The organism is Gaetbulibacter sp. NE (assembly GCF_025548475.1).
Taxonomy (GTDB): domain Bacteria; phylum Bacteroidota; class Bacteroidia; order Flavobacteriales; family Flavobacteriaceae; genus Gaetbulibacter_B; species Gaetbulibacter_B jejuensis.
Genome location: NZ_JAOQHY010000017.1, coordinates 1 through 47,359, shown reverse-complemented (window position 1 = coordinate 47,359; position 47,359 = coordinate 1). Strand labels below are relative to the sequence as shown.

Here is a 47,359-nt window from a genome sequence, read left to right as displayed (position 1 = left end):
TAAAATCTGAATTTACTTGGAGTAATGACAATTGGATTGAAAAAGCATCGAAAGAATATATTAAGAAAAAAAACTAAAGCCAACAACGGCTATAATCCATTGCTTATGAGAGCCTACTTACGAAAATCCTCGAGGATTTTCTATTCGGTTTTTATTTGCTAAATTACTAACTAAAACACGACACAAATCATACACAAAACGGCTTAGTACATTATGAAACAACTCATACTAATCATTTTAATACAATTCTCATTTATTTGCTTCGGTCAAGAATCAATTGAAAACAATGGTGAAATGTGTCGATTGTTGAATGAAATGATTAATAATGATCAATTATATAGAAGTGGAGAAATCTTAGGTGGTTCTTTTGGTACTGAAAATAATAGTTCAAAAAAAGAAATTGATTCGGTTTGGTCTCTACAAATTGAAATTGATAACAGAAACACAGAAAAACTAATTGAACTGACCAAAAAATACGGATGGATATCTGATGAACGAATTGACTGTCCAAAACTTAACATTTGGCTTATATTTAGACATTCTCAAAAAAAATATTTTCCAGAGATTTTGGAACTAATTACAAAGGAACATGAAGCTAAAAGACTGAATGATTTTCATTACAGACTTATAAAAAATCATTTGGAAGGAAGACCAAAAATGTAATTTGCTATTAATAAATGTGACAAAACAACGTGTATAGTTCATTGCATTTTTACAACACACAAACACTCAACTATGAAAAAAATACTACTACTAATTGCAACTGTTATATTATTTAACTGTACTAATGACGATTCTGACTCAATAGACACCAACAATAGTATTGAAATGGTTTCTGAATTTAACAAGTGGTATCATAGAGGCGAATATGAATATTTTAATGGTGCAACAGCAACAATTGAATCTACCAAAATATATTTAACCTATTTTTTTGATGGAGATACGCTTATTAACAACGTTGAGTACAAAAAGATGTATACAAATCAGTTAGATTCCATTTTTCATTTGCCTGCCTCTGCTAGTGCTTATCAATTTATATCTACAAGTACAAGTTTAAATTATAGATGCGCAATGCGTCAAGATGCAAGTATGGTGTACTTTGTTAATAAAAATCAAAATAACGAAGAGTTATATGCTGATTTCAATATAACCATTGGAGATGTTTTAAACTATAAATGGAGCTCAAATAATGAAGTGGTTACCGAAATTGATTCAATACCTATAGGAGATAGCTATTTAAAAAAATATAAACTAAGTAATAATCAATATTTTTATGAAGCTATAGGTGGATCATATGGGCTGTTTAAAGACTGGAGTATTGGTTTTGAAGGAGGGCATTATTTAAACTGTTTTAGGCATAGCAATGATAAAATAAGTATTGATGAGAGTTTAAGTCCTACAAACAACTACTGTCCTGAATATTAATTTTTTACTCATAAAAAGTTAAAAAAGCTGCTATATAATGATAAGGCATCGAAAAATAAGAGGTGGTAATCGCATTTTAAAGTCTATTGAAGAATGGAAAAACTACAATATAGAGTTAGACTTGGATTATCTTAAATCTAGTAAACGAAATTACTGTAAAATATGGGTAAGTCCTTTTACCAACATCTCTATTACAGGTTCCAATATACCTTCACCTAAACACAAACACAGACAAGAAATTATAAAAGGTTTATTGGATATTTATAACCATTGGGAACAGCAGCTAAACACATTAAACAAGCCTTACTATTTGGCAATTTGGTTGTTTGAACCTCGATTAAAAAAGTCTCAAGTTGTTTGTGCTATTGATGAAATGGTAAATTTTTATGACATCACATTTTATAAACCAAAAGACCAGCACAATTTTCCGTCTCAAAATTACGGTAAACTTCAAGAAGAATTAAACACTTTTAATTGGGCTTATGCGTTGGATGAAGATCATTTTTTTCAGTCTGATATCGATTTAGAAGAAGATAGTTATGCTAACAAGCAAGACTATATTGGCATGCAAAAATGGTATAATAGAAAACTAAAACAGGGTTTGCGAACCGACACTTCTTCAAAAGACACCTTTTATGCTATAAAAATGGGTACTACTTGGATTGGTACTAAAAATTAAATAATAGATCCTATAATGGTACAATAAAAAGTACCTTCTGAAAAGTATAATGCTAATACAAATCCCAAATTATCTAATTTATAATCTATCCCATTAAAAAGAGTAACCCAATAACAATCTAAATCTATCTTGAATAATTAGGAGCTTCTTTAGTAATAGTGACATCATGCGGATGACTTTCGTTGATTCCGCTAGCTGTGATTTTTACAAACTGTCCAGTTTCTTTAAGTGTTTCAATATCTTTGGCACCACAATAACCCATTCCAGCACGTAATCCGCCAATAAACTGATGGATACTTTCTACCAATTCGCCTTTGTATGGCACACGACCTACAATACCTTCAGGTACTAGCTTCTTGATGTCATCTTCTACATCTTGGAAATAACGGTCTTTGCTACCTTGTTTCATGGCTTCAACCGATCCCATTCCACGATACGATTTAAATTTTCTTCCTTCGTAAATAATGGTTTCACCCGGAGATTCTTTAGTTCCTGCTAAAAGCGATCCTAACATTACACTATCAGCTCCTGCTGCAATGGCTTTAGGGATATCGCCTGTGTAACGAATACCACCATCAGCAATTACTGGTACTCCACTACCCTTTATTGCTGCAGCAACTTCTAATACTGCTGAAAATTGAGGAAAACCTACACCTGCAACTACACGTGTTGTACATATTGACCCTGGACCAATACCTACTTTTACAGCATCAGCTCCTGCCTCTACTAAGTATTTTGCAGCTGCTGCAGTAGCTATATTACCTACTACTACATCCAATTCAGGGTATTTAGTTTTTACTTCTTTAAGCACTGAAACCACACCTTTGGTATGCCCATGAGCTGTATCAATAATAACAGCATCAACACCTGCACTTACTAGAGCAGATACTCTATCTAGAGCATCTCCTGTAACACCAACAGCAGCAGCAACACGTAATCTTCCGTATTTATCTTTATTTGCAATAGGTTTTTGGGTAAGTTTAGTAATATCTCTAAATGTTATTAACCCAATAAGTTTATAGTTATCGTCAACTACAGGTAATTTTTCAATTTTATTGTCTTGTAAAATAACTTCAGCATCCATTAAAGATGTGCCTTCACCAGCAGTTACTAAGTTTTCAGAAGTCATTACTTCAACAATGGCTCTGTCATTGTCTTTTTCAAATCTTAAATCACGATTGGTAACAATTCCTTTTAATGTTCCGTTTTCATCAACAATAGGAATTCCACCTATACTGTGCTCTGCCATATTTTGCTTAGCATCAATTACTTTGGCAGTAAGCGGTAAAGTTACAGGGTCTATAATCATACCACTTTCGGCACGTTTTACACGTCTTACCTTTATAGCCTGCTCCTCAATGGTCATGTTTTTATGCAATACACCAATACCTCCTTCTCTAGCAATGGCAATAGCCATTCTACTTTCGGTAACGGTATCCATAGCTGCAGAAACTATAGGAACGTTAAGTGTAATGTTGCGCGTGAATTTCGTTTGGATGTTAACCTCTCTTGGTAATACTTCGGAATAGGCTGGGACTAAAAGTACGTCGTCATAAGTTAATCCTTCTCCTAGTATCTTATTTTGATGTGCTGTCATGTTGCAATTAAAATTAATTGCGCGTAAAGGTACGATTTATATATGAAATTACACTTAAATTTTAATATTAAAAGTATTATTGCTGATATAATTTACGAGCTATTTCATAAGCTAACTCTAGAAGAGTATTCAATTGAAATTTATTTTTAATTATTCTAAATAAAATTTGATAAACTAAAAATGAGTAGTAATTTTGCAGGCTGAAAACCAAATTATACTTAATCAGTCTAAATAAATGAAAACTAAGTTATTATTACTTTTATTAATAGTTACAAGCAGTTTAACTGCACAAAATGCTATTGATAGTACAAAAATTAACCTAGATTCTATTCAAAGTCTAGAAGAAATTTTAATTAAAACTAATGTTATTTTTGGGAATAAATATTTAGCTAAAAACCGTACAGGTTCTGCTTATTATATTTCCCCATCTGAATTAAAAAAACTGGGTTATACAGATATTAACCGTGTTTTAAAAACCGTTCCTGGTGTTACTATTGTAGAAGAAGATGGTTTTGGACTACGTCCAAATATTAGTTTAAGAGGAACTTCTGCAGAACGCAGTGCAAAAATTAGTTTAATGGAAGACGGAGTACTAATAGCTCCTGCTCCTTACAGCGCATCAGCTGCTTATTACTTTCCTTCTGTAGGACGTATGGAAGCTGTTGAAATTTTAAAAGGTAGTAGTCAAGTACAATATGGTCCATTTACAACTGGTGGTGCTATAAACATGGTCTCTACACAAATACCTGATAGTTTTTCTGGGCGAATAAAAGCTTCTTATGGTAGTTTTAATAGTGGTCAAGTATATGCAACTGTAGGAGATAGCCATGAAAACTTTGGGTACAATATTGAGTATTTAAATTTTAATTCTGATGGTTTTAAAAACTTATTAAACGACCTTAACACAGGATTCGATAAAAACGATGTTGTTGCAAAATTCCGACTAAACACTGACAAAGAAGTAAAGATTCAACAAAGCTTTGAAACTAAATTTCAGTTTGCTGATGAAGTATCAAATGAAACCTATTTAGGGTTAACAGATGCTGATTTTAATAATAATCCTTTTGATAGATACGCAAGTTCACAAGAAGATAAAATGACTAATGAGCATATTCAATTGTTATTAACTCACAATATTGAATTTTCTAAAAAATTTGCTATAACCACCAATGGGTATTTTAATAGATTTGAAAGAAACTGGTATAAATTAAACGATATTACCGCTAATGGTGATAATGTAAGTATTGCTAACATTGTATCTAGCCCTGAATTATATCCTACACATTTTAATTATATGACAGGTTTAGAAAATGCACCAGAAGATGCATTAACAGTCAAAGCTAACAATCGTAAATATATTTCAAAAGGTGTACAAACTAAATTAGATTATCATTTTTATGGAGAAAACACTTTTCATGATATTGAGTTAGGATTAAGATACCACTACGATGAAGAAGATCGTTTTCAATGGAAAGACTACTATAACATTGTAGACAACACTATGCAATTAACTACTAAAGGTATACCAGGAACAGATGCAAACAGAATTAGTAGTGCTAAAGCTTTTGCCTCTTACGTTATGTATAAATTTAAGTATAAAAACTTAACATTAACACCTGGTTTGCGTTATGAAAACATTGTACTTAAGCGTGAAAACTATGGTACAAACGACGTAAACAGAACAGGAAGTGATTTATCGATAAGAGAAAATAAGGTAGATATTTTTATTCCTGGGATTGGTTTTAACTATAAATTCAACAATAACTATTCTATTTTTGGTGGTGTACATAAAGGGTTTTCACCTCCTGGAAATGAAGACGGACAAAAACCTGAAGAAAGTATCAACTATGAGTTAGGAACCAGATTTAACTATAATGGTATACAAGGAGAAGTTGTTGCGTTTTACAACGATTACAGTAACTTATTAGGAAGTGATCTTGCTGCAAGTGGTGGCACTGGAAGTTTAGATGTATTTAATGCTGGAGAAGTGGCTGTAAAAGGTATTGAAGTGCTGCTAAACTATGATGTTTTAAAAAGCAATACAGCCTTTGATTTACCAATTACTATAGGTTACACTTTTACAGATACTGAATTTTTAAATAGCTTTGGTAGTGATGATGGTATTTGGGGAACAGTTACTGAAGGCGACGAAATACCTTACATAGCAAAACACCAATTAAATACAAGTGTTGGTTTAGAACATAAGAAATACTCAATTAACTTAAACGGTAGATATAATGGAGAGTTTAGAACAGTTTCTGGTAGCGGATTTATACCTGAAAACCAAAAGGTTGACTCTGCTATTGTTTTAGATCTTGCTGGTCGCTATAATATTACTTCTAAGTTAAGTACAACATTAAACATTATTAACCTGTTAGATAACGAGTATGCAGTATCAAGAGTACCTGCAGGATTAAGACCTGGTCATCCTTTTGGAGTGTATGCTGGTTTAGAATTTCAGTTTTAATCTAGACAAAACAATAAATAAAGAAAAGAGTTTGTAAATAATACAAACTCTTTTTTATTAATGATAAAAATTAAAAATTTTGGTGGCTTCGTTATAAGCACTTTCAAAACTCATAGCGTTAAGGTCGCTACTTTTTTGAGATGTAAAGTAAGATAATAGCTTTTCAGTAGGCATATTACCCGTAAGTTCGTCTTTGGCCATAGGACAACCACCAAAGCCTTGTATAGCTCCATCAAAACGTCTGCAACCTGCTTTATATGCTGCATCTACTTTTTCGAACCAAGTAGTTGGTGTAGTATGTAAATGTGCCCCAAACTCTACATCAGGATATTTAGGAATAAGGTTGGAAAATAAATAATCAATACTTTCAGGATTAGAAGTCCCTACAGTATCACTTAACGAAAGAATCTTCACTCCCATTGCTGCAAGCTTTTCGGTCCATTCACCAACAATATCCACATTCCAAGGGTCTCCATAAGGGTTACCAAATCCCATAGAAATATAGACAACCACTTCTTTGTTTGACTTATCTGCTATTTCCAGTATTTCATTTAAGGTCACTACAGATTCTGCAATGGTTTTATGCGTGTTTCGCATTTGGAAGTTTTCAGAGATTGAAAACGGATAGCCTAAATAGTTAATTTCCTTGTGCTGAGAAGCATCATTTGCTCCTCTTGTATTTGCAATAATTGCTAATAACTTGCTAGTCGTTTTGCTTAAATCTAATTGCGAAAGGACTTCGGCAGTATCCACCATTTGCGGAATAGCTTTAGGTGACACAAAGCTTCCAAAATCAATAGTATCAAAGCCTACACGTAGTAAAGACTGAATGTACTGTACTTTCTTTTCGGTAGGAATAAATGCCTTAATACCTTGCATGGCATCTCTAGGGCATTCAATGATTTTTACTGGATTGCTCATTAGCTTCAAAGATAGAAAAGAATATTGTCATCGAAAACGATTTCATAAAAATCTATTTTCAACAAACAGCTAATACTTTGTAAGTTACTAACTTAAATTACTTAAGCTTTTTAAGTAGGGCTTTATTGATGTCTTTAATAAGTTTTGGTCCTTCATAAATAAACCCAGTATAAAGCTGAACTAAATCTGCTCCAGCCTCTAGTTTATCAAGCGCATCTTGAGCTGTATGAATGCCTCCTACTCCAATTATTGGAAATGCTTTTTGGCTTTTTTCTGATAAGAAACGAATCACATCAGTAGAACGTTGCGTTAATGGCTTACCACTTAATCCGCCAACTTCTGTTTTATTATCAGATTGTAAACCTTCTCTAGAAATGGTCGTGTTGGTAGCAATAACACCATCTATTTTAGTTACTTTAACAATATCAATGATATCTAATAATTGCTCATCGGTTAAATCTGGAGCAATTTTTAATAAAATAGGCTTAGGATTCGACTTTTTAGCATTTTGCAGTTTTAACTCTTGTAAAAGCTTAGTTAGAGGTTCTTTGTCTTGTAACGCTCTTAAATTAGGCGTGTTGGGAGAACTTACATTTACCACAAAATAATCGACATAATCATATAAGGCGTTAAAGCAGTATACGTAATCATCAGTTGCATTTTCGTTAGGTGTTACCTTATTTTTACCAATATTACCACCAATAAGCACACCTTTGTTTTTCTTTAATCGTTTTACAGCCTCTTCTACACCTCCATTATTAAACCCCATTCGGTTAATAATAGCGTTATCTTCTTTTAATCTGAATAATCGCTTTTTAGGGTTTCCTGGTTGCGGCTTAGGAGTTAGCGTTCCTATTTCAATAAACCCAAACCCTAAGTTACCCAGTTCGTTAAACAGTTTAGCATCCTTATCAAAACCAGCAGCAAGACCAACGGGATTTTTAAATGTTAATCCAAATAATTGTCGCTCTAGCGATTTGTCTTTCACCAAGTATAAACTTTTAAACAACGAAGGTACCAAAGGTATTTTGTTTAAAAATCGAATTAATGAAAACGTAAAGTGATGAATGCGTTCTGGGTCGAAACAGAATAGTAATGGACGAACAATGATTTTGTACATGAAATTATGTTTGCGCAAAAGTAATTTTAAATAAAAAAACCTACAATTCAAAAACCAAAAAAATTATAAATGTTATTTTTGAATAAAATAAAAAACATGATCGAAAAACAACATATTATTGACCGCTTTATAAGCTATGTAACCGTAGATACTGAGTCTGACCCAAACTCTGATACAACTCCAAGTACAGCTAAACAATGGGATTTAGCACATGCACTTGTAAAAGAACTTATAGCTATTGGACTTAAAGACGTTACCATAGACAATAACGCTTACATTATGGCAACCTTACCTAGCAATGTTGAGCACGATGTACCAACAATTGGGTTTATATCGCATTTTGATACTTCACCAGATTTTACAGGAGCCAATGTAAAACCTCGTATTATTGAAAACTACGATGGTAAGGACATTGCTTTAAATGCAGAAGAAAACATTATCCTATCTCCTAGTTATTTTGAAGACCTGTTGCTTTACAAAGGTCAAACCCTAATCACTACTGATGGTACTACGCTTTTAGGTGCTGATGATAAAGCAGGTATTACTGAAATTGTTTCGGCAATGGAATACCTTATTCAGCATCCTGAAATAAAACATGGCACGATTAAAATTGGGTTTACACCAGATGAAGAAATTGGTCGTGGTGCGCATAAGTTTGACGTTGAAAAATTTGGAGCAGATTGGGCTTACACTATGGATGGAAGTCAAATAGGTGAATTAGAATATGAAAACTTTAATGCTGCAGGAGCAACTGTAAAAGTAAAAGGTAAAATTGTACATCCTGGTTATGCCAAAGGAAAAATGGTAAACTCCATGTATATCGCTACCGAATTTATTAATGCCTTACCACGATTAGAAACACCAGAGCATACTGAAGGTTACCAAGGCTTTTTTCATTTACACTCTATACAAGGTGAAGTTGAAGATACTGTTTTAAAATACATTATTAGAGACCATGACAAAGCACACTTTGAAGCACGTAAAGAAGTGATGCAAAAACTTGCTTTTGATATCAATACCGAATATGGTAGAGAAGTTATTGACATTGACATTAAAGACCAATACTTCAACATGAAAGAAAAGGTTGAACCCGTAATGCATATTGTTGATATTGCCGAAGAAGCTATGAAACAACTTAACATTGAACCTTTGATAAAACCTATACGAGGTGGTACTGATGGATCGCAGCTGAGTTATATGGGATTACCTTGCCCAAACATTTTTGCTGGTGGACATAACTTTCATGGACGTTATGAGTATGTACCTGTTGAAAGCATGATAAAAGCAACCGAAGTAATTTGCAAGATTGCTGAATTGACTGCTGAAAAGTATAAAAAATAAACACTTTTTAATTTGTAAGATAGCTTAAGACGAATTCTTAAGCTATTTTTTTTAACGTATTTTATTCCTTGTTAAGTTACCCTACACTATGAAATTTAGTCGAATAATAGTTGTCTTTTTTGTATGTTTATTTTTGTTTACTAGCTGTAAAAGTAAAATTATTCCGCTTTCAAAAACCTATTATGATAACACCAACAAAGTTGGAGTACTCTTTATAGCTGACTCTATTAGAGCAGAAATTATTGGAGACCAAAGTTTATTAGAAATGGCGTTAACTGGTACTAAACGGTTTAGAGCACCATTAGAACTAGTCGACAAAGTAATTAACCCTATTAACAACATTGAAAACATTTACTTTAACACTTATCAAGAAAAAGGAAAACCTATTAAAAGAATTGATTACGAGCTTAACACTGAAGATTTAGTTGAGTTTGAAAAACCAAAAAAATCTAAAAAGCAGTATTTTAATTATGATTTAAGATTTTTACAAAGTAAAGACATTGATGAACTTTTAATTGTAACTATTGAGTATGGACTTTTGGTAAACTACGATGGTATTTTTGAAGAAGAGAAACTAGGAAATTGTAGAATAGAATCTAAAATCATAAACCTAAAAGACAATTCTATTTTGTATAACAACTTTACCGTTTTTAATGTTGAAGTTATTGGTAATTGGAAAACACCACCCAACTATCCTAATTTAAAACATGCCATTCAATTAGCTATTAAACAAGCTATTGAAGAAGAGAAGAGAAAGTTTAACAATTAGATTAATACTTATTAGCGATTAATACTTTATAGTGTCAGAAAAATCAAATTTAATTCGGTAGTGAACACCTATTTTATATCTTTATAAAGTTGTGTGATATTTAAAACCAAACTCATGAAAAAAACAATACTATTTCTAGCTTTAATCATCAGTTTTTCAAGTTTTTCGCAAAGTATGTGGAAAAAAGAAGCTGATAGATATAAACAAAATGGAATAAAAGAAGTTAAAATCTACTTGTTAGATCTTGAGCATCAAAATGAAAAAAGGTTATGGGATTGGGAGCTTTATGACAAAAATGGACGTATGATTGAGAAAAAGCGATTTCAACCCAATGGAACCTTAGAATCTCATTACAAGTTTGAATATCCTAATGATACATCACGAATTTTAATTTCATATAATTCCAAGGGAAAAGAAATTAAGCGAGTAGACCAAGAATTTGACTTATCTGGTGATAAAAATCCACAGAATCAATACAGTAAAAATGGTGCTTTTGAGTACGAATACAACAAAGCAGGTGACGTTACTAAAGTTTGGAGAGTTAAAGACAATCCTAAACGACTTCAAACTGAAAACGTATATGATGAAAAAGGATTTTTAATTGAAAGCAAAAGCTTAGTGTTTACAAATAATCAAAAAAGTAATTACATATCCACAAGTACCTACTGTGTTGACAACATTGGAAATATTTCAAAAATAACTACCGAAGCCAACGGAACAATAACCAGTGTCGCTATTTATGAATATGTAAAACATAACAACTAAACCATGAAAAAAGTATCCTCAGTAGAAGAATATATAGAAGTCAATAGCCATTTTAGTGATGCCTTAACCTTATTGCGTGACCTTATAAATTCCACCCAACTTGATGAAAGTTTAAAATGGAGTGCTCCTGTGTATTCACTAAACGGTAAAAATGTTGTGGGTTTAGGTGCTTTTAAACAGCACTTTGGTGTTTGGTTTTTTAATGGTGTGTTTCTTAAAGACGAACAACAACTACTAGTTAATGCTCAAGAAAAAACAAAAGCTTTACGACAAATGCGTTTTGAGTCTATTGAAGATATCGACAAAGCTGCTGTATTAGCCTATGTAAAAGAAGCTATAGAAAACCAAAAGCTTGGTAAAGAATTAAAACCAGAACGTAAAGGTAAAACTGTGATTATCCCAAAAGAACTAAGTACAGTTTTAAAAGCCAATGGTGAGCTTAACACTAGTTTTAAAGCTTTAACTCCTAGTAAACAACGAGAATACTGTGAGTATATTGAAAGTGCTAAAAGAGAAACTACCAAACAAACCCGATTAGACAAAATTACACCAATGATTTTAAAAGGTGTTGGCTTACATGATAAATATAAGAATTGCTAATTGGTGTTTAGTGTTTAGAATAAATACATAAAAAAACTCCGAAGGGTTACTTCGGAGTTTTTTATTTTATACTGTTTAAGCAAGTTACTTAGTAGTTGCAGGAGTATTTAACTTTTTGCTCATTTCCATTGAAATGGCAGAACGTTCAAACTTTATTTTTCCTGCTAAGGTTTCAATGACACAGCTATTGTCTTTGTCGTTTAATTCAACAACTTTACCATGCATACCACTTTTGGTAATAACCTTATCTCCTCTTTTTAATTCGCTTGCAAACTTTTTTTCCTGTTTAGCTCGTTTCATTTGAGGTGCAATCATAAAGAAATACACCACAACAAACATGGCTATAAAAGGTAAAAAACCAGAAATTCCTTCCATTAATTATTAGTTTACTTGCTTAATACTTGCACTACCTGCTGCTTTTTGAGGAGCGTTTGGATCTGGCTCAATAAAAGCTTTAATTTTAACTTGCTCTGAACCTTTTTCAGTATTTGTAGTTAAAGTAATAGTTTTAGTGATTTGGTTTTTTCCTTTACCATTGAATTTTACAGTAAATTCAGATGACTCACCAGGAGCTAAAGGTTCTCTACTCCAATCTTGAGGTACAGTACATCCACAAGTACTTTTAATGTTACTAACTACTAATGGTGCTTTACCTGTATTAGTATATTTAAATTTTGTTTCAACTGGAGTTCCATCAACTATGGTTCCAAAATCGTGTTCTGCTTCTTCAAAAGAAATCACTGGAAGTTCACCAGCAACTGCATCTCTTTCAGCAGCTTGAGCTACATTTTCAGATTTCACTTTGCTTGCTGCATCTTCCTTACATGAAGTAAAAGCTACCATACATAATGCGCTTAAACTTAAGATCACTTTTTTCATAGGGTTAAATTTTTAAAAATTATTATTTAAATGTTTTACATTTTTCAGCAGATAAAGGTACTAATAATTTCTTATTACATCAATCCTCTGCCTATTTTATTTAGTTTCCCGTCGGTTTTGTATTCTTTAACAATTTTGTCTAAAACACCATTTATAAAGATGCTACTCTTAGGCGTTGAGTACTCTTTAGCAATCTCTAAATACTCATTTATAGTTACTTTAACTGGAATAGATGGAAACTTTTGAAACTCACAAATTGCCATTCTTAACAATACCGAATCTAAACTCGCGATACGCTCAGCATCCCAGTTTTTGGTTTTGTTTGCTATTTCATCGTTATAAACTGTAGTGTTTAAAACGGTTTTTTTGTACAATTCTGTAGCAAAATCTTTATCGTCTAAATCTTTGTACAAGCTTGGTGTAAAGAATGCTTCAGGTGCATCTGGCTTACATTTTTTAAGCAACTTTAATATGCTAGTGTTTACTATTGGTAAATCATCTACCCAAGTAAGCTTTTTGTCTTCAAAGTAATCAAATAGCTTTTCGTTAGGCGCTATGATTTCAGTAAACAAATCAACTATTACAGCTTTATCTTCATTAAAACTAGAAGTTTTAGTAGCCATATAGTCTTTGTAGATTTTACTTTCTAAAATGGCTTTAAAAATGATTTCGATATACTCAAAATCTAAATACCAATAGTTCAGTTTACGATTTTCTAGTTCGTCCTTTAGGGTTTCGTTGTCTCTTAAAGCACAAAGTATACTATTGTTTACAAACTTTGAATTAGGATTTTTTTCTTCTTGTGTAGCTAAAAACTTCTTTTGTGTTTTGTCTAAGTGGTCTTCAGCTCTTTTTTGAACTTCAATGAGTAATGATAGAATAGCTAAGTACAAATCGTACATACTATCTAAACTTTGAAGCAGGAATTTTTCATCTTTTTTGAGGTCAGAACTTTCTGAACCATTAAATGCATAAATGGTTTGCATGACCTTGATACGAATATGTCTTCTGTTAAGCATATTATAAAGAACGTTAAAATTAAGAGGCGAAAAGCTTTACCTTTTCGCCTCACAAAAATAGTATTATTTATTCATTACCGAAACTAAATGCTGGTAACTGTTAAATTATTTTGCGTTTTCTCTTTTTCTAGTCTCGATACGCTCTTGAGCAATATCTAAAGCAGCTCTGTTGGTTGTGATACCATCGTGTTCTGCTTTTTTAAGAATTTCTAAAGTGGTATTGTAGATATTCTCTGTTTTACGCATAATTTCTGGTTTTCCGTAGTTTTCCAATTCTGCGTAAACATTAATAATTCCACCAGCATTAATTAAGAAATCAGGAGCGTACACAATACCTCTTTCTTGAAGTATTTTACCATGAACCTCTTCAATCTCTAATTGGTTGTTTGCTGCTCCTGCAATTACTTTAGCTTGTAATTTATGAATAGTATCATTGTTTATAGTAGCTCCTAAAGCACAAGGTGCATAAATATCCATAGCTTCACTATACAAATCGTTACCGTTGTAAATAGTTACACCATATCTGTCTCTAATGCTTTCTAAACGCTCTTTACTAATATCACTAATAGTTACGTTAGCTCCTTCGTTAACCAAATGCTCTACTAAAGCTTCACCAACATTTCCAATTCCTTGTACAAAGATGGTTTTGTCTTCTAAAACATCTGAACCAAACTTAAACTTGGCAGCTGCTTTCATTCCCATAAATACACCATAAGCTGTAATTGGTGATGGGTTACCTGCTCCTCCAATACTTTCAGAAATTCCAGTTACGTAAGGTGTTACTTCTCTTACTGTATCCATGTCTGAAGTTTCCATACCTACATCTTCAGCAGTAATATAACGACCACTTAAAGAGTGAACAAACTCACCAAACTTTTTCATAAGTTCAGGAGTTTTTTGGGTTTTAGCATCTCCAATAATTACTGCTTTTCCACCACCTAGGTTTAAACCAGTAATTGCCGATTTAAAGGTCATACCTCTAGACAATCTCAACACATCGTTAAGTGCTTCCCACTCGTTGTTATAATTCCACATTCTAGTTCCACCAAGTGCTGGACCTAAAACTGTGTTATGAATTCCAATTATTGCTTTTAAACCAGTATCTTTGTCGTTGCAAAACACAACTTGCTCGTGATTGTCAAAAGATACTTGACCAAAAACAGGATCAACCTTTGAAAGTTCTTTAGAACTTATGACGTCTGATATCATTATATTTTTATTAATTTTATAGCTTTTTTAGTTTGTCTAAAAACAGCGTGCAAAAATAACTTAATATTAAAGTATTCGCAAAATTATCCGACTAAAATTACATAGTAACGATTATTAAATCTTTGCAATCCTTAAATGAAAGAATTACAACATCTCAATAAATACTTTTATAAATACAGATACAAACTTCTATCAGGAGTTATAATTACTATAGTTGCTCGTATCTTTCTATTGTTTACACCAGAGCTTGTAGGTTCATCGGTTGATGTTATTGATGAATACCGAAAAGGTATTATTACTGATATGGCTGTTGTAAAACGAGAACTTCTCATCAACATTCTTTACATTGTTGGTGCTGCGGTTATTGGAGGCATTTTTACGTTTTTAATGAGACAAACCATTATCAATGTATCAAGATATATTGAGTTTGATTTAAAAAACGAAGTTTATCAACAATATCAACGTCTGTCGTTAGACTTTTATAAATCCAACAGAACAGGCGACCTTATGAGTCGTATAAGTGAAGATGTTGGTAAAGCTCGCGAATATGCAGGACCAGCAATTATGTATAGCATCAACACGCTAACATTATTTGTTATTGCCTTGTTTTTAATGTTTAAGTCTGCGCCATTACTAACACTATATACTATTATTCCACTACCAGTTTTATCCTACCTTATTTATGTTTTAAGCAAAACCATACATAAACGTAGTACAATTGTACAAGTATGGCTTTCAAAATTATCAACCTTTACACAGGAATCGTTTAGTGGTGTTAGTGTTATAAAGTCGTATGGTATTGAAGAGCAAGTAAATGCTGATTTTGACACCTTATCTACCGAAAGTAGAGAGAAAAACATAAACCTTACCAAGGTACAAGCGTTGTTTTTTCCTTTAATGATTTTTTTAATTGGATTAAGTAACATCATTGTAATTTATATTGGAGGTAAACAATATATTGATGGTGAAATTGAAAGTTTAGGTGTCATCGCTAAATTTATTATTTATGTAAACCTTCTTACTTGGCCTGTAGCAACCGTAGGTTGGGTGACTTCAGTAGTGCAACGTGCTGAAGCTTCTCAAAAACGTATAAATGAGTTTTTAAAGCAAGAACCAACCATAAAAAACAAAACACAAGAGCATACTACTGTAGAAGGTAATATTGAATTCAGTAATGTATCTTTCACGTATCCTGATACCAATATAGAAGCATTAAAAGGCATTAGTTTTTCGCTTAAAAAGGGTGAAACTCTTGCTATACTTGGTAAAACAGGATCAGGAAAATCAACTGTTTTAGACCTTATTGGTCGTTTGTATGACATCAATCAAGGTAGTATTACTATTGATGACAAACCTATTGATATGCTCAATCTTAATGATTTAAGAAACAGTATAGGTTACGTGCCACAAGATGCTTTTTTATTTTCTGATACCATTAAAAACAACATTATGTTTGGTAAAGAAAATGCTACTGACGAAGACGTTATTAATGCTGCAAAAAATGCTGATGTACACAAAAACATTAAAAAGTTTAGCAAAGGATACGATACAGTTTTAGGCGAAAGAGGTATAACGCTTTCTGGTGGTCAAAAACAACGTGTTTCTATTGCTAGAGCTATTATAAAATCTCCAAAAATTTTATTGTTTGATGATTGCTTATCTGCTGTAGATACTGAAACTGAAGAGAAAATACTTAAAAATCTTAGTAAAGTTTCAGAAGGTAAAACCACAATTATAGTAAGCCATAGAATTTCTTCTGCTAAAAACGCTGACAAAGTTATTGTCTTAGACGATGGTAAAATTATTCAATCTGGCTCACATGAAACACTCTTAAACTCTGACGGTTACTACAAAGAGCTCTATTTAAAGCAGCTTACAGAAAAAGAAATATCATAATTTGTTGGTTACTATTCTTTTTTTTTAGATTTTTGAAACGTTAACATAACTAATTTATTAATTTAAAATCTATGAGTGACCACGGAATGATGGAAAAAGAAGAAATTTTTTCTAAAGTATTAAGAGCAGGAAGACGTACTTATTTTTTTGATGTGAGAGCTACTAAAGCAGGAGATTACTACTTAACAATAACTGAGAGTAAAAAATTCACTAATGACGACGGTTCTTTTCACTACAAAAAACACAAAATCTATTTATACAAAGAAGATTTTACTGAATTTAATGAAATATTAAATGAAATGACCTCATACATCATCGACGAAAAAGGTGATGAAGTTATAAGCGAGCGTCATCAAAAAGATTTCAAAAAAGACGATCACAGCAATGCTGATATTGAAGAAGGTGGAGAAACTATAAATGTTTCTAAATCTACAGAAAGCTTTACAGATGTAAACTTTGAAGATATATAAAAAACAATATCTTTTGTTAAAATACATTAAACCGTTACTAATACAGTAGCGGTTTTTTTATATTTATACACTAACACAATCCTTATGAAATTTTTATACTCACTCCTCTTTTTTGTTTTAGCATTTAACCTACAAGCACAAACCAATTTAGACTACTATTTACCACAAAACACAACTTATAATCCTGATATACCTACACCACAATCAGTAATTGGACACGAGGTTGGCGAATGGCATGTAACACATGATAAACTTGTGCAGTACATGTATGCTTTAGCAGAAGCTTCAAATAGAGTGCATATAGAAAATAGAGGTTCTACTTATGAAGACAGACCTTTACTCCTACTTACTATAACTTCTCCTGAAAATCATAGTAATCTTTCAGAAATACAGAACACTCACATTGCAGCTACTGAAAGTAACACTATAAGTACTGCAAACAGACCAATAGTAGTGTATCAAGGGTTTTCAATACATGGTAACGAACCAAGTGGTTCTAATGCTGCGCTTTTGGTTGCTTACTATCTTGCTGCGGCAGAGAGTGATGCTGTAAAACAGTTATTAGATGAAAGTGTTATTTTGCTTGATCCTGCTTTTAATCCTGATGGTTTACAACGTTTTGCCTATTGGGCAAATACCAATAGAGGTAAAAACTTAAATCCAGACCCAAACGACAGAGAGTATCGCGAAGTATGGCCTGGTGGAAGAACCAACCACTATTGGTTTGACATGAACAGAGATTGGTTACCAGTTCAGTTACCAGAATCGAGAGCGCGAATTACTACATTTCATAAGTGGTTACCAAATATTTTAACTGACCATCATGAAATGGGAACTAACTCTACCTTCTTCTTTCAACCAGGTATCCCATCGAGAACACATCCTTTAACACCTAAATTAAATCAAGAGCTTACCAAAAAAATTGGAAATTATCATGCTAAAGCTTTAGATAAAATAGGCTCATTATACTATACCGAAGAAAATTTTGATGATTTTTACTATGGAAAAGGATCAACTTTTCCTGATATAAATGGAGGAATTGGTATTTTGTTTGAACAAGCCAGTTCGCGAGGACATATACAAGAAAGTGCTAACGGATTATTGACTTTTCCGTTTACTATAAGAAATCAATTTACTGCTGCTTTATCTACTCTAGAAGCTGCTGAAAGTATGCGAGAAGAATTATTGACCTATCAGCAAAATTTTTACAAAAATGCACGACAAGAAGCTGCTAAAGAAAATGGTAAAGCCATTGTGTTTGGTGACGAAAAAGATGCTGCAAAAACCTATCATTTAGCTGAAATTTTAAAACGTCAAAACATAACTTTCTACGATATAAAATCTGATTTTAAAGCAGATGGAAAATCGTTTAAAAAAGGCTACAGTTATATTGTTCCTAAAAATCAAAAAAACACACGTTTGATTAATGCAATGTTTGAAAAGCGAACTACGTTTACCGATAGCTTGTTTTATGATATTTCAGCATGGACATTTCCTTTAGCTTTTAATGTAGATTATGCTGAAAATGTTTCAACTTCACACTTAGGTGAAGAAGTTACTGAACTTACTATGAAACCAGGAAAGGTTACAGCTAAAAGCAACTATGCTTATCTTATGCAATGGCATGAATACTATGCTCCAAAAGCACTTAACGCTATTTTAAAATCTGGTATTAGAGCCAAAGTAGCTATGCAACCTTTTTCATTACAAAACACTGATTATGATTATGGAACCATACTTATTCCTGTTCAAAATCAATCTAAAGATGCAGATGAGTTGTATTCGTTTTTAAATGAAATTGCCAAAGAAAGTCATGTAACTATTGATGCTGCTTCAACAGGACTTACCGAAGGAATTGATTTAGGTAGTGGTAAATTTAGAACTTTGGAACAACCTAAAATAGCACTAATCGTTGGAGATGGTATCACTTCTTATGATGCTGGAGAATTGTGGCACTTATTTGACCAACGCTTTGATATGACTGTAACAAAACTAGACACAAGGTCTTTACAACGCACCAATCTTGATCGTTACAATACTATAATTTTACCAAGTGGATCTTTAAATGGTGCTGATGCTAAAGCTTTAAAAACTTGGGTGGAAAATGGAGGGACTTTAATTGGTTACAGATATGCTTTACGTTGGTTGAACAACAACGAATTTTTAAAACTAAACTTTAAAACTGTAGAACGTACTGCAACAAACATTTCATTTGAAGAACGTAGTGATTATAATGGTGCTCAGGTTATTGGAGGAGCCATTTTTGAAACAAAACTAGATCGTTCGCATCCAGTGAATTTTGGTTATAAAAATGATAAGCTAGCTATGTTTAGAAATACGACGTTGTTTGTTTCTGCTGACAAACAGAGTTACAACAATCCTATTCAATACACTAAAAACCCTTTATTGAGTGGTTATATTTCACAATCTAACCTAGATAGTTTATCGTTAACAGTTCCTTTTAAAGTGCAACGTTTAAGACGTGGAAATGTAGCTGTTTTTACAGACAACACTAATTTTAGAGCGTTTTGGTATGGTACAAATAAGCTGTTGTTAAATACCATCTTTTTTAGAGAGCAACTATAGTTTAACTGAAAAAAGGGCTATTCCTAAAACAAAGAGAAACCAAGATATTGCTAGTTTAAAACTCAACATTGATAATAAAACAACAACTATTACCATGTAAATTGGCACTAAAGTTATAGCAATAGCAAAACGAAAGGTGTCTATAAATTCTGCTTCTTTGATTTTTGGTTCTATTACGAACTTCCAAATGAGGTAAGGTGGAAATAGATGAATAATTAAAAGCAGTTTAAAAAACGATTTAAAGATTGAAAATCGGTTAGGTTTTGCTGGTTTACAATTTTCAAAATGACTAGCTACACAAGCATTAACGCTTGTAGGTTGCAAAAAGTCAACTTGTAAATCATTTAATGTCTTTATGTCGTTTTCATAGTTTGCTTCTGGGATATGAGTGGTAAGCTCACAAAGCTGATTAAATACTTTTGTTTTTAGAGCTTTAGTACTTTCATCTACACTTTTTATAACTTCAGAAGTCACTAAAATTGGAGCTCCAAAGTTTAATGATACACTATCGCCAAAGTAAGTTGGATTGGAGTAATTAAAACCTACAGGCAGCATTTTAACTTGTAATTCAGGATTATGCTGTAACGCTTCAAAAACCATTCTAGTAAATCCTTTACTCAAAGGTCTAACACGTCGTTTTAAGCTATGATTTCCTTCAGGAAAAACAGTAATGGCTTCTCCTTTATTCAATAAATTGGCACACATTGAAAAAACCGAATTGTTTTTAGAAATATTGCTCCAGCCATCTCTAACTCTATACACAGGAAGCATCAATAAGCTCTTTAAAATGCTTGCAATCACTTTCTTTTTAAATACACTTGCTCGCGTTAAAAAGTATGAGAAACGCCCACTTTTTACAGCAATCAATAACGCATCCAATAAGGCATTTTGATGGTTTCCCAAAAATAAAACAGCTCCATTTTTAGGCACATTTTCAGCATGTACAACTTTAATGGTCTTGAAATAAAAGAACAAACCCAAACTTAAATAAGCTCTAACAATATGCAACCATAATATTTTCAAACTGCTGTTGCTTTAGAAGGTTTGTAAGACCAAAAGAAAGCCAATAATAACCCTGAAACAATATGCCAAATTCCCCAGAAGGCTGCCATAATAGCCATACCTCCTAACCCACTAAAAAATGTAAAGATGAGTAACAATCCTAATCCTGAGTTTTGGATTCCAGTTTCAATAGCAATTGTTTTTTGATCTCCAAACGTTAATCTAAATCCTTTAGCTATTAAAAACCCTAAAACTATTGCTAATAAATTATGGGCAATTCCTATGAGTAATACGTAGTGAATATAGTTATTAAAGACTTCTAGATTGTTTGTAAAGGCAATAACCACAATTGCAGCAAATACTAATATTGATATAGGTTTTAACAGTTTTGATAGTTTATCTGCTAAGGCTTTATTCTTGTGCCTTAAAAACATTCCTAAGACTAAAGGTATTCCAAGAATTAACAAGACTACTTTTGCCAACTGAAATGGTTGTAGCTGAACACTTTTTAGTATTTCGGCAGTTGGCTGATATAAGTTTCCGTAGAGTTGAAAATTAATAGGTGTAATCACAATAGCCATCAATGTTCCAAAGGCTGTTAAACTCACTGACAATGCTGTGTTCCCATTAGCCAAATGCGTCATAAAGTTTGATATATTTCCTCCAGGACATGCAGCAACCATCATCATTCCTAAGGCAATACTGGGTTGTGGTTTTATGCAAATAATAATCAAAAACGTTAGTAATGGTAAAGCTACAAATTGTGACAATAGCCCTACCAATACTATTTTTGGCTGTTTTAACAAACGCTTAAAATCACTCACCGAAATACCTAAAGCTACACCAAACATTACCACAGCTAAAGCTAGGTTTAAAACCCAAAGCTCATTACTATTAAATTGTATTTGTACGTCGTCTAGCTGCTTTATCATATTAGGCTACTGTTTCGCCATTTTTAACCTTTTGTTCGGGATTTAATAAAATGACATCCTTTCCATTAACAGCTCCCAACAACAAACATTCACTCATAAAGTTTGCGATTTGCTTTTTTGGAAAGTTAACTACGGCTAGAATTTGTCGGTTAAGCAATTCCGATTTTGTATATAATGTTGTAATTTGTGCGGAAGACTTTTTAATACCCAAATCACCAAAATCAATGGTTAATTGGTATGCTGGCCGTCGTGCATTTGGAAAATCATTAACCTCAATTATGGTTCCCACACGAATATCCACTTTGGAAAAGTCTTCAAAAGTTATTATAGTATTATCCATAGGTTAAAAATACGTTATAAAACTAAAATCACAAATAAATGGCAAGAACTCCATCAAATATGTTACCCTTAGGAACCAAAGCTCCATATTTTAAACTACAAGATAGTGTAAGTGGTTTGCAAATGTCACTCGATGAATTAAAAGGTGTTAATGCTACTTTAATAATGTTTATATGCAACCACTGTCCTTTTGTAAAGTACGTGAATCCGCAATTATCTCAATTGGCAAAAGATTACATTTCTAAAGGTGTAAACTGTGTTGCCATTTCCAGTAATGATATTGAAAACTATCCACAAGACAGACCTGAACTTATGAGAAGTAATGCCATTGAGCAAGACTTTATTTTCCCATATTTATTTGACCAAACACAAGCAGTCGCTAAAGCTTATGATGCTGCATGCACTCCAGATTTTTATGTGTTTGACAAAGATTTAAAATTAGTTTACAGAGGACAACTAGACGACTCTAGACCAGGAAATGACATTAAAGTTACAGGAAGTGACATTAGAGCTGCTCTAGATGCGCTTTTAGCTCAAAAACCTATTAATGAGCTGCAAAAACCAAGTATAGGATGTAATATTAAATGGAAGTAGTAGATGAAAAAACATAACAAAAAAGGCTATCAAAATATTGATAGCCTTTCGTCTTTCTCATAGCAATTTTAACCAAAAGTTAATCAAAGAAAGATTTAGTTTTTATATAGATATACTGAAGATGCAGCAGCCAAACTATTGTTTAAAACAGGAGCTATATTTCCTCCTGTACCAATATTATTAAATGCTAAAATACGTCCACCATTATTACCAGCTTCAGCAATATAAACTGTTTCTGTTTCACTATCATAAGCTACATCAACAGGGTTACCTAGCATTGTTGCACTACCAGCAACTCTAATTTGTTGACTCATAGCCAATGTTCCTCCATTAGACACACCATTAAACTTAGATGTAAAGTTTTCAATAATATGAAACCCTCCATCATCTTGACCATTCATAGCCGAAGCAATATCTGTCATTACCATAGTATCTGTAGCAGCATCATAAGTTAAACCGTGTGTTCTTACAATACCTTCAATAACTACTCGCTTTGATGCTGATAACATAGCATCAGTAGTGTTAGATAAAAAGTTTGTAAATACTGCTAACTCACCTGTAGCATCAACTACAGCATATAAATCGTTGTTGTAAAATGTAATTCCCCAAAGTTTAAAATCGGTTGTAATTACATTTCTTAAAGTAAAACTACTTCCATTTTTAGAATAGATATACAATCTACCATCAGGAGTGTTGGTGTCACCATCAACATCAGCATTATCAGCCACAACATAAAAATTTCCATTTACAGCAACCTCTCTAGGACTAGACATATCTTGAGTTCCCATAATATCTATACCTACTGAGGTTCCACTTGTAATAGTTGAAATATTAGTCACACCTTCTAATCCTAAATTAGAACGTGAAGCCTGAATAACTGCATCATCAGATTGGTCATAGTAAATACCATCAGCCGCTACAGAAGTTGTAATAAGTGTTTTTGTAGTAACGTTGCTTCCATCGGTAACATCATAAATGTTTATGTTTCCATCAGAATTATTTGAAGCTAATAAATATACTGACGTTTCCATTGTAGGATTGCTATTGTCATCGTCATCACTACATGAGAAAACAAAAGTTGACAAAGCAGTGATTAAGACTACTAATTTTAATGAATTAAATCGTTTCATGTGTTTAAAATTTTATTGTTATTAGTATACCTACGTAATTTTATAAAGAGCGGTTTTAAAATTTTTAAAAAATTAAAGATTACATTTACTAAAGCTTAAAACTGATTGTATGCAACACACAATAGAAACATTTTATAAGGCATTCAATAACCTAGATGCAGAAACCATGGTGTCTTGTTACCACGACGATATTACTTTTGAAGATCCTGCTTTTGGAGTGTTACAAAAAAACAGAGCAAAAAACATGTGGCGAATGCTTTGTGCTTCACAAAAAGGGAAAGACTTTAAAATTGAATTTTCAAACATTGAAGCTAATGAGCAAACTGGTAAAGCGCATTGGGAAGCCTATTACACTTTTAGTAAAACAGGTAGAAAAGTACATAATAAAATTGATGCTGAGTTTGAATTTAAAGATGGAAAAATCATACACCATATTGATACATTTAATCTTCATAAATGGTCGCAGCAAGCTATGGGTTTTAAAGGCTTTTTATTGGGTAGTACTGGGTTTTTCAAAAAGAAACTACAACTGCAAACCAATAAATTGTTAGATAAATTTGAAAGTAATGTTAATTAAAAAAAAGCTACTCCATTTACTGTGAAGTAGCTTTGAATTAATAGCAAAAACTGTTTCTTTTTAGGGACTTGAATAGTTTACTTTATGTTTCAGCTTGACTATTGCTTAGTTATATTCAAATTTTATGCCAAAACTAAGAGTATTCAGGCTTCTTACCTACTACACCTTTGTAAAAATTATGCATAAACTCAAAGTCAGCTTCCATATCATCAGTAGGATAAAACGGTTCTGAAATTCTATTCTCTTTCTTTCCAAAATCTAGTGTAAACATAATAATAGGTACTTTGGCTTCTTTAGCTATGTAATAAAAACCTGTTTTCCATTTATCTACTTTTTTTCTGGTACCTTCTGGAGCAAGAGTCATTCTAAACTCTTCTTTTTGAGCAAAAAGTTTTGCAATAGCTTCAACTTTATTTTCTTTAGTTTGTCTATCAATTGGAGCACCACCAACGGCTTTTAAGTACCAACCAACAGGACCAACAAACAATTCTTTTTTAGCTATAAAATTGGTTTTTATATTTAAAACCTTACGAAGTAAAACACCTATATAAAAGTCATGCCAACTGGTATGAGGTACAGCAATAATAATTGCCTTTTTTACTGTATCTCTAGACATATTAACATTACCTACTACTTTCCAGCCAAGGAGTTTAAAATATATAAATTTGGCTAGCCAACGCATATTACATCTTTTCGTATAGAGCTCTTAGTTTTTCTCTGGTGATAGTATGTTTCCAGTTTTTACCTAAAGCATTTTCCCATAAAGGTTCTAGACTAATTGCAACGTCTATCATAGTATCAAATTGCTGTTCGTCAAGATCAGCACAAAGGCCTTGAGGAAGTTTTATATCAAACTTCTTTTTCATTTTTTTAAACAACGCAACACCTTCTGGATAAAATTCTTCTAAATGGTCAAAAACAATACAATTTCCTATACCATGTTTTGTTCCTAATAAGAAAGATAATCCATAACTCATTGCATGAGCTACACCTACTTGAGAATAGGCAATACTCATTCCTCCATGCCATGACGCCATCATGAGTTTATCTTGCGATTCTTCTTCAGATAAATCATTATCTAAAAATATTTCTTTACAAAGCTCATAAGCCTTTTCTCCATAACTTTGACTAAACGCATTTAAGTATGTACCGTTAAGCGATTCAATACAATGAATATAGCAATCCATACCTGTGTAGAACCATTGTTCTTTAGGAACATCTTTAGTAAGTTCGGGATCAAGAATAACTTGGTCAAAAGGTGTATAATCAGAGTTTATCCCAAGTTTTTTTTCTGGTCCTGTAAGAACAGTTGTTCTAGAAACTTCGGCTCCTGTACCTGAAATTGTTGGCACACCTACATGATATATTGCTGGATTTTTAACTAAGTCCCAACCTTGGTAATCTCTAGATTCTCCCTCATTAGTTAGCATAATAGCTACTGCTTTGGCAAGATCTAGTAAAGTACCTCCTCCAATACCAATAATTCCTGAAGGTCTATCTTTGTGGGTTAGTATAATTTGCTCAACAAGCTCATCAACTTGGGACGTTTTTGGTTCTTCTTTAGCTGAAATATAAATCAACTGATCGTCATAAGCTAAAGGAATACGAGAGTTTAACCATGCATCTCCTTTAAACACATCATCTACCAAAAATATAAATGGTGCTCTAGTGTTCAACCGTTTAGGTGAAATAATATCTGCCAACTGATTAAAACAGCCTCGTCCAAAAACTACTCTGGACACCATTGGATAATTTTTATAACTCATTTATTTTTATGTCTTTAACAAAAGTAATAACAAACTTTGTATTACCTAAGTATTTAAATTATTTTGAAACTTTTCAGCAAATAAACCTACATGATAACCATCTATCAATGCATGATTTACATGTACAGAAACATTCATTATCAACTTACCATTAGTTTCTTCGACTTTTGAAAAAGCCAATTCAGGAATTGATTCTAATTGACCTGATGAAGGCTCTTTATGTCCTGAAAAACTAAACCATGGCAACGCAGAACAATGTATACAATCCTGACCATTTACAGGTGGATACAATTCGTCTGAGTTTTGAATACGCTCTTTTTCTTTATTAAAATTAATTACAAATTGTTCTAAATTTTCATTAAAAGTGATGTATGAAAACCCATAAGTATTATCTTTTCTAGCTATAGTTGCAGAAGCGTGAATAACATCAAAATCTACTACTTTATCATCGATAATACGATAACGAAAATTATCTACCGCATTTATAGCTTTCATACAATCGTGTAAATATTTCACAAAAAAACTTACATTTTGTGCTTTAGAAAATTTATATGCTTTGGTAACATCAAAAGGTATTACAACACCAAAATAAGGGTCTTTAAGTTGCCTAAAATGTGTGTAAAGTCTTTTTCTATTCCAAGATTCTATATTAATTTCTTTCATCTAAAGTTCTTCTAAAATGTGAATTAGACTTTCAACTGTTTTATACCCTTTACCATTAGCCTCTTTACTAGAAACAGTTTCATGTTGCCAAGTCGTATGAAATGGCACATGAATAGCTTGAGCCTTAATATTTACCAGTGGTAAAATATCGGATTTTAACGAGTTACCAACCATTAAAAACTCTGAAGGTTTAATATCTAAATGGTTTAATAATTTAGAATAGTTAGCTTCCTGTTTATCACTCAAAACTTCTATATGATGAAAATATTTTGTCAATCCTGATTTTTCTAGCTTTCGTTCTTGATCTAGAAGATCGCCTTTTGTTACTAAAATCAATCGGTAATTTTTTGATAACTCAACTAAGGTTTCTTCAACACCTTCCAATAATTCTACAGGTTTGTTGAGCATATCTTTACCTATTTTTAGTATGGCATCAATTGTAGCGTTAGACACATCATTATTAGATAACTCTAAAGCCATTTCAACCATAGAAAGCACAAACCCTTTAACTCCATAACCGTATAATGGAAGGTTTTTCATCTCCATTTTAAACAGTTCTTGGTCAATTTTATTAACAGTTTCGTACTGAGATAGCAGTTTTGCGAATTCCATTTCGGCATCCCTAAAATAGGTTTCGTTTACCCAAAGTGTATCATCAGCATCAAAGCCAATAACTTTTATGTTACTATAGTTTACTTCCATAAGCGCTTAGCTCTTTCAAGGTCTTCAGGTGTATCAATTTCTACACCTTCCACAGTGGTTTCAACCATTTTTATTTTTTTACCATATTCCAAATACCTGATACATTCAATCTTCTCAGTAGCTTCAATAAATTGCATTGGTAATTTTTCAAAATCTAAAAGTGCTTGTTTTCTAAATGCATAAATACCTTTATGTTTAAAATACCTAGCTCCAGCTTCTTTATCTCTTGGATAAGGAATTGGGCTTCGCGAAAAGTATAATGCAAAATTATTTTGATCTACAATAACCTTAACTGTATTTGGGTTGTTTATCTCATCCCAATCGTGTATTTCAACCATTAATGAGGCTAAATCAATTTCCTTTTTATCGTCGTGCTTAAAAACCTCAATAACTTTTTGCAAGCTTTCGCGTTCAGTAAACGGTTCATCTCCTTGAACATTTACAACAATATCCACATCTAAGTCAGCAACTGCTTCAGCAATCCTATCACTTCCTGATTGATGCTCGCGTTTACTCATTATGGCTTTTCCTCCATTATTGACGATTTCATCAAAAATAATTTCGCTATCGGTTACTACATAAACATCATCAAAGAGATGTGTAGCTACTGTAGCTTCGTATGTTCTAAGTATTACTGACTTACCTGCTAAATTTTGCATAAGCTTAGCAGGAAAACGTGATGCACTGTAACGTGCTGGAATCATTGAAATTATTTTCATAAATGGAAAGTCGAATTTCTTTTCAAAAATAAAACTTTTAAGGGATAATTAAGGTCTACTTGGTTTAATCTTTTTGTAAACTTTAAATATTACATACATTACCACAATAACAAGAATAAAACCTATAATTGGTACAAATACAGACAAAATTGACATTACTACTGATGTACCTGTTTCTACAGTTGATACTACAGGATTAGCAAAACCAGCTGTGGATACTGTTGAGGTTAACCGTGTTGCTCCTGCTGTACTTTTTATGGCTGCAGCAGTTCCTCCACCAGCAATAATTGCTAAAGCCCAAGTTATTACTGGACTTAAATCGGCTACTGTTGATACCATAACTGCTGTTCCTGCTACAGTTGCCAACGGAATTGCGATAGAGTCTAACAAATTATCTACATAAGGAATGTAATACGCAGTAATTTCTACCAAAGTTGCAACACCCAATGTAATTACTGCTGCTAAACTACCTATCCATTGCCACGACTCATTGAGTTCCCAAAGATTAAAATAAGCTGCTAAGCTAAGTACAAATAAGGGTACAAACACTCTAAAACCAACTGATGCGGCAAGCCCAATCCCTAAGAAAATACTAATAATTGTTTCTACTGTCATTTAGTGTTTTTATATTGATAAAAGCATAAAGCTTGCCAAACTTAATTTTGAAAAAATTCGTCCTTAAAGCCAATAAGATACAACTTTTCTTTGGCTCTTGTAACAGCTGTATACAACCAACGTAAATACTCTTTATCTATTCCGTTTGGAAGATAAGGTTGCTCCACAAATATTGTATTCCATTGTCCTCCTTGAGATTTATGACAGGTAATAGCATAGGAGAATTTAACCTGTAATGCATTAAAATGTTTGTTTCCTTTAATCTTTAAAAACTTTCGGTAGTTAGAGGTTTCGTTTTCATAGTCTTTTTGAACTTCTTGATATAATCTATTAGAATCTTCATAAGGTAACGAAGGTGACTCAGCATCAATAGTATCTAACAGTAAAACCGTTTCAAAAGGTCGCATTTTTGGGTAATCAACCATTTTTACTTTTACTTCGGCAAAACGAAATCCGTATAATTCTTGAATATTGAAAATTTCCAAAACTTGAATAATGTCACCATTTGCGATAAATCCTGCTTCACTAGTAGGTTTAATCCAAAAGTAATTGTTCTTAACAACCATTAAAAAATCACCAGTTGTTAATTCATTTTCATTAAATAAAATTCTACTTCTTATTTGCTGATTATAAAGATTTGCACGCTTATTACTTCTAACTATAATTGCAGTTTCTTCATGACCATTAGCAGTGTATGAATCATTGATAGCATCCATAATTTCATGTCCATCAACAAGTCTTACAATATCTTTATAGTTTCCTAAATTAAATGTAAAACTCTCATAAAAGCCATCTTGCAACACTTCTCTTAGTTGTGTAGCATTGTCAAGTATTCCTGAATCTTGTTCTTGTCTTACAACTTCGTCCAATTCAATTGAAGTCACTTTTTTATTGTAGTTTAAATCTAACTGTTCGCCATCTAAAGCAGGGCTTAATTCTGATTTTACAGGAGGCAACTGTGCTTTGTCTCCTATAAGTAGTAGCTTACACTTATGTCCTGAATACACATATTGCATTAAATCGTCTAGCAGCGAGCCATTTTCAAATAGTTTAGAATCTGCAGGAGCATCAGGAATCATAGAAGCTTCATCCACAATAAAAATAGTGTTGCGATGTTTATTAGGCTGCATTACAAACTTAACACCTCCTGCTTTATCCTTTTTAGGGAAATATATCTTTTTATGAATAGTAAAGGCTTCTTTGCCTGAATAATTTGAAATCACCTTTGCTGCTCTACCTGTTGGAGCCATCAACACAGCACTTTTTTTAGTTTGCCAAAGGTTAGACACTAAAGTTCCAATAATGCTAGTTTTACCTGTTCCTGCAAAACCTTTTAGTAAGTAAAGAGCATTAGGAGTATCGTCAAAAACAAACTCAGAAAGCTGTAATAAGACAATTTCTTGCTTACTAGTTGGTTGAAAAGGGAATTTTTGTTTTAAAAGTTTATAAAATTCTGAAGCAGTCATTTTTTTATTTAAGAGTGGCAATATAATACTTATATAACATAGCCTTAAAACATTAATACTAAATTTAAGACTTAATTATGTGAAACAATTTTTATATCTTTCTTTTTTTTAGTCTAATTTTATTTGCATTGGTTTTTGTGAATAAAAAAAAATTGTAGATTTGCGTATCACCTTTAATAAAAAATAAAAATAACTAACTATGTTAACAATAATTATTGCTGCTATAATTGTTATTCTTCTTACGATAGGAATCGTATGGTTGATTGATAAATTTGTACCTAAAAAATTAAAACCTGTAATCAACATTGTACTTTGGGCTGTAATTGCTTATCTAGCCTACTCTACATTTATGTCTGTTTACGGAGAGATTCAATTCAATCAACTAAAAGAAAAACGCTATGCGGTTGTTATTGAAAAACTAAAAGATATTAGAGATGCTGAGTTAGCTCACAGAACTGTAACTGGAAAATTCACTGATAACTTTGATGATTTAGTGAAGTTTATTGACACTGCTCAATATACTATTACTCAACGTAGAGATTCTACTGTTATTGATGAAGAATTAACAAGACGTTATGGTGGAGTAGAAACTACCAAGGATATTGTTATCATTGACACTTTAGGTTTTGTTCCTGTAAAAGATTCACTTTTTGGAGCTGATACAAGATATAAAACAATGATGAACGTACCAGTTGGTCAAGAAGGCGCTAAGTTTGAACTTAAAGCAGGAATGTTGGACGAAATTCCAGTATTTGAAGCTAAAGTTGACAAATCAGTAATTTTATTTGATCAAGATAAAAACTTGGTTAAGAAAGAAAAGCAAGTTATTTCTGTTGATGGTGTAAATGGACCATCTCTGAAAGTAGGTTCAATGGACGAAGTAAAAACCATTGGAAACTGGCCAATTAACTATTCAAAAGAGCAATAATCGTTTGAACCAAAATAACATCAAAGAATTGTCCATTCAAATTAGTTTGAGTGGACTTTCTTTTTGTATACTAAACAGAACTTCAAATACTATTGAGCTTTTACAGCATCAAGACTTCAATAAAAAGCTAACACCTTTTGATGTTTTAGAGCGACTTAAAACGCAATTAGAACATAATTCTGATTTTAATTACGCTTTTAAATCTGTATTGATTATCTATCAAAACGAACTTTCTACTTTAGTTCCTAAAGCATTATTTAATGAAGATAATTGTGCAGACTATTTAAAGTTCAATGCCAAAATACTTAAAACCGATTTTATTTCGCATGAAGTTATAGCTGTTAATGACAGTGTAAATGTATATGTGCCATTGGTTAATATTAACAATTATATTTTTGAGAAATTTGGTGCTTTTGAGTACAAGCATTCATCAACCCTATTAATTGATACATTGCTTCAAAAAACCACACAAGAAGGTGCCTCTTATTATATAAATGTTTGTCAAAATCATTTTGAAATTATTGTAGTTGAAAATGGTAAACTACTACTCTACAATACCTTTGAGTATAAGACAAAAGAAGATTTCATATACTTTGTACTTTTTACAGTAGAGCAATTAAAATCTGACCCTGAAACTTTACAACTCTATTTTAGCGGACAAATTACTGAAGACTCTGAACTCTATACAATTGCATATACTTACATTAGGCATATTCAATTTATAGATCCAAAACATACTTTTAAATTTGCTGCTCAAAGCAAACCAAACCATAATTACAATCACTTTATAATTTTAAACAGTTTTAGTTAATGCGAATTATATCTGGAAAATTTAAAGGAAGACGAATTTCAGCTCCCAAAAAGCTACCTGTACGTCCAACTACAGATATGGCAAAGGAGTCGTTGTTTAACATACTTAACAATCATTATTACTTTGACGAAGTTTCAGTACTAGACTTGTTTTCTGGAACAGGAAATATAAGCTATGAATTTGCCTCAAGAGGCACTGAGCGCATTACTGCTGTTGATGAAAATTTTGGCTGTATTAAATTTATTAATGAAACTGCTGATGCTTTTGAAATGAACATCACTACCATAAAAAGTGATGTGTTTAAGTTTTTAGAAAAAAACGTTCAAAAGTTTACTATCATTTTTGCAGATCCACCTTATGATTTTCCTGTTGAAGAATTTGCTAAAATTCCGCAGTTAGTATTTCAAAACCAACAATTAGAGACTGATGGTTTGTTGGTGGTTGAGCATTCAAAACATACTAATTTATCACAAATGGAACACTACAGTTATTCTAAAAGTTATGGTGGTAACACATTTAGTTTTTTCGAAATTCTATCAGACGAAGAAGAATAAAAAAACAAAGCCTTTTGACATTTCAAAAGGCTTGTTTATATAAGTAAATTTATAAGCCGAATTCTGTTACTAACAATGATAATCATGTTAGTATCCCTATCATTTATCTGAGTGTACTGTTACCAACACACTTTAGCTGCCTACCCTCCAACAATCGAGCGTGCAGCCCTCAAACGTTGGTATACATGGCATTGCACCACATAGAGTTTACCTGATTTCACTACAGCATAACCTGTACATTCTTTCTGTTGCACTTTTCCTAACCTCACGGTTGGTGGCTGTTAACCACTATGTTTGCACTATGGTGTTCGGACTTTCCTCCACCTTGACTTTACATCAAGACAGCGATAAGGCAATTTACTTGCAGGCAAAAGTACACAAATTGTTAATAACTACTCTTAAATTCTGAATACAGGATTTAAATTTTTGAATTGAATTTTTAACTTTGTTAAACAAATGTCATTTCGAGTGTTTCGATTCTTGAATCGAAATGTATCGAGAAACTTTTTAAAACATAATTTACTTGTTTTCGATACAATTTTCTATCGAAAATCACTCAAACTGACGTAAATTCAATGGAACACTTTGTAGTATCAGCACGAAAATATAGACCACAAACCTTTAAGGATGTTGTGGGACAGTCTGCTATTACAAACACTTTACTTAATGCCATTGAAAACAATCACTTAGCGCAAGCCTTATTATTTACAGGACCTAGAGGTGTTGGTAAAACCACATGTGCTCGTATTTTGGCTAAGATGATTAATAGTGATGGTACTGAAACTGAAGAAGAAGACTTTGCTTTTAATATTTTTGAACTAGATGCAGCTTCAAATAACTCGGTTGATGATATTAGAAATCTTACCGATCAGGTTCGTATACCACCACAAGTAGGAAAATATAAAGTATACATTATTGATGAGGTACACATGTTATCTCAAGCGGCATTTAATGCGTTTCTTAAAACACTAGAAGAGCCACCAAAACACTGTATCTTTATACTAGCAACTACTGAAAAACACAAAATAATACCTACAATACTTTCGCGTTGTCAAATTTTTGATTTTAAACGCATTACTGTTAGAGATGCTAAAGATTACTTAAAGTACATCGCTGAAGAACAAGGTATAAGTGCTGAAGATGATGCATTACATATTATTGCTCAAAAAGCTGATGGAGCAATGCGTGATGCCTTATCTATTTTTGACCGAGTAGTAAGTTTTTCTGGTAAAAATCTAACCAGACAAGCAGTTACTGAAAACTTAAACGTATTGGATTATGAAACGTACTTTGAAAGTACCAACTTAATCCTAGACAATAATATACCTGAATTATTAATTCAATTTAATGCTACTCTTGCCAAAGGTTTTGATGGTCATCATTACATTGCTGGTTTAGCTTCTCATTTTAGAGATTTACTTGTTTGTAAAAATCCAGAAACTTTAAGTTTACTTGAGGTTGGTGAAGACACTACCCAAAAGTATATGGACCAATCTAAAAGAGCGTCGCAAGAGTTTCTGCTAAAAGGTATTGAGTTAGCCAACGACTGTGATTTAAAGTATAAAAACAGTAAAAACCAACGTTTACTTGTTGAACTTTGTTTAATGCAATTGGCCTCTATCACTTTTGATGGAGAAAAAAAAAATAGCAGTCGGTTCATAATACCTGCTTCTTATTTTAAAGCTAAAGGCATTACTCCTGTTCCTGTTCAAAAGGAAAAACCTACTCAACAAGCAACAATTCCTGAGCCACAACAACAGCCAAAGCAAGAAAAACCTGTTACTAGCGTTAAAGAAGAAACGGTTACAACTTACGAGCCTCCAAAGCCAAAAATTGCTTTAAAACGAGATGCAACTACAACTTCTGGCTTATCGCTAAAAAGTATACGCGCTAAAAAAGAACATCAAATTCGTCAAATGGAAGTTGTTATTGACGAAAATGATTTGCCAAGAGAAGCATTTACCGAAGAAGAATTCATTTCGGTTTGGAACGATTATATCAAAACACTTCATACCAAAGGCGAAAAGATCATGGCTTCCATACTAGAAATGGACACGCCTAAATTAAATGAAACCAGCATTGAATTAGAATTCCCTAATGAAACATTAAAACTAGAGTTAGAAAAAGCGCAATATCCTTTAATGGAATACATGCGCAGAACTCTAAAAAACTACGATTTAAAGCTTGAGATTTCAGTAAATGAAGAAGTGGCAAAACAGTATGTATTTACTGCAAAAGATAAATTTGAAAAGCTTAAAGAAAAAAACCCTAATATAGAATTGCTGAAGACCACCTTTGGCTTAGACCTATAAACCATGAAATATTATTATCTATTTGCTGTCCTATTATGCGTTGCTTTTTCTAGTTGTGATGGCAGAAAAAGTCATAAGGAGTCGTTGGAAGAGTCTGTATCAAAATTCAAATTAAAAGATTCCAATCTTGACATTATAACTTATTATCCTAAGCAATATACTGAAGTAGCTACTGATACAATTTTATCTAACACATTTCAAATTAAGATAAAAAACTACTCACTCATGGATAACAACGTTATTATAACTACATCAAGCCAAGAGAACAGAAATAAAATTGAATACCACAGAGTTTTTGAGTCAGAAATTGTAGTTTTTAATAAGTCTGAAAAAATACTTGAAACCACTATAAATGCTGAGATTTTCAAGCATCAATCAACTATTAATTCTTTTTGGGATAACGCAACATTGGAGCATGTTTGGGTTAATCAAGAATCATCTAATGATGATACGGTTAATTTAGAAATTTCATTCATCAACCCAAAAAACAAAGCTCGTAAACTATACCAAATGTCTATTGATAAATTTGGTAAGTACAATACATTTTTAAGAGACGAACACATATAGATATGCTAGGACTAAAACTACCTACAGATCCACGTTGGGTAAACATTGTTGAAAAAAATATAGAAGAAATTCTTACTGATCATGCGTACTGTGAGCAAAAAGCGGCAAGTACAGCAATTTCATTAATAGTGAGTTTTCCTGAGTATACCGATTTGGTTCAGGAAATGATAGCTTTGGTCAAAGAAGAAATAAGCCATTTTAAAATGGTACACGATAAAATTCTTGAACGAGGTTGGACACTTGGTAGAGACCGAAAAGACGAGTATGTTATTGACCTTGTTAAGTTCTTCCCTAAAGGAGGAAGCAGAACTACACAATTAGTACATAGATTACTTTATGCAGCTTTAATAGAAGCTAGAAGTTGCGAACGTTTTAGGCTACTTTCTGAAGAATTGGAAGATAAAGAATTAGCAGAGTTTTACCGAAAACTTATGGTAAGCGAAGCAAACCACTACACTATGTTTTTAGGTTTTGCAAGACAATATGGTGATCGAAAAGAAGTTGACCAAAAGTGGCAACAACTACTTGATTACGAAGCAGATTTGATGAAAAATTTAAGTAAGAACGAAACTATACATGGTTAATTTTGTATTTTAGATTACTATCTAAATACAACATCTCCATGAAACATCTCTACTTATTTTTTACCTTTCTTTTTTGTGTATCTGCAAATGCCCAAAATGAAGACCTTTTAGGCGAATGGTATTTGTACAATATTAATCATAACAGTAATACCATTGCTAATATTTATAGTTATGTTACTTTAAACTTAACTGAAGACACAAATAATTCAAATTTTAATTTCAGTGCAATGTCTTCATGTAATCCAATTTTCTCTGGTGAATATGAAGTTACTTCAAGTGATATAACTATTTTTTCGGCTGATGTAGGTTTAGCTGATTGTTTCCCTAGCGAAGAATATGAAGGGGAATTTGAGGGCTATTATTTAGGTATCCTTTTAAATGGAGAATCTTATCCCAATGAATTATCCTGGTCTATAACAGGAAGCGGAAACGACGCTGTATTGACTCTAACAAAAGCTAATGGAAATTATTTAACTTTTAGCAGACAACAAATGCCAACAGATTTATTTGGTAATTGGTTTCTCCATTCATTAGAAGTAAATTCAACCTCTGTAGAAATACCAGAAAGTGCTACGCCTACACTTAATTTTGATAACATTCAAGGTCCAACAACTAATGGTTTTGAATTTGAAGGCGAATTGGCTTGTAATAGTTTTTCGGGAGAATTTAGTCATTCACCAAACAGTACGTTTGATATTCTTTATTATACCGAAACTTTAGGTATATGTTCAAGTCCAGAAGAAAATAACTTTGAAAGTTCTTATGCTTTGGCATTACCATCTTATGATATTGGAGGCAACTTTGAAACCGTCAATTATGAAATTACTGGCACAGGAAATAATCAAACACTAATTATAAACAACATTACTAATAACAGTGTTGCTGTTTATGGCAGACAAACACTATCTTATACTGAAAATGAAATAGTAAACTCAATACGTTTAAAAGAAAATCCTGTTAATGAAAACCTAAGTTTTTATAACTTAAATAATGAAAGTGAGTTATTCTTTACTATGTATTCAATACAAGGTAAAACTATTACATCACAAAACTTATTAGATGCTGAAATAAATGTTAATCATTTACCATCTGGTATTTATTTTATCACCATTTCAGACAAGCTGCATAATTCAAAAACACTAAAATTTATTAAATTATAAAGCACAAAAAAAAAGCTCTAGTAAAATCACTAGAGCTTTTTTTATATTTTGAATTAATAGCTTAAAATACCTTGTAGTTTAGTCCTATTTGGATTACACCTGTAGTTGCCTCAGGAACTAACTCTTCATCAAAAACATTTGAGAAACCGTAGTTATAACGTGCGTCTACATAAAAATCTCCTGAAAGTTTAAACTCTATAATTCCTACTCCAGAAAACACAAAGTTTTTAAATCCGTCATTATCCTTGTGTACTTTTACGCCTACTTGTGGACCAACACCAAATGCAACAGCATCATCAAACAGTTTATACTTTAAAAGCACAGGAACATTAATATAGTCGTTAGCAAAATCTTCATGATTTGCACCTTCAGGTGAAAACTGAATTTCTGGTGCTACACTAAGGCTAGCAGCTAATGGAATTTCGGCATAAACGCCAAACAAGAAACCGTTTCTGTGTTGATTTTCATTGATAGGACCATCTTTATAATCCATATTAGAAATAGTCAAACCTGCTCTTACTCCGTAACTAACAGATTGAGAACTATTGCTTTGAGAAAATCCTATGGTGGTGCATAACGCAAGAACTAAAGTAGTAATTAATGTCTTCATAATTTATAATGATTTGAGACGTCGAATATAAAATGAAAAATATGAATTACCCTTAATTATTAGATATGTAACAAGAAAATTAAGACGAAATGCTTATTTTTCTAATTTAATGCTACTTACAGTTTTATAGTACATACTTTTTATTATTCCGTCGGAAAGTCCAATTTTAGGAACATAAATGTCTTTGGCTCCACTCCATTTCATAGCTGATAAATAAATGCGTGTTGCAGGAATAATTACGTCAGCTCTATCTTGATTTAAGTCTAGCTCTGTAATTCGTTCTTCGTAAGAGTAAGTTTGTAATTTATTGTAGTAACTAGTTAAATAAAAGTAAGTTAAAGGTTTACCAAGTGCTTTTCCTGAAATCTTGAAAATTTTATTGATGTTACCTCCAGAGCCTATTAAATCTATTTTATCATAACTCTTGGTTTGTTCCTTAATCCATAATTCTAACTCATTCCAAGTTTCATTGGTAACAATATCATTAAGTAATCGTACTGTACCTATTTTAAAGGACTTAGAAACAATTTTTTCTCCATTATAAATTACAGAAAACTCTGTACTACCACCACCAACATCAACATACAAATAGGTTTTACTAGGGTCTATATAGCTATCAAGATCAGTAGCTGCAATTATTGTTGCTTCCTCTTCTCCATCAATAATATCTATGTCAATTTTAGCTTTTTCAGAAATGAGTTTTGATATTTCTTTTCCGTTTGAAGCTTCTCGCATCGCAGAAGTAGCACAAGCTTTATAGCTAACCACTTTATGCGATTTCATTATCAGCTTAAAGGCAGTCATGGTGTCCAACATACGTTGTTCGTTTTCTTTAGATATTTTTCCTTTTACAAAAACATCTGCTCCCAAACGGATAGGAACACGAACTAATGAGTTTTTTTTAAACCTAGTCGACTTTCCTTTTTGTTCTATAATATTTGAGATTAATAAACGAACCGCATTTGAACCTATATCAATTGCAGCGTATTTTTTTATGGTTAACATTAACTTTCTAACTTTTTTAAATAATAATCATAAGTAGCAAATTGGGTTCTAACTTTTGGTAGATTATTACGCTTATATCTATTATTTTGATTTTTGTTCAAAATACGAGATTTTACATTATCACTCCAACAAATATCAAAAATATCTAACAGTTCTTGTTTGATATCTTCATCATAAATTGGACAGGTTACTTCTACTCTATTTTCAATATTACGTGTCATCCAATCTGCTGAAGAAATATACACTTTTTCGTCATTATCATTACAGAATATATACAACCTAGTATGCTCTAAAAATTTGTCGATGATACTAATAACTTCAATATTCTCGCTCATACCTTCTACTCCAGGAATTAAGCAACATAAGCCTCTCACAATCATTTGAATTTTTACTCCTGCTCTACTCGCTTCATAAAGTTTATCAACCATTGCATAGCTAGAAATACTATTGAGCTTTAGCTTTATGTAAGCAGGTTTACCCTGTTTTACATTTTCTATTTCCTTGTCAATGAGTTTAAAGAGTTTAGCTTTGGTATAATGTGGTGACGTTATAATGTGTTTATAGCGATAGATTCTATAATTTATCTCAAAGAAATTAAACACTTTATTAAGGTCTTTTAATATTTTTTGGTTGCAAGTAAAGAGTGTAAAATCAGTATAAATTTTAGCTGTTGACTCGTTAAAGTTCCCAGTACTTATAAATCCGTAACGCTTTAGTTTTGTACCTTCTTCTCTTTCAATCACACACATTTTACTATGTACTTTTAAACCAGAAACACCAAACAAAAGGTTAACACCTTCATCTTGCATTTGCTCAGCATAATCAATATTTGCTTGCTCATCAAATCGTGCTTGTAATTCAATTGAAACGGTTACTTTTTTTCCATTTTTGGCTGCATTAATTAATGAACTTGCAACGTGGGATATTTGAGCTAATCTATATATAGTGATTTTTATGGTTTTTACCTTTGGATCTAAAGCTGCTTCTCTAAGGAATTTAACCACATAAGAAAAAGTATGATAAGGCGTGTAAAGCAAATAGTCTTTTTTTGCAATTGTATTAAAAATACTTTCCTCTAAACTTAAACCTTTTACTGGCAATGCTTTTATCTTGTCATACAACAAATCTGTTCTGCCTAAACTAGGGAAACCCATGTAGTCTCTCCTATTATGGTAACGACCTCCAGGTATAACACTATCATTTGAATCGATACCCATTTTAGCCATTAAATACCCTAAGGTTTCCTTGTCAATGGTTTTATCATAAACAAACCTAACAGGTTCTCCAACTTGTCTATGCTTAACACTATCAGAAATTTTCTCAATAAAACTTTTACTTAAATCACTGTCAAAATCTAATTCACCATCTCTAGTGATTTTAATCATGTGAGCTGTAATACTTTTATAATCGAAAATGTTAAAAATATCATTTAAACAATACCTTAGTAAATCATCTAATATTATGATATAGTCTTTATTATCCTTTTTGGGTAAAACAACAAACCTATCCATTGATCTTGGTATTTCAATTAAGGCAAATTGCTTTTCATTATTTTCAAGATTCATTCTTACAGCTAAATAGGCTGCACTATCCTTTAAAATAGGTAAATCTACTAGGTCATTGAGTATTATTGTTACTAGTGCTGGACTAACATTTTGGATAAAATAATTCTTAATAAAATCGTGTTGAGAATCGTCAATTTGTGACTCATTAATGATATAAATACCTTCATCTTCGAGGTTTTTTTGAATATCATTAAGTATTCCTAAACTTTCACTTTGCTGTTTAATAACAACTTGTGTAATTTTTTCTAATAACTCACTAGCCTTAATACCTCCTAACTCACTCTTACCTGCTTTTCCTGCCTCGTCAATTCGTTTAACAGTTGCATATCTTACTTTAAAAAACTCATCTAGATTATTAGAGAAAATCCCTAAAAAACGAAGTCGTTCTATTAAAGGAACTGATTTGTCTGCCGCTTCTTGTAGAACTCTAGCATTAAATTGTAACCAGCTTAATTCTCTATTGATGTAACTGTTTTTATCTTTGGTCATTAAGTTTCTATTTAGTTAAGCACAAATATATTCTATTTAGAAAATATAAGCGCTGTTGGTAGATTTAATAAATTGTAAACCTATTTAAAGATTTATAAATATTTCTCATCTAAATGAATTAGTATAAAATATTTGTTTTATGATTTTAATTCCTTGGGAAATAGCAACATATCAGTATGTCCTTTATTAATTTTTGACCATTGGTCAGTATCAAAATCAATTTTTGCTAATCCACAAGTTGGCAAGTTGCCAATAAATTGATCTCCAAGTTCATTTACCAATGTAGTAAATGCATGGTTATGTCCAAATACCATAATACAACTATGGGTGTCATCAACCGATTTTATAAAATCCATAACCATTTGACCTCCAAAATCATATAAATTACTGTCTATAACTAGCCTATTTTCATCAATATTTAGAGTTTTAAGAAATATCTTACAAGTTGTTAAGGCCCTATTTGCAGGGCTTGAAAAGACCATATCTGGTCGTATTTTATAGCTTTTAAAGTGGTTTGAAATCAAATTAGCATCATTTAAACCTCTAGAGTTCAATGGTCTATCAATGTCGCTTACATCGTACTCCCACGACGATTTTGCGTGTCTTATAAATAATATCTGTTTCATTTAAATATCGATTAAATGCGTTTTTTTTCGATAAAGTGTTGCATAATTCCGTTTTAACGATTATTTTCGTCCCTTTAACATTTATTTTTGTGCAACATCTTTTTATTAAGTTGATTTGCTCTTGTAAAATTAATGTAAATGACCCCAAATCAAAAACATATTAATCAATCCATTCGTACCGCAATATTTTGCGATACACTTCCCTCTAAACATAATTTAAGAATTTTAACTAGTATTCAATGTAATTGGAATGACTATTTAAGTTAATATATGCAATAATATTTGCACACTTTGGGATGCTCTAATTTTATTATAGCAGCTCAAATATAAATTTAGAAAAATCTAATTAAAGAAATTATGAATATTAAAATTAATCCTTTGGTAATAGCATTGTTCACTTTGTGCACAATTATTTCTACTAAAACTTCAGCTCAGGGGAATGACGTAAAGTTGTTTAACAATGATGTCCAATCTAATACCAGATCAAAAGGCTTACCTGACAACGATGCACAAATGCTTAAAAAGTTAGTGTATAAAAAAGTTGAAACTGCTTACTTATCGAATAATGAGTCAAAACCAATTATGCTAAATACAGAACGTGTAGTTGTTGATGTTGCTTCTTTGAATACAATTAACAGAAAGCCATCTAACATGGTCAAAGTTCTTGTTATAAAAGTGCTTAATCAAAATGACCTAAGTAAAACTATTGACTACGATGCATTTTCTGTTTTTCCTAACCTAGAGTGCATATATATAAGTTGTGAAGTTGAAGCTTCTCAACCACAAATAATAAGAATGATTAAAAAAAGAGAAGATATTAAATACCCTCCAACTTTTTTAGGTATTAATATTCCTATTTAATGATATAACGCTATTATCAAATTACAAAGAATAAAACTCAGGCAAAAATGAAAAACTATACTATAAAACCTGTTATCTTCAATAAAAAAGCTCTAAGCATGTTCATGCTTATTTTTGCTATTGTAGGTTCGTCATTTGCTCAAGTACAAGTGCCTTTTACGCAACGTACATCGCAATACACGCCAAGTAAAGTTATTTATAACGTAAAAGGTGATTTTACCCTTATAGGAAATTCAAACTTAACGTTAGACTCATACAATGTTAACTATAATAATAGTAACAGAACTATGGAGTTCGTTGACGTTGATAACGACTCTTCTACTGAAAATTCATCTTCTGCAACGTTAACCTTTTCAACAGAAAATGGTGCTAACCCAGACTGTTCCAATATTATTTATGCAGGTTTATATTGGACTGGTAGAGGTGATGATGATGATTTAACTAATTTACAAAAACGTACAATTAAGCTAAAAGGACCTAACGACTCTAGCTACCAAACACTTGTAGCTAATCAAAACGATATTAGATTTCCTGGAGACAATGGCATGTATGCAGGTTATATAGAAGTAACTGACCAAGTTAGAGCTAACGGACTTGGTGAATACTTTGTTGCTGATATAGCTGTTTCTGAAGGTAATGGAGGTAGCACAGGATATTATGGTGGTTGGGGAATGATTGTAGTTTATGAAAACTCAAAAATGAACTGGAGAGATGTAACTGTTTTTGATGGTTATGCTTACGTTCAAGGAAACACTACAACAAATTATGAGCTACCTGTATCAGGATTTAATGCTGTTCAATCTGGTCCAGTAAATATTAAATTAGGTTTAATGGCTGGTGAAGGTGATAGAGGTATTTCTGGCGATTATTTTGAAATTATTGAAGCCGATGAAGTTAACAACCCAAACCCTAACAATAATGATTGGGTAGATTTAAGTCACTCTGGTAATAGTACAAGTAACTTTTTTAACTCCTCTATTCAAACAGGTGGAAATGCAAGAAATCCTAATCTAGTAAACAACACAGGTTTGGATATTAGCATGTTTGATTTAGATAACTCGGATAAATCTTTAATAGATAACAGTCAAACATCAACTAAATTTAGATATGGATCTACTCAAGATACCTATATCATTTTTAGTATGGCCATGTCTGTTGATGCTTACATCCCTGAATCTGAAGGAGTTTTATCAAATACTACAATTAACGGAAGTGCTCCAACTCCAGGTATGCAAGTATTACCAGGAGATGAAATTGAATATAAAGTTGAAATTAAAAATAAAGGTACAGAGCCTATTCTTGATGCAAGATTGGTAATACCGATTCCTTTTACATCAGAATTTATACCTGGAAGTATTGTAAACAACGCTTATTTACCAGCATTTGCAGCAGGAACTCCGTATTATGATCCAAATGAAGGGGCTACTGGTTCTATTGTTTGGGATATCAACTTTTTACCTTTATTCCCTGCTGACATCGATCTCCTATTAGCTGATTTATCTTTTAAACTCAAAGCAACCGAAGACTGTTCGGTACTTGTAAATGCCAATTGTGAGCCAAAAATTGTAATTCTTGGTGGTTATATTAGTGGTACAGGTATGATTTCAGGAACAGATTATTCTCTTCCTTTAATACAAGGTTATCAACAAGAAGGAAATTGTCAAGGAGAACCAAATACTGATCCAATTGAAATTAATATTGACGCTCAAGATTATATCAATGATAATTGTACAGGTGTTACAGTAGAAAGAGATTTCTTCTATTGTAGTTTTGAAGGAAATTCAATACCTGTTTCTGAAATTGAAGCTGAATTCCCTCCTGGATCTAGATTTTATGATTCTTACCCTGTAACTGGTTCAACAACTGAATATACTAGTACAAATCCGTTCCCTGCAACATTAGGAACTACAACTTACTATGCTATTCCTCCAGGAGACCCAAGTTGTCATTATATATTTACAATTGCAACTAGCAGTGTAACAACAACGCCTTCGGCTAATGATGAAGTATATTGTTTAAATGAAACAGCTACTCCACTTACAGCTCAAACTACTGACCCTAATTATATATTATTATTTTACCCAGATAATAATCCTAATACTGTAGGTCAAACGTCATTAATACCAGATACAAGTATAGCAGGTACATTTACCTACTACGTTTCTGAAGGTCCTAATGAAATGTGTGTAAACAGTGAAAGAACTCCTTTAACTGTTACAGTATACAATGCTATTTCAATAACATTAGAAGAGTTAGTTCATAGCTCATGTAGCGATAGTAATGATGGTAGTATTAATATTTCTGTTAGTGGCGGAACCGGAAACTATACTTATGATTGGGACAACAACGGATCTGAAGACCCTGATACTGACTCACAAGACTTAACCAATTTAGATAATGGAACTTATACTGTAATTGTTAGTGATGAAAACTCTAACTGTTCAGCTACTGCTACTTTTAATGTAAATTTAATAGATACTACAGCTCCAACCATTTCAGCTCCAGACGATATAGTTGTTGAAGGTTGTTCTACAAGTGATATTCAAAATGGTAATCTTACTGCTTTACCTTTTAGTTCTAGTACTGCAACTATAACTGAAGCTCAATTCTTAGCTGAAGGTGGAACTTTTACAGAAGACAATGTTGACTCTATCACTTATATAGATGTTGCAACAGGCTCTTGCCCAATAAAAGTTAGTAGAACTTATACTATTACAGATATTTGTGGTCAACAAGCAACTGATGTTCAAGTTATAGACATCAATGATACTACTGATCCTGTGCTTACTATTCCTGCTACTGCTAATGTAGAGTGTGGTAACAGCATAGATCCTTCTCAAACTGGTAACGCAACTGCTACTGATTCTTGTGGATCGGTAACAGTAACTTATTCTGATAGTGTTGCAGCTGGTTCTTGTGGTAATACTCAAACTATTACTAGAACTTGGACTGCTACTGATTCTTGTGGTAACGATGTATCTCAAGATCAAATCATAAACGTAATTGATACTACTGATCCTGTGCTTACTATTCCTGCTACTGCTAATGTAGAGTGTGGTGACAGCATAGATCCTTCACAAACTGGTAACGCAACTGCTACTGATTCTTGTGGATCGGTAACTGTAACTTATTCTGATAGTGTTGCAGCTGGTTCTTGTGGTAATACTCAAACTATTACTAGAACTTGGACTGCTACTGATTCTTGTGGTAACGATGTATCGCAAGATCAAATCATAAACGTAATTGACACTACTGATCCTGTGCTTACTGTTCCTGCTACTGCTAATGTAGAGTGTGGTGACAGCATAGATCCTTCTCAAACTGGTAACGCAACTGCTACTGATTCTTGTGGATCGGTAACAGTAACTTATTCTGATAGTGTTGCAGCTGGTTCTTGTGGTAATACTCAAACTATTACTAGAACTTGGACTGCTACTGACGATTGTGGTAACGATGTATCTCAAGATCAAATCATAAACGTAATTGATACTACTGATCCTGTGCTTACTATTCCTGCTACTGCTAATGTAGAGTGTGGTGACAGCATAGATCCTTCACAAACTGGTAACGCAACTGCTACTGATTCTTGTGGATCGGTAACTGTAACTTATTCTGATAGTGTTGCAGCTGGTTCTTGTGGTAATACTCAAACTATTACTAGAACTTGGACTGCTACTGACGATTGTGGTAACGATGTATCGCAAGATCAAATCATAAACGTAATTGACACTACTGATCCTGTGCTTACTGTTCCTGCTACTGCTAATGTAGAGTGTGGTGACAGCATAGATCCTTCTCAAACTGGTAACGCAACTGCTACTGATTCTTGTGGATCAGTAACAGTAACTTACTCTGATAGTGTTGCAGCTGGTTCTTGTGGTAATACTCAAACTATTACTAGAACTTGGACTGCTACTGATTCTTGTGGTAACGATGTATCTCAAGATCAAATCATAAACGTAATTGATACTACTGATCCTGTGATTACTGTTCCTGCTACTGCTAATGTAGAGTGTGGTGACAGCATAGATCCTTCTCAAACTGGTAACGCAACTGCTACTGATTCTTGTGGATCAGTAACTGTAACTTACTCTGATAGTGTTGCAGCTGGTTCTTGTGGTAACACTCAAACTATTACTAGAACTTGGACTGCTACTGACGATTGTGGTAACGATATATCTCAAGATCAAATCATAAACGTAATTGATACTACTGATCCTGTGATTACTGTTCCTGCTACTACTAATGTAGAGTGTGGTGACAGCATAGATCCTTCTCAAACTGGTAACGCAACTGCTACTGATTCTTGTGGATCGGTAACAGTAACTTATTCTGATAGTGTTGCAGCTGGTTCTTGTGGTAATACTCAAACTATTACTAGAACTTGGACTGCTACTGACGATTGTGGTAACGATGTATCGCAAGATCAAATCATAAACGTAATTGATACTACTGATCCTGTGCTTACTGTTCCTGCTACTGCTAATGTAGAGTGTGGTGACAGCATAGATCCTTCTCAAACTGGTAACGCAACTGCTACTGATTCTTGTGGATCGGTAACCGTAACTTATTCTGATAGTGTTGCAGCTGGTTCTTGTGGTAATACTCAAACTATTACTAGAACTTGGACTGCTACTGACGATTGTGGTAACGATGTATCGCAAGATCAAATCATAAACGTAATTGATACTACTGATCCTGTGCTTACTGTTCCTGCTACTGCTAATGTAGAGTGTGGTGACAGCATAGATCCTTCTCAAACTGGTAACGCAACTGCTACTGATTCTTGTGGATCGGTAACCGTAACTTATTCTGATAGTGTTGCTGCTGGTTCTTGTGGTAATACTCAAACTATTACTAGAACTTGGACTGCTACTGATTCTTGTGGTAACGATGTATCGCAAGATCAAATCATAAACGTAATTGATACTACTGATCCTGTGATTACTGTTCCTGCTACTGCTAATGTAGAGTGTGGTGACAGCATAGATCCTTCTCAAACTGGTAACGCAACTGCTACTGATTCTTGTGGATCGGTA

44 protein-coding genes and 1 other RNA gene are annotated in these 47,359 nt (G+C 32.6%); 22 read left to right on the top strand and 23 right to left on the bottom strand.

Going from position 1 to position 47,359, the window contains the following annotated elements:
* Positions 1–213: 213 nt before the first annotated feature.
* The 3 genes from OD803_RS14285 (at position 214) to OD803_RS14275 (ending at position 2,104) form a co-directional block, all read left to right on the top strand.
* The gene (locus tag OD803_RS14285) at positions 214–663 is read left to right on the top strand and encodes a hypothetical protein (RefSeq protein WP_262734023.1); all 450 of its coding nucleotides are present in this window, start codon (positions 214–216) and stop codon (positions 661–663) included.
* Between the two features lie 72 nt (positions 664–735).
* Complete coding sequence (locus OD803_RS14280) at positions 736–1,425, top strand: hypothetical protein (RefSeq protein ID WP_262734022.1); 690 nt, start codon at positions 736–738, stop codon at positions 1,423–1,425.
* Between the two features lie 37 nt (positions 1,426–1,462).
* Entirely contained in the window at positions 1,463–2,104 is a 642-nt protein-coding gene (locus tag OD803_RS14275; RefSeq protein ID WP_262734021.1) for a hypothetical protein, read from the top strand.
* Between the two features lie 124 nt (positions 2,105–2,228).
* Here the strand turns inward: OD803_RS14275 and guaB are convergent, their stop codons facing one another.
* Positions 2,229–3,701 (bottom strand): IMP dehydrogenase, encoded by a 1,473-nt coding sequence (gene guaB, locus OD803_RS14270; RefSeq protein ID WP_134201329.1) that lies wholly within the window; start codon positions 3,699–3,701, stop codon positions 2,229–2,231.
* A 235-nt stretch (positions 3,702–3,936) separates the two neighbouring features.
* Between guaB and OD803_RS14265 the strand changes: the two genes are divergently transcribed.
* Positions 3,937–6,168, top strand: coding sequence for a TonB-dependent receptor family protein (locus OD803_RS14265; RefSeq protein WP_262734019.1), 2,232 nt, complete (start codon positions 3,937–3,939; stop codon positions 6,166–6,168).
* A gap of 57 nt (positions 6,169–6,225) precedes the next feature.
* Here the strand turns inward: OD803_RS14265 and OD803_RS14260 are convergent, their stop codons facing one another.
* Both OD803_RS14260 and OD803_RS14255 read right to left on the bottom strand, forming a co-directional pair.
* Positions 6,226–7,089, bottom strand: a complete 864-nt coding sequence (locus tag OD803_RS14260; RefSeq protein WP_129761833.1) for a hydroxymethylglutaryl-CoA lyase — start codon at positions 7,087–7,089, stop codon at positions 6,226–6,228.
* Positions 7,090–7,186: 97 nt separating this feature from the next.
* Positions 7,187–8,209, bottom strand: a complete 1,023-nt coding sequence (locus OD803_RS14255) for a quinone-dependent dihydroorotate dehydrogenase (RefSeq protein ID WP_129761832.1) — start codon at positions 8,207–8,209, stop codon at positions 7,187–7,189.
* A 96-nt stretch (positions 8,210–8,305) separates the two neighbouring features.
* Between OD803_RS14255 and pepT the strand changes: the two genes are divergently transcribed.
* The 4 genes from pepT to OD803_RS14235 all read left to right on the top strand — a co-directional run bounded on the left by pepT (position 8,306) and on the right by OD803_RS14235 (position 11,684).
* Positions 8,306–9,550, top strand: a complete 1,245-nt coding sequence (gene pepT, locus OD803_RS14250; RefSeq protein WP_129761831.1) for a peptidase T — start codon at positions 8,306–8,308, stop codon at positions 9,548–9,550.
* Between the two features lie 88 nt (positions 9,551–9,638).
* The gene (locus OD803_RS14245) at positions 9,639–10,319 is read left to right on the top strand and encodes a hypothetical protein (RefSeq protein WP_262734016.1); all 681 of its coding nucleotides are present in this window, start codon (positions 9,639–9,641) and stop codon (positions 10,317–10,319) included.
* Positions 10,320–10,433: 114 nt separating this feature from the next.
* A complete protein-coding gene (locus OD803_RS14240) occupies positions 10,434–11,084 on the top strand; it encodes a hypothetical protein (RefSeq protein WP_262734015.1) in 651 nt (216 codons plus the stop codon).
* Between the two features lie 3 nt (positions 11,085–11,087).
* Positions 11,088–11,684, top strand: coding sequence for a YdeI/OmpD-associated family protein (locus OD803_RS14235; protein ID WP_262734014.1), 597 nt, complete (start codon positions 11,088–11,090; stop codon positions 11,682–11,684).
* An 84-nt stretch (positions 11,685–11,768) separates the two neighbouring features.
* On the opposite strand, the gene yajC is transcribed toward OD803_RS14235, so the two are convergent.
* The 4 genes from yajC to OD803_RS14215 all read right to left on the bottom strand — a co-directional run bounded on the left by yajC (position 11,769) and on the right by OD803_RS14215 (position 14,791).
* Positions 11,769–12,059, bottom strand: coding sequence for a preprotein translocase subunit YajC (gene yajC, locus OD803_RS14230; protein WP_131506567.1), 291 nt, complete (start codon positions 12,057–12,059; stop codon positions 11,769–11,771).
* Positions 12,060–12,065: 6 nt separating this feature from the next.
* Positions 12,066–12,563, bottom strand: a complete 498-nt coding sequence (locus tag OD803_RS14225; RefSeq protein ID WP_129761826.1) for a DUF1573 domain-containing protein — start codon at positions 12,561–12,563, stop codon at positions 12,066–12,068.
* A gap of 74 nt (positions 12,564–12,637) precedes the next feature.
* Positions 12,638–13,582, bottom strand: a complete 945-nt coding sequence (nusB, locus tag OD803_RS14220; protein WP_262734011.1) for a transcription antitermination factor NusB — start codon at positions 13,580–13,582, stop codon at positions 12,638–12,640.
* 105 nt (positions 13,583–13,687) lie between these two features.
* Positions 13,688–14,791, bottom strand: coding sequence for a Glu/Leu/Phe/Val family dehydrogenase (locus OD803_RS14215; RefSeq protein ID WP_131506566.1), 1,104 nt, complete (start codon positions 14,789–14,791; stop codon positions 13,688–13,690).
* A 135-nt stretch (positions 14,792–14,926) separates the two neighbouring features.
* On the opposite strand from OD803_RS14215, the gene OD803_RS14210 reads away from it, so the two are divergent.
* From OD803_RS14210 to OD803_RS14200, 3 genes are all read left to right on the top strand, one after another.
* On the top strand, positions 14,927–16,687 hold the full coding sequence (locus OD803_RS14210) for an ABC transporter ATP-binding protein (protein ID WP_131506565.1): 1,761 nt from the start codon (positions 14,927–14,929) through the stop codon (positions 16,685–16,687).
* A gap of 71 nt (positions 16,688–16,758) precedes the next feature.
* Entirely contained in the window at positions 16,759–17,157 is a 399-nt protein-coding gene (locus OD803_RS14205; RefSeq protein WP_262734010.1) for a PUR family DNA/RNA-binding protein, read from the top strand.
* Positions 17,158–17,241: 84 nt separating this feature from the next.
* Positions 17,242–19,743 carry a M14 family metallopeptidase gene (locus OD803_RS14200; RefSeq protein WP_262734008.1) on the top strand — a complete coding sequence of 834 codons (2,502 nt, stop codon included), beginning with the start codon at positions 17,242–17,244 and terminating at the stop codon, positions 19,741–19,743.
* On the opposite strand, the gene OD803_RS14195 is transcribed toward OD803_RS14200, so the two are convergent.
* From OD803_RS14195 to OD803_RS14185, 3 genes are read right to left on the bottom strand one after another with little or no spacing between them, the layout of a single operon-like run.
* Positions 19,738–20,766, bottom strand: coding sequence for a 1-acyl-sn-glycerol-3-phosphate acyltransferase (locus OD803_RS14195; protein WP_262734006.1), 1,029 nt, complete (start codon positions 20,764–20,766; stop codon positions 19,738–19,740). The two genes, OD803_RS14200 and OD803_RS14195, sit on opposite strands and share 6 nt — an antisense overlap.
* On the bottom strand, positions 20,763–21,677 hold the full coding sequence (locus OD803_RS14190; RefSeq protein ID WP_262734005.1) for a bile acid:sodium symporter family protein: 915 nt from the start codon (positions 21,675–21,677) through the stop codon (positions 20,763–20,765). Before OD803_RS14190 ends, OD803_RS14195 begins: the two co-directional genes overlap by 4 nt.
* Position 21,678: 1 nt before the next feature.
* A complete protein-coding gene (locus tag OD803_RS14185; protein ID WP_262734003.1) occupies positions 21,679–22,017 on the bottom strand; it encodes a tRNA-binding protein in 339 nt (112 codons plus the stop codon).
* A 38-nt stretch (positions 22,018–22,055) separates the two neighbouring features.
* Between OD803_RS14185 and OD803_RS14180 the strand changes: the two genes are divergently transcribed.
* Positions 22,056–22,610: a thioredoxin family protein gene (locus OD803_RS14180; RefSeq protein ID WP_262734001.1), complete on the top strand. Its 555-nt coding sequence runs from the start codon at positions 22,056–22,058 to the stop codon at positions 22,608–22,610.
* 95 nt (positions 22,611–22,705) lie between these two features.
* Here OD803_RS14180 and OD803_RS14175 read toward each other — a convergent pair whose 3' ends face one another.
* Positions 22,706–23,740: a hypothetical protein gene (locus tag OD803_RS14175; RefSeq protein WP_262734000.1), complete on the bottom strand. Its 1,035-nt coding sequence runs from the start codon at positions 23,738–23,740 to the stop codon at positions 22,706–22,708.
* Positions 23,741–23,849: 109 nt separating this feature from the next.
* Between OD803_RS14175 and OD803_RS14170 the strand changes: the two genes are divergently transcribed.
* Entirely contained in the window at positions 23,850–24,317 is a 468-nt protein-coding gene (locus tag OD803_RS14170) for a nuclear transport factor 2 family protein (RefSeq protein WP_262733999.1), read from the top strand.
* A 133-nt stretch (positions 24,318–24,450) separates the two neighbouring features.
* Here OD803_RS14170 and OD803_RS14165 read toward each other — a convergent pair whose 3' ends face one another.
* Genes OD803_RS14165 through OD803_RS14135 form a run of 7 tightly spaced genes read right to left on the bottom strand, consistent with a single transcriptional unit; the run spans position 24,451 to position 30,248 of the window.
* Positions 24,451–24,999 carry a 1-acyl-sn-glycerol-3-phosphate acyltransferase gene (locus tag OD803_RS14165; RefSeq protein ID WP_262733998.1) on the bottom strand — a complete coding sequence of 183 codons (549 nt, stop codon included), beginning with the start codon at positions 24,997–24,999 and terminating at the stop codon, positions 24,451–24,453.
* Position 25,000: 1 nt separating this feature from the next.
* A complete protein-coding gene (locus OD803_RS14160; protein WP_262733997.1) occupies positions 25,001–26,083 on the bottom strand; it encodes an iron-containing alcohol dehydrogenase family protein in 1,083 nt (360 codons plus the stop codon).
* A 45-nt stretch (positions 26,084–26,128) separates the two neighbouring features.
* On the bottom strand, positions 26,129–26,746 hold the full coding sequence (locus tag OD803_RS14155) for a CatA-like O-acetyltransferase (protein ID WP_262733995.1): 618 nt from the start codon (positions 26,744–26,746) through the stop codon (positions 26,129–26,131).
* Positions 26,747–27,448: an HAD family hydrolase gene (locus OD803_RS14150; RefSeq protein ID WP_129761814.1), complete on the bottom strand. Its 702-nt coding sequence runs from the start codon at positions 27,446–27,448 to the stop codon at positions 26,747–26,749.
* Positions 27,439–28,167, bottom strand: coding sequence for a 3-deoxy-manno-octulosonate cytidylyltransferase (kdsB, locus tag OD803_RS14145; RefSeq protein ID WP_129761813.1), 729 nt, complete (start codon positions 28,165–28,167; stop codon positions 27,439–27,441). The genes OD803_RS14150 and kdsB overlap by 10 nt, the downstream gene beginning before the upstream one ends.
* A 48-nt stretch (positions 28,168–28,215) precedes the next feature.
* Complete coding sequence (locus tag OD803_RS14140; protein WP_134201371.1) at positions 28,216–28,782, bottom strand: DUF4126 domain-containing protein; 567 nt, start codon at positions 28,780–28,782, stop codon at positions 28,216–28,218.
* Between the two features lie 41 nt (positions 28,783–28,823).
* A complete protein-coding gene (locus OD803_RS14135) occupies positions 28,824–30,248 on the bottom strand; it encodes an ATP-dependent DNA helicase (protein WP_262733993.1) in 1,425 nt (474 codons plus the stop codon).
* A 199-nt stretch (positions 30,249–30,447) separates the two neighbouring features.
* On the opposite strand from OD803_RS14135, the gene OD803_RS14130 reads away from it, so the two are divergent.
* From OD803_RS14130 to rsmD, 3 genes are read left to right on the top strand one after another with little or no spacing between them, the layout of a single operon-like run.
* Entirely contained in the window at positions 30,448–31,176 is a 729-nt protein-coding gene (locus OD803_RS14130; RefSeq protein WP_238155778.1) for a hypothetical protein, read from the top strand.
* Positions 31,139–31,987: a DUF3822 family protein gene (locus OD803_RS14125; protein WP_262733991.1), complete on the top strand. Its 849-nt coding sequence runs from the start codon at positions 31,139–31,141 to the stop codon at positions 31,985–31,987. The genes OD803_RS14130 and OD803_RS14125 overlap by 38 nt, the downstream gene beginning before the upstream one ends.
* A complete protein-coding gene (gene rsmD, locus OD803_RS14120) occupies positions 31,987–32,541 on the top strand; it encodes a 16S rRNA (guanine(966)-N(2))-methyltransferase RsmD (RefSeq protein WP_262733990.1) in 555 nt (184 codons plus the stop codon). The genes OD803_RS14125 and rsmD overlap by 1 nt, the downstream gene beginning before the upstream one ends.
* Positions 32,542–32,577: 36 nt before the next feature.
* Here rsmD and rnpB read toward each other — a convergent pair.
* An RNA gene (gene rnpB, locus OD803_RS14115) (RNase P RNA component class A) lies at positions 32,578–32,905 on the bottom strand.
* Positions 32,906–33,116: 211 nt separating this feature from the next.
* Between rnpB and OD803_RS14110 the strand changes: the two genes are divergently transcribed.
* From OD803_RS14110 to OD803_RS14095, 4 genes are read left to right on the top strand one after another with little or no spacing between them, the layout of a single operon-like run.
* Entirely contained in the window at positions 33,117–34,853 is a 1,737-nt protein-coding gene (locus tag OD803_RS14110) for a DNA polymerase III subunit gamma/tau (protein ID WP_262733989.1), read from the top strand.
* Between the two features lie 3 nt (positions 34,854–34,856).
* Entirely contained in the window at positions 34,857–35,420 is a 564-nt protein-coding gene (locus OD803_RS14105) for a hypothetical protein (RefSeq protein ID WP_134201377.1), read from the top strand.
* A gap of 2 nt (positions 35,421–35,422) precedes the next feature.
* On the top strand, positions 35,423–36,004 hold the full coding sequence (locus tag OD803_RS14100; protein ID WP_129761806.1) for a tRNA-(ms[2]io[6]A)-hydroxylase: 582 nt from the start codon (positions 35,423–35,425) through the stop codon (positions 36,002–36,004).
* A 38-nt stretch (positions 36,005–36,042) separates the two neighbouring features.
* The gene (locus OD803_RS14095) at positions 36,043–37,164 is read left to right on the top strand and encodes a T9SS type A sorting domain-containing protein (RefSeq protein WP_262733987.1); all 1,122 of its coding nucleotides are present in this window, start codon (positions 36,043–36,045) and stop codon (positions 37,162–37,164) included.
* 61 nt (positions 37,165–37,225) lie between these two features.
* Here the strand turns inward: OD803_RS14095 and OD803_RS14090 are convergent, their stop codons facing one another.
* The 4 genes from OD803_RS14090 to OD803_RS14075 all read right to left on the bottom strand — a co-directional run bounded on the left by OD803_RS14090 (position 37,226) and on the right by OD803_RS14075 (position 41,459).
* Positions 37,226–37,774 carry a porin family protein gene (locus OD803_RS14090; RefSeq protein ID WP_134201381.1) on the bottom strand — a complete coding sequence of 183 codons (549 nt, stop codon included), beginning with the start codon at positions 37,772–37,774 and terminating at the stop codon, positions 37,226–37,228.
* A gap of 93 nt (positions 37,775–37,867) precedes the next feature.
* Entirely contained in the window at positions 37,868–38,779 is a 912-nt protein-coding gene (locus tag OD803_RS14085) for a Ppx/GppA phosphatase family protein (protein ID WP_129761803.1), read from the bottom strand.
* Positions 38,779–40,833 carry a polyphosphate kinase 1 gene (gene ppk1, locus OD803_RS14080; RefSeq protein ID WP_129761802.1) on the bottom strand — a complete coding sequence of 685 codons (2,055 nt, stop codon included), beginning with the start codon at positions 40,831–40,833 and terminating at the stop codon, positions 38,779–38,781. Before ppk1 ends, OD803_RS14085 begins: the two co-directional genes overlap by 1 nt.
* 137 nt (positions 40,834–40,970) lie before the next feature.
* A complete protein-coding gene (locus OD803_RS14075) occupies positions 40,971–41,459 on the bottom strand; it encodes a SixA phosphatase family protein (protein WP_262733985.1) in 489 nt (162 codons plus the stop codon).
* A 357-nt stretch (positions 41,460–41,816) separates the two neighbouring features.
* On the opposite strand from OD803_RS14075, the gene OD803_RS14070 reads away from it, so the two are divergent.
* Together OD803_RS14070 and OD803_RS14065 are read left to right on the top strand one after the other, a co-directional pair.
* Positions 41,817–42,320: a hypothetical protein gene (locus OD803_RS14070; RefSeq protein ID WP_262733983.1), complete on the top strand. Its 504-nt coding sequence runs from the start codon at positions 41,817–41,819 to the stop codon at positions 42,318–42,320.
* A 47-nt stretch (positions 42,321–42,367) separates the two neighbouring features.
* On the top strand, positions 42,368–47,359 hold a 4,992-nt coding region (locus OD803_RS14065; RefSeq protein WP_262733982.1), incomplete at its 3' end, for a SprB repeat-containing protein.

What these genes read in the sequence shown, in the direction of transcription:
- OD803_RS14285 (WP_262734023.1), top strand. Translation starts at nt 214, where the DNA reads ATGAAACAACTCATACTAATCATTTTAATACAATTCTCATTTATTTGC.
- OD803_RS14280 (WP_262734022.1), top strand. Translation starts at nt 736, where the DNA reads ATGAAAAAAATACTACTACTAATTGCAACTGTTATATTATTTAACTGT.
- OD803_RS14275 (WP_262734021.1), top strand. Translation starts at nt 1,463, where the DNA reads ATGATAAGGCATCGAAAAATAAGAGGTGGTAATCGCATTTTAAAGTCT.
- guaB (WP_134201329.1), bottom strand. Translation starts at nt 3,701, where the DNA reads ATGACAGCACATCAAAATAAGATACTAGGAGAAGGATTAACTTATGAC.
- OD803_RS14265 (WP_262734019.1), top strand. Translation starts at nt 3,937, where the DNA reads ATGAAAACTAAGTTATTATTACTTTTATTAATAGTTACAAGCAGTTTA.
- OD803_RS14260 (WP_129761833.1), bottom strand. Translation starts at nt 7,089, where the DNA reads ATGAGCAATCCAGTAAAAATCATTGAATGCCCTAGAGATGCCATGCAA.
- OD803_RS14255 (WP_129761832.1), bottom strand. Translation starts at nt 8,209, where the DNA reads ATGTACAAAATCATTGTTCGTCCATTACTATTCTGTTTCGACCCAGAA.
- pepT (WP_129761831.1), top strand. Translation starts at nt 8,306, where the DNA reads ATGATCGAAAAACAACATATTATTGACCGCTTTATAAGCTATGTAACC.
- OD803_RS14245 (WP_262734016.1), top strand. Translation starts at nt 9,639, where the DNA reads ATGAAATTTAGTCGAATAATAGTTGTCTTTTTTGTATGTTTATTTTTG.
- OD803_RS14240 (WP_262734015.1), top strand. Translation starts at nt 10,434, where the DNA reads ATGAAAAAAACAATACTATTTCTAGCTTTAATCATCAGTTTTTCAAGT.
- OD803_RS14235 (WP_262734014.1), top strand. Translation starts at nt 11,088, where the DNA reads ATGAAAAAAGTATCCTCAGTAGAAGAATATATAGAAGTCAATAGCCAT.
- yajC (WP_131506567.1), bottom strand. Translation starts at nt 12,059, where the DNA reads ATGGAAGGAATTTCTGGTTTTTTACCTTTTATAGCCATGTTTGTTGTG.
- OD803_RS14225 (WP_129761826.1), bottom strand. Translation starts at nt 12,563, where the DNA reads ATGAAAAAAGTGATCTTAAGTTTAAGCGCATTATGTATGGTAGCTTTT.
- nusB (WP_262734011.1), bottom strand. Translation starts at nt 13,582, where the DNA reads ATGCTTAACAGAAGACATATTCGTATCAAGGTCATGCAAACCATTTAT.
- OD803_RS14215 (WP_131506566.1), bottom strand. Translation starts at nt 14,791, where the DNA reads ATGATATCAGACGTCATAAGTTCTAAAGAACTTTCAAAGGTTGATCCT.
- OD803_RS14210 (WP_131506565.1), top strand. Translation starts at nt 14,927, where the DNA reads ATGAAAGAATTACAACATCTCAATAAATACTTTTATAAATACAGATAC.
- OD803_RS14205 (WP_262734010.1), top strand. Translation starts at nt 16,759, where the DNA reads ATGAGTGACCACGGAATGATGGAAAAAGAAGAAATTTTTTCTAAAGTA.
- OD803_RS14200 (WP_262734008.1), top strand. Translation starts at nt 17,242, where the DNA reads ATGAAATTTTTATACTCACTCCTCTTTTTTGTTTTAGCATTTAACCTA.
- OD803_RS14190 (WP_262734005.1), bottom strand. Translation starts at nt 21,677, where the DNA reads ATGATAAAGCAGCTAGACGACGTACAAATACAATTTAATAGTAATGAG.
- OD803_RS14185 (WP_262734003.1), bottom strand. Translation starts at nt 22,017, where the DNA reads ATGGATAATACTATAATAACTTTTGAAGACTTTTCCAAAGTGGATATT.
- OD803_RS14180 (WP_262734001.1), top strand. Translation starts at nt 22,056, where the DNA reads ATGGCAAGAACTCCATCAAATATGTTACCCTTAGGAACCAAAGCTCCA.
- OD803_RS14175 (WP_262734000.1), bottom strand. Translation starts at nt 23,740, where the DNA reads ATGAAACGATTTAATTCATTAAAATTAGTAGTCTTAATCACTGCTTTG.
- OD803_RS14170 (WP_262733999.1), top strand. Translation starts at nt 23,850, where the DNA reads ATGCAACACACAATAGAAACATTTTATAAGGCATTCAATAACCTAGAT.
- OD803_RS14165 (WP_262733998.1), bottom strand. Translation starts at nt 24,999, where the DNA reads ATGCGTTGGCTAGCCAAATTTATATATTTTAAACTCCTTGGCTGGAAA.
- OD803_RS14160 (WP_262733997.1), bottom strand. Translation starts at nt 26,083, where the DNA reads ATGAGTTATAAAAATTATCCAATGGTGTCCAGAGTAGTTTTTGGACGA.
- OD803_RS14155 (WP_262733995.1), bottom strand. Translation starts at nt 26,746, where the DNA reads ATGAAAGAAATTAATATAGAATCTTGGAATAGAAAAAGACTTTACACA.
- OD803_RS14150 (WP_129761814.1), bottom strand. Translation starts at nt 27,448, where the DNA reads ATGGAAGTAAACTATAGTAACATAAAAGTTATTGGCTTTGATGCTGAT.
- kdsB (WP_129761813.1), bottom strand. Translation starts at nt 28,167, where the DNA reads ATGAAAATAATTTCAATGATTCCAGCACGTTACAGTGCATCACGTTTT.
- OD803_RS14140 (WP_134201371.1), bottom strand. Translation starts at nt 28,782, where the DNA reads ATGACAGTAGAAACAATTATTAGTATTTTCTTAGGGATTGGGCTTGCC.
- OD803_RS14135 (WP_262733993.1), bottom strand. Translation starts at nt 30,248, where the DNA reads ATGACTGCTTCAGAATTTTATAAACTTTTAAAACAAAAATTCCCTTTT.
- OD803_RS14130 (WP_238155778.1), top strand. Translation starts at nt 30,448, where the DNA reads ATGTTAACAATAATTATTGCTGCTATAATTGTTATTCTTCTTACGATA.
- rsmD (WP_262733990.1), top strand. Translation starts at nt 31,987, where the DNA reads ATGCGAATTATATCTGGAAAATTTAAAGGAAGACGAATTTCAGCTCCC.
- OD803_RS14110 (WP_262733989.1), top strand. Translation starts at nt 33,117, where the DNA reads ATGGAACACTTTGTAGTATCAGCACGAAAATATAGACCACAAACCTTT.
- OD803_RS14105 (WP_134201377.1), top strand. Translation starts at nt 34,857, where the DNA reads ATGAAATATTATTATCTATTTGCTGTCCTATTATGCGTTGCTTTTTCT.
- OD803_RS14100 (WP_129761806.1), top strand. Translation starts at nt 35,423, where the DNA reads ATGCTAGGACTAAAACTACCTACAGATCCACGTTGGGTAAACATTGTT.
- OD803_RS14095 (WP_262733987.1), top strand. Translation starts at nt 36,043, where the DNA reads ATGAAACATCTCTACTTATTTTTTACCTTTCTTTTTTGTGTATCTGCA.
- OD803_RS14090 (WP_134201381.1), bottom strand. Translation starts at nt 37,774, where the DNA reads ATGAAGACATTAATTACTACTTTAGTTCTTGCGTTATGCACCACCATA.
- OD803_RS14085 (WP_129761803.1), bottom strand. Translation starts at nt 38,779, where the DNA reads ATGTTAACCATAAAAAAATACGCTGCAATTGATATAGGTTCAAATGCG.
- ppk1 (WP_129761802.1), bottom strand. Translation starts at nt 40,833, where the DNA reads ATGACCAAAGATAAAAACAGTTACATCAATAGAGAATTAAGCTGGTTA.
- OD803_RS14075 (WP_262733985.1), bottom strand. Translation starts at nt 41,459, where the DNA reads ATGAAACAGATATTATTTATAAGACACGCAAAATCGTCGTGGGAGTAC.
- OD803_RS14070 (WP_262733983.1), top strand. Translation starts at nt 41,817, where the DNA reads ATGAATATTAAAATTAATCCTTTGGTAATAGCATTGTTCACTTTGTGC.